Annotated in this window: 33 protein-coding genes and 1 pseudogene (1 of these 34 running past the window's edge); 10 read left to right on the forward strand and 24 right to left on the reverse strand. The window is 50.7% G+C overall.

Translation table 11 applies throughout. The annotated features are described in order from the left end of the window. From HQ49_RS08940 to HQ49_RS12310, 4 genes are all read right to left on the reverse strand, one after another. On the reverse strand, positions 1-196 hold the 5' end (the start) of the coding sequence (locus HQ49_RS08940) for an RNA-binding S4 domain-containing protein (protein WP_018965215.1). It extends 242 nt beyond the left edge of the window; only the first 196 of its 438 coding nucleotides appear in the window; it begins with the start codon at positions 194-196; its stop codon lies beyond the left edge, outside the window. A gap of 6 nt (positions 197-202) precedes the next feature. After that, entirely contained in the window at positions 203-760 is a 558-nt protein-coding gene (pth, locus tag HQ49_RS08945; protein WP_039419598.1) for an aminoacyl-tRNA hydrolase, read from the reverse strand. Between the two features lie 141 nt (positions 761-901). Continuing rightward, entirely contained in the window at positions 902-1,480 is a 579-nt protein-coding gene (locus HQ49_RS08950; protein ID WP_039419599.1) for a 50S ribosomal protein L25/general stress protein Ctc, read from the reverse strand. Between the two features lie 297 nt (positions 1,481-1,777). After that, the gene (locus HQ49_RS12310; RefSeq protein WP_316931257.1) at positions 1,778-1,909 is read right to left on the reverse strand and encodes a DUF1661 domain-containing protein; all 132 of its coding nucleotides are present in this window, start codon (positions 1,907-1,909) and stop codon (positions 1,778-1,780) included. On the opposite strand from HQ49_RS12310, the gene HQ49_RS12315 reads away from it, so the two are divergent. Next, positions 1,881-1,955 (forward strand): hypothetical protein, encoded by a 75-nt coding sequence (locus tag HQ49_RS12315; protein WP_230587293.1) that lies wholly within the window; start codon positions 1,881-1,883, stop codon positions 1,953-1,955. The two genes, HQ49_RS12310 and HQ49_RS12315, sit on opposite strands and share 29 nt — an antisense overlap. A 162-nt stretch (positions 1,956-2,117) precedes the next feature. Here HQ49_RS12315 and bioA read toward each other — a convergent pair whose 3' ends face one another. The 4 genes from bioA to HQ49_RS08975 all read right to left on the reverse strand — a co-directional run bounded on the left by bioA (position 2,118) and on the right by HQ49_RS08975 (position 7,222). Further along, positions 2,118-3,398: an adenosylmethionine--8-amino-7-oxononanoate transaminase gene (gene bioA / locus HQ49_RS08960; protein ID WP_039419600.1), complete on the reverse strand. Its 1,281-nt coding sequence runs from the start codon at positions 3,396-3,398 to the stop codon at positions 2,118-2,120. Next, positions 3,388-4,380, reverse strand: a complete 993-nt coding sequence (bioB, locus tag HQ49_RS08965; RefSeq protein ID WP_039419623.1) for a biotin synthase BioB — start codon at positions 4,378-4,380, stop codon at positions 3,388-3,390. The genes bioA and bioB overlap by 11 nt, the downstream gene beginning before the upstream one ends. Positions 4,381-4,572: 192 nt before the next feature. After that, entirely contained in the window at positions 4,573-6,105 is a 1,533-nt protein-coding gene (locus tag HQ49_RS08970; protein ID WP_018965208.1) for a peptide MFS transporter, read from the reverse strand. A 25-nt stretch (positions 6,106-6,130) separates the two neighbouring features. Next, positions 6,131-7,222, reverse strand: a complete 1,092-nt coding sequence (locus HQ49_RS08975; RefSeq protein ID WP_039419602.1) for a DUF4831 family protein — start codon at positions 7,220-7,222, stop codon at positions 6,131-6,133. Between the two features lie 988 nt (positions 7,223-8,210). On the opposite strand from HQ49_RS08975, the gene trpS reads away from it, so the two are divergent. From trpS to folB, 7 genes are all read left to right on the forward strand, one after another. Beyond that, positions 8,211-9,194, forward strand: coding sequence for a tryptophan--tRNA ligase (trpS, locus tag HQ49_RS08980; protein ID WP_018965789.1), 984 nt, complete (start codon positions 8,211-8,213; stop codon positions 9,192-9,194). A 55-nt stretch (positions 9,195-9,249) separates the two neighbouring features. Further along, a complete protein-coding gene (locus HQ49_RS08985) occupies positions 9,250-9,669 on the forward strand; it encodes a DUF3127 domain-containing protein (RefSeq protein WP_018965790.1) in 420 nt (139 codons plus the stop codon). Continuing rightward, the gene (gene rlmH, locus HQ49_RS08990; protein WP_018965791.1) at positions 9,669-10,142 is read left to right on the forward strand and encodes a 23S rRNA (pseudouridine(1915)-N(3))-methyltransferase RlmH; all 474 of its coding nucleotides are present in this window, start codon (positions 9,669-9,671) and stop codon (positions 10,140-10,142) included. The genes HQ49_RS08985 and rlmH overlap by 1 nt, the downstream gene beginning before the upstream one ends. A gap of 92 nt (positions 10,143-10,234) precedes the next feature. Then, positions 10,235-11,272 carry a peptide-methionine (S)-S-oxide reductase MsrA gene (gene msrA, locus HQ49_RS08995; RefSeq protein WP_018965792.1) on the forward strand — a complete coding sequence of 346 codons (1,038 nt, stop codon included), beginning with the start codon at positions 10,235-10,237 and terminating at the stop codon, positions 11,270-11,272. Positions 11,273-11,327: 55 nt separating this feature from the next. Continuing rightward, entirely contained in the window at positions 11,328-12,515 is a 1,188-nt protein-coding gene (locus tag HQ49_RS09000; protein ID WP_052073478.1) for a hypothetical protein, read from the forward strand. A 415-nt stretch (positions 12,516-12,930) separates the two neighbouring features. Beyond that, a complete protein-coding gene (locus HQ49_RS09005; protein WP_039419603.1) occupies positions 12,931-13,839 on the forward strand; it encodes a cation diffusion facilitator family transporter in 909 nt (302 codons plus the stop codon). A gap of 42 nt (positions 13,840-13,881) precedes the next feature. Further along, the gene (gene folB, locus HQ49_RS09010) at positions 13,882-14,235 is read left to right on the forward strand and encodes a dihydroneopterin aldolase (protein WP_018965795.1); all 354 of its coding nucleotides are present in this window, start codon (positions 13,882-13,884) and stop codon (positions 14,233-14,235) included. 70 nt (positions 14,236-14,305) lie between these two features. Here folB and HQ49_RS09015 read toward each other — a convergent pair whose 3' ends face one another. The 7 genes from HQ49_RS09015 to HQ49_RS10930 all read right to left on the reverse strand — a co-directional run bounded on the left by HQ49_RS09015 (position 14,306) and on the right by HQ49_RS10930 (position 30,560). Next, entirely contained in the window at positions 14,306-15,565 is a 1,260-nt protein-coding gene (locus HQ49_RS09015) for a type IX secretion system plug protein (protein WP_039419604.1), read from the reverse strand. A 112-nt stretch (positions 15,566-15,677) separates the two neighbouring features. Further along, positions 15,678-20,195: a translocation/assembly module TamB gene (locus HQ49_RS09020; protein ID WP_235290110.1), complete on the reverse strand. Its 4,518-nt coding sequence runs from the start codon at positions 20,193-20,195 to the stop codon at positions 15,678-15,680. Positions 20,196-20,642: 447 nt separating this feature from the next. Then, positions 20,643-22,970, reverse strand: a complete 2,328-nt coding sequence (gene tamL / locus HQ49_RS09025; protein WP_039419607.1) for a translocation and assembly module lipoprotein TamL — start codon at positions 22,968-22,970, stop codon at positions 20,643-20,645. A 7-nt stretch (positions 22,971-22,977) separates the two neighbouring features. Continuing rightward, entirely contained in the window at positions 22,978-27,768 is a 4,791-nt protein-coding gene (locus HQ49_RS09030; protein WP_039419608.1) for a translocation/assembly module TamB domain-containing protein, read from the reverse strand. Between the two features lie 108 nt (positions 27,769-27,876). Next, entirely contained in the window at positions 27,877-28,818 is a 942-nt protein-coding gene (locus tag HQ49_RS09035; protein ID WP_018965801.1) for a ribose-phosphate pyrophosphokinase, read from the reverse strand. Positions 28,819-29,006: 188 nt separating this feature from the next. Continuing rightward, positions 29,007-30,290, reverse strand: coding sequence for a DEAD/DEAH box helicase (locus tag HQ49_RS09040; RefSeq protein WP_018965802.1), 1,284 nt, complete (start codon positions 30,288-30,290; stop codon positions 29,007-29,009). 105 nt (positions 30,291-30,395) lie between these two features. Next, positions 30,396-30,560 (reverse strand): DUF1661 domain-containing protein, encoded by a 165-nt coding sequence (locus HQ49_RS10930; RefSeq protein WP_235290111.1) that lies wholly within the window; start codon positions 30,558-30,560, stop codon positions 30,396-30,398. Between HQ49_RS10930 and HQ49_RS12320 the strand changes: the two genes are divergently transcribed. Beyond that, complete coding sequence (locus HQ49_RS12320; RefSeq protein ID WP_230587295.1) at positions 30,529-30,618, forward strand: DUF1661 domain-containing protein; 90 nt, start codon at positions 30,529-30,531, stop codon at positions 30,616-30,618. The two genes, HQ49_RS10930 and HQ49_RS12320, sit on opposite strands and share 32 nt — an antisense overlap. A gap of 333 nt (positions 30,619-30,951) precedes the next feature. Here HQ49_RS12320 and HQ49_RS09045 read toward each other — a convergent pair whose 3' ends face one another. From HQ49_RS09045 to HQ49_RS12800, 6 genes and pseudogenes are all read right to left on the reverse strand, one after another. Then, the gene (locus HQ49_RS09045; protein ID WP_039419610.1) at positions 30,952-32,604 is read right to left on the reverse strand and encodes a TapA/TapC family T9SS-dependent outer membrane protein; all 1,653 of its coding nucleotides are present in this window, start codon (positions 32,602-32,604) and stop codon (positions 30,952-30,954) included. Between the two features lie 247 nt (positions 32,605-32,851). After that, positions 32,852-33,826, reverse strand: a complete 975-nt coding sequence (locus HQ49_RS09050; RefSeq protein ID WP_039419611.1) for a TapB family protein — start codon at positions 33,824-33,826, stop codon at positions 32,852-32,854. A gap of 145 nt (positions 33,827-33,971) precedes the next feature. After that, the gene (locus HQ49_RS09055) at positions 33,972-35,594 is read right to left on the reverse strand and encodes a TapA/TapC family T9SS-dependent outer membrane protein (RefSeq protein ID WP_039419612.1); all 1,623 of its coding nucleotides are present in this window, start codon (positions 35,592-35,594) and stop codon (positions 33,972-33,974) included. A gap of 756 nt (positions 35,595-36,350) precedes the next feature. Next, entirely contained in the window at positions 36,351-37,943 is a 1,593-nt protein-coding gene (locus HQ49_RS09060) for a TapA/TapC family T9SS-dependent outer membrane protein (RefSeq protein ID WP_039419613.1), read from the reverse strand. Between the two features lie 421 nt (positions 37,944-38,364). Then, positions 38,365-40,407, reverse strand: a complete 2,043-nt coding sequence (locus tag HQ49_RS09065) for a DNA topoisomerase 3 (protein WP_039419614.1) — start codon at positions 40,405-40,407, stop codon at positions 38,365-38,367. Positions 40,408-40,536: 129 nt separating this feature from the next. After that, positions 40,537-40,593 (reverse strand): annotated as a pseudogene (locus HQ49_RS12800) (hypothetical protein); the annotation flags it as partial. Here HQ49_RS12800 and HQ49_RS12805 point away from each other — a divergent pair. Beyond that, entirely contained in the window at positions 40,571-40,756 is a 186-nt protein-coding gene (locus HQ49_RS12805) for a DUF1661 domain-containing protein (RefSeq protein WP_369684672.1), read from the forward strand. The pseudogene HQ49_RS12800 and the gene HQ49_RS12805 sit on opposite strands and share 23 nt — an antisense overlap. Here HQ49_RS12805 and HQ49_RS09070 read toward each other — a convergent pair. From HQ49_RS09070 to purL, 3 genes are read right to left on the reverse strand one after another with little or no spacing between them, the layout of a single operon-like run. Then, positions 40,718-41,608, reverse strand: a complete 891-nt coding sequence (locus HQ49_RS09070; protein WP_039419625.1) for a glycosyltransferase family 2 protein — start codon at positions 41,606-41,608, stop codon at positions 40,718-40,720. The genes HQ49_RS12805 and HQ49_RS09070 overlap by 39 nt on opposite strands. A gap of 8 nt (positions 41,609-41,616) precedes the next feature. Beyond that, positions 41,617-42,741, reverse strand: a complete 1,125-nt coding sequence (dprA, locus tag HQ49_RS09075) for a DNA-processing protein DprA (protein WP_039419615.1) — start codon at positions 42,739-42,741, stop codon at positions 41,617-41,619. Beyond that, entirely contained in the window at positions 42,734-46,438 is a 3,705-nt protein-coding gene (gene purL, locus HQ49_RS09080) for a phosphoribosylformylglycinamidine synthase (RefSeq protein WP_018965811.1), read from the reverse strand. The genes dprA and purL overlap by 8 nt, the downstream gene beginning before the upstream one ends. Positions 46,439-47,114 lie beyond the last annotated feature (676 nt).

Consider the following 47,114-nt stretch of genomic DNA (forward strand, 5'->3'; position numbering starts at 1 on the left):
AAGCCAGAATGCGAAAGGAGTAGGTCACCGGAGGTTTCCTTACCTGAATGACGTCGCCTACACGTACCATGCGCGAAGGCTTGGCTTGCAGTCCGTTCACCGTCACGCGGCTCTTCTTGCAGGCATCCGTGGCTATCGTTCGTGTCTTGAAGATACGTGTAGCCCACATCCAACGGTCTATCCTTACCTCTTCCATCTCTCTTTAGTTGTACTGGTTCATCGTCCTTTGGATGCCGGCCAAGCAAAAGCTCTTGATGATCTCCACGGCATGCTTGGTCAGCTCCGGCAGCATCTCCTCCTCTTCGGGGGTAAAACGGCCGAGGACGAAGTCCACCTGCCTTCCTTTGGCGAACTCATCGCCCAAGCCGAAACGCAGACGGGCATAATCGACCGATCCCATCACCTCGGCAATGTTCTTCAGCCCGTTATGCCCCGCATCGCTTCCTTTGGATTTCAGCCGCAAAGTACCGAAAGGCAAAGCCAAATCGTCCACAAGGACGAGCACCTGTTCGCGAGGGATATTCTCTTGTTGCATCCAGTAGCGAACGGCATTGCCACTCAGATTCATATATGTATTCGGTTTCAGCAGGATCAGCTCCGCATTCTTCACACGCATACGGGCTATCGCTCCGTAACGAGCTTCCACGAACTGCACGCCGCCGTCTTCGGCCAGAGCATTCACCATCCGGAAGCCCACGTTATGTCGCGTACCGTTGTACTCTCCACCGATATTGCCAAGACCGACGATCAGGTATTTCATATGCTATGAGTAAGATAGGACTCTCGAATACGGAAGAGCCGCCTCCGTAGCCCCGCGTCAGGGGTATCAGGGGGCGGCTCTCCTTCATTATGAGAAAGCCGGAACTTCGATCGAAGCTCCGTCTTGCTTCTGTACGTTTTTTTACTGTTTCTTCACGGCTGCACCACGGGCTGCACGAGTCAGCTTCACGGCACATACCACGGCGTTCTTTGCATTCATCAGGGTCAGACCTTCGAAGTGGAGTTCGCCCACCTGTATCGTCTTGCCGAGCTGCAAGTTGGAAACGTCGATATTCAGTTTCTCGGGGATCTCGCTGTAGAGAGCTTTCACCTTGAGCTTACGCATTTCCAAGCTCAACTTACCCCCTGCCTTCACACCTTCGGCGTGTCCGGTGAGGACTACAGGCACTTCCATTACTACGGGCTTTTCGTCCGTTACTTGCAGGAAGTCGATGTGGATGATACGGTCTGTCACCGGATGGAATTGTATTTCCTTCAGGATAGCCTTGTATGAGCCACTGCCTTCCACGGTCAGCTCCACGAGGAAGATCTCAGGTGAGTAGATCAGATTGCGCACGGCATCCTGCGATACGATAAGGTTTACACCTTCTCCTTTTCCGCCATAGAGAACGGCAGGGATCTGATCTTCTTTGCGAATGGCTTTGGCAGCCTTCTTTCCGAATTCGGCACGAAGAGTACCGGTCAGTTGAAATGTTTTCATTTTCTTTTCTGGTTTGTGTTACTCAAAATTAGTCTTGTCCTAATTTCCCATCACACCTGCCGCCTGAAGCCGGAGGCCATGAGTCATCAAAAACGCTGCAAAGATAGGAAAAATAAAGAACCCGCGTATAAACCTTACAAATCCGGAAACAACGAGTAATACTCTTGGAGACAATCAAATGGCCCCCCCTTTTGAAGGACATGGCACAGGCCGATCTGCCTTTGGGAGACTGTGTCGTTTCGGAGGAAATTGTCTGAGAGTTTTTCAATGGCGGCAGGTTCCTGCCGGTTCGGTCGTTTACGCCCGGGAATTTTCGCGTTTGTGACGTCTAAAAACATGGCGCGTAAACTTTTTAGCTCTGGCGCGGGAAGTAAAAAATTTACGCGCCGGAACGAAAAAAATCTCGAGCCATTTTTCCGGAAAACTCAGACCGCAATCGGCAGATTTTTGGGACGTATGGGCAAGGTTGCGATAATTCGAACGCTCGTCAAGCGGGATGGCCGAAAGAAAGGTCGGCAGGTGCTAATCCACATGCGGTGAGCAAATGGCAAACTCGTACGGGAGTATTGGCATATTCGCCGACTCCCCCCCTTCGAATCAGGCACAAATCGTGGGGTTATCGGACAAATGAAATGGATCAATCCTGACTGAGTACGCGGAGAAGTCCGTGCGTGAGGGTGCGAAGATCTTCCGGCGATATGATGAAGGGCGGCTCCAGATAGCAGAGACGACCGAAGGGACGTACCCAGATTCCCTCTCGGACGAATCGCTGCTGTAGCGTGGCCATATCCACGGGCTGCTTCATCTCCACTACGCCGATGGCTCCGAGCACCCGTATTTCGGCCACGCTATCGAACGAAATGGCCGGTGACAACTCTTCGCGCAGCTGTGCTTCGATGGTCTTGACTCGTTCCTGCCAAGGGCTTTCGAGCAGCAGGCGGATGCTTTCGGTCGCTACGGCACAGGCCAGCGGATTGCCCATGAACGTGGGGCCGTGCATGAAACAGCCGGCTTCGCCCGAACATATCGTCCGAGCTATCGCTTCGGTCGTGATCGTAGCAGAGAGAGTCATATAGCCGCCGGTCAATGACTTGCCGAGGCAGAGAATGTCCGGTACCGTAGCAGCATGCCGGAGAGCAAACAGTTCGCCCGTGCGGCCGAATCCGGTAGCTATCTCATCGAATATCAGCAATACGCCGGCTTCGGAGCAGAGTCTGCGAGCTTCGACGAGATACCGGGGATGGTAGAAATACATACCGCCGGCTCCCTGCACGATGGGTTCGAGGATGAGGGCTGCCAGCTCCGCTCCCTTTTCGGAGAGGAGGTCTCGGAGCGGCTCCATATCCGCCGGTAGCCATTCGCCACCGAAGCGGCTCTTCGGCTGTGGCAGGAAATACTGTACGGGCAAGGCTCCCGAGAAAATGCCGTGCATACCGGTGACGGGATCGCATACGCTCATGGCGTGCCACGTATCGCCGTGGTAGCCCGAGCGGATCGTGGCGAATCGGGTACGCCTGCTCTGTCCGCAGGCTTGCTGATATTGGAGAGCCATTTTCATGGCTACCTCCACAGCCACGGAACCGCTGTCGGCATAGAAGATTTTATTCAGCTCGGACGGCAGGATGCTCAGAAGCAGTTCGGCCAATTCTACAGCCGGCCGATGGGTGAAACCGCCGAACATAATGTGGCTCATCTCCCGAAGCTGTCGTTCTACGGCGGCATTCAGTCGCGGATGATTATAGCCGTGTATGGCCGCCCACCACGAACTCATGCCGTCGATCAGTTCGCGGCCGTCTTCCAGATAGATGCGTACTCCCTCGGCTCGCTTCACGGGGAATACGGGCAATGGATCTATGGTCGATGTATAGGGATGCCAAAGGTGGTTGCGATCCAATTGCAGCATTTCGTCAATGGTCATAGCTTACCTCCCAGTCTGTATCGTTGGTCACTTGAAATCCGCATTCCTCAGCGAGCTGCATATCCTCAGCGGCTTTGCTTCCCGTTGTGGTGAGGAGGTCGCCCGTAATGGCTGCGTTGATACCTATATATATAGCCTTGCGCTGAACGGCAGGGCTTAGTTGTGCCCGTCCTCCCGAAAAACGAAGAAAAGCTCGAGGATTGATCAGCCGGAACAGTGCCACCGTCGTCAGGTACTCCTCTTCGGTCAGGGGCGGAGTTTTCTCCAGCGGAGTACCGGGGATCGGCTGTAGGATATTGATCGGGATGGAGTAGACATCGATGCTGCGCAGGAAGAAAGCAAATTCGATCCGCTGCTCCATCGTCTCCCCCATGCCGATGATTCCGCCACTGCACACGCGCATTCCCACACGGCGTGCCGCTCGGATGGTGGCGAGCTTTTCGTCCTGCGTGTGGGTGCTGCACAGGGAGGGGAAGAAACTCGGAGCCGTCTCCATATTGCAATGGTAGGTGGTCACCCCGTTGTCGAATAATATCTGTAGTTTCTCTTCGGAGAGCAGTCCTAAGGAGGCGCAGCATTTGATGTCCGTTCGTTGCTTGATGGCACGATAGCTTTCGGCCATCTGCCTTATCTCGTTCATAGACGCAGTGCGTCCGCTGGCCACAAGGGAGAAGCGCCCGATACCTTGCCGCCTGTTGTAAGCGGCCTGTTCGGCGCAAACCGTGGCCGTAAGAAGTCCGTATCTCTCTATCGAAGTGGCATAATGGCGGCTCTGAGCGCACCATTTACAGTCTTCGGGGCAGTTGCCGCTCTTGGCATTGATGATGGAGCAGGTGTCGAACTTATCGCCCATGAAATGTCGGGTGATCCGATGTGCAGTCTCGTAGAGAGCTTCCTTATCGGCAGAGGATGCCAGCAGGAGGGCTTCCTCAAAAGTTAGTTCGCCACCGTTTATCAGTCTATTTTCGATCGTCTGAATCATATGTGGAAGCGGAGCAGATCCTTTCCGGTCTGCATCCGCGACAAAAGTAGAAAGAAGCTCCGGCAATAGAAACTAATTGCCCCACAGCTACGATGCTATTACCGATCAAGTAGAAAACAATAGAGTACAAAAGAGGCTGCCCCATCGAGATGAGACAGCCTCCTGAAGTGTCAGTCTTTAACAGACCCTATATTACTTCGCTACTCGCTCCAGCCACTTAACCATGGCCAACATCGTGAACATGGAAATGAGACATGCTACCACGAATACAGCCCAAGTAGCCCAGATAGGAATGTTCTCATACATAATCGTACCGATAATGAGAAGCTGATTGCCCAAAGCGGTAGCTCCCAACCAGCAGCCCTGCATCACAGCTTGAAGGTGAGGAGGTGCTACTTTTGACACGAATGACAATCCGAGAGGACTGATGAACAATTCTGCAATGGTAAGGATCAAATAAGTTCCGATCAGCAAGAAAGGTGTAACGCGCTGTGCGTTCGTAAGTCCGCCTAAAGCCTCACGCTCGGCAGAAGTAGGCAGACCTACTGAACCGATGGACATAATCACAAAAGCCAATGCAGCGATTCCCATACCGATAGCAATTTTCTTCGGAGTAGAAGGTTCGATACCTTTAGAGCGTAGCCATCCGAAAATACCGATGATGATAGGCGTCAGGAATACAACGAAGAACGGATTGAATGACTGGAAGATTTCGGCACCTTTGATTCGAGTGAATCCCAAATTGATGTCGATCATACTCAAATCCGTGTAGTCATTTGCAAAGAATGTAAGCGTAACACCATTCTGATGGAATGAGAACCAGAAGAAGATAACTACTGCGAATACAGCAAAGAGAGCATAGATCCGCTGACGTATTTCCGTGCTGCTCATTTGGATTTCCGCTTTGGCTTCTGCCGTAGCTGCTGCTTTCTTGCTGGGGTCGGGAAGTTTCTTCTTATTGGCAATGTAAATTGCAATAGAGATAAACATTGCAACGATTGCTGCAGCAAACGCATAATGGAATCCGGTGTTGAAGATATTGAGATATTCGTTTGCAAAGGCAGAGAAGTCCGTTACAGTTCCACCACTTACCTCTCCTGCAATGCGTTTGAATGTCTCCATCGCTTCGGGAGTAATGGTACCATTGATGAGCTTATGACAAAGGGCAGGTAGGTCCGGGTCATATTCGAATCCATGACTTTGAACCCAACCATTACGGATACCTGTTGCAATCATCGGAGCAAAAAGGGCTCCAACATTGATGAACATATAGAAGATTTGGAATCCGGTATCACGCTTGTCGGAATAACGAGGGTCATCATACATCTGCCCTACCACAGCCTGCAGATTGCCCTTGAATAGGCCATTACCAAAGGCTATAACAAACAAGCCAATACAGGTAAGCGTCAGATAAAGCGCAAAATTAGGCACCGGTGTAGGTGTAGGGATAGCGATCATCGCGTAGCCGAGAGTCATGAGCATAAGACCGGCAAAGATGGTTCCCTTGTACTTCTTCGTTTTGTCAGCAATGTACCCTCCGGCCAAGGCCAAAAGATAAATCAGCGCATAAAAAGTAGCATAGATAGTGGTGGCTTCTGTTTTTTCGAGACCGAATTTGCTCACAAGGAAGAGAGCCAGAATTGCCATCATGATGTAGAAACCGAAGCGTTCGCCCATATTAGAGAGGGCTGCCCCGATCAGTCCTTTAGGGTGATTCTTTAGCATAAGAAATCGTTTTAATGGTTGATTATTATTTGTTTTCGTTGATTTGACGGATGGCTCCCGTATTTTCATCGAATACGACGCGGATAGCCGGACCCTTGTCGCGGAACATTTTGGGAGCTAAGGCCTGTCTACGGCCAAATTGTGTGATAGGAAGTTCTTCTTCGAAGAGCACTTTGCGGTTGTGTTCCAATGTAATGCGAGCCGCTCCGGGCAGATTGTAAACGATACCCTTGAGACTCTTTTCATACTTGGCCGCCTCTTTTTCGTCCATTTCCGGAGCCTTGTCCGTGATGCGAAGACTGAAGCTAACCGGTTCTCCCGAAAGATCGTCCGAATCGACTACCCCTCTAAGTGGAGAGAATCGAAAAAGGATTTGTCCTTTTATATTGTTTTTGGGTTCAATAGTCCATGATCGTTCTTCCCATGCAATCTCTTCCTTTCCGTAGAATAATTCCAGCAGAGCAGCTTCCTGTGCTTTCAGCTCTTGTGTCATCAGCTGCAAAGCTGCTCCATCCTTGGGCATATTCTCAGCCTGACCGGTCAGCAAATCCATCAGGCTCTCACGTATGCGGAATACTTGGGCGGCGGCGATCTCCGCTTGCTTTCCTTTCGTGCCTGCCACGGTATATTCCTGAGGCAAAGCAGGACGTTTTTCTATGTCGGGCTGTATTATCGGCAAGCGGAAGAGAGTGTCCGGACATGGCGACGGCAGGTCTTGTCTGTCGGCATTGATGCCGACTATGACACCTCTTTTGTTGAGGGTTACGAAGTCTGCCACCGTACCGGCACGGAACTCTACTATATATTCATGATCGAAATCGGGTACCCCCACCGATTGGGCTATCACTCTACCCAAACGGTAATGGATGGTCGGTTCTCCACTCGCCTCCTGTCCGAAGTACCTTTGGGCATAGAGATGGAGCGGTCCGGGCTTGTGGATAGTACGTTCTAATTGTGCCCGTACGACGATGCGAGTCTGTGGGAGGGCATAGACAATCCCTTCTCCATTGTAGCGAACAGGCTCATAGGAAGCAACGTTGGTTTGTGCCGAAACGACTCCTGTGCAAAGGAGCAAAGCAGGCAACAGTAGCTTGAAGAAAAAAGTCTGTGCGGACATTCTCAAAAAACTTAGATTGCAAAGCTACACTATTTTTGCCGAATCTTAAACACCTTTTCACCCTTCACATATCACCAAACAGATAGACCCACGGATAAAATGGGCGGGCCGTTGCTCTTGGCAATGGAATGTACAGATTACGATTCCCTCGGGTTTCGACTTTATGCTATATTTGCCAGCCGATAGAGGTTGCTATGGGAAGCTTAATGTTGCGACCGAACGCTCTTTCGAACGAATAGAATTACTTTTCAATAAACGACTAAACGATAATAAATCATGAGTACTGAAATTACCTCCCACACGAGATCCTTCCGGTCGGCATTGTCGCCCCGACAGATACATTCGACACCCCGGCATTTGAATAAAAGGGAGGTTGTCCCAGACAAATAAAAAGGAACAGATCCTCCATAAAATATTCACAAATAAAGAGGCATGCGCCGAGTTCACTGTAGAACTCAGCGCATGCCTCTTTATTTACAGCCCTCTATAAGGGCCTTTTGAGTTATCCGATTTATATACAAATAGCATTCAATCTATATATCTATCGAAAACGATTTATATATAAATCAGAAACAATCTATATACAAATCGAAAACGGTTTATATATAAATCACGAATCGACCTCCTACAAAGCGAATTGCAAGTCCCAAAAGGTCGCTTTCTTTTCTCTTTCACCTCAAAATCCACTTCCTTTCGGATGCTTATTTGGAATGATTCCAAACTCAGCTTCGTTGTTGAAAACTTTTTTGGCGCGTATTTTTTCACGGAATAGCGAAGGCTTTCAGACATCCGAAAGGATGGACTTCTGACACCTTCATGGAAATTTCGGAGAGGCTGATGGTTCTCTGTCGGCCGAGCAAGCCTTGCCAGACTTGAAGGTGCATTGCCGGAATGTGCAGGATCTGCAAAATACTCTAACTTACGGACAAAAAGTTTCTTTTTCCCTATCTTTGCGACCATCGGAAAACAAATAAAACAGGATTTGTGTATGGAAACTGTAGTCAGCGGTATCAGGCCGACCGGCAATCTGCATTTGGGCAATTACTTTGGTGCTATTCGGAGTTTTCTGGATATGCAGCATCGATACAATTGCTTTTTCTTTATCGCTGATTGGCATTCGCTGACCACACATCCGCATCCGGATAATATAGTCCGCAATGTGCGTACGATACTGGCTGAATATTTGGCTTGCGGGATCGATCCGGAGAAGGCTACAATCTATGTGCAGAGCGATGTGAGAGAGGTACTGGAGCTTTATCTCTATCTGAATATGAATGCGTATTTGGGCGAGTTGGAGCGAACGACATCTTTCAAGGAAAAGGCCCGTAAGCAGCCGAACAATGTCAATGCCGGCCTGCTCACATATCCGACATTGATGGCAGCAGACATTCTGATTCATCGTGCCGTGAAAGTTCCTGTCGGAAAAGATCAGGAGCAAAACATGGAGATGGCACGCAAGTTTGCCCGCCGTTTCAATACGATCTATGAGGTAGACTTCTTCCCCGAACCCGAATCGTTCTCTCTGGGAGCAACGGCGTTGAAGGTGCCGGGCTTGGATGGGTCCGGCAAGATGGGCAAAAGCGAAGGCAATGCCATTTATTTGGCTGACGATGCCAAGACTATCAGCAAGAAGGTTATGAAAGCCGTGACCGATGCCGGTCCCGAAGTTCCTAACAGCGTGAAGCCGGAGCCGGTGGAAAATCTTTTCTCCATGCTCCGTATCGTTTCCTCGGATGAGGTCTATCGCCATTTCGACGACCTCTATAATAACTGCTCTATTCGCTATGGCGATCTCAAGAAGCAGTTGGCCGCTGACATTGTCGCCTTTACTACTCCTATAAGGGAGCGAATCTTGGAGATTCAGGCGGATGAAGCATTTTTGGACAGAGTGGTTCGCGAGGGAGCCGAGCGTGCTCGTGAAAGTGCTGCACGAACTCTTGCCGAAGTACGCCACATCATAGGTTTTCGATAAGGCCATGGCGGAAGCGATGGAAAACCAACGATAACTATTTTAGAACAAAACAAATATGGATATTCAGATTCAAGGGCAGCTTATTCAGATACTGCCGCTCAATTCGGGAGTCGGCAAGGCATCCGGAAAGGAATGGAAAAAACAGGAGTACATATTGGAAACGCTGGATCAATATCCCCGAAAAATACACTTCAGCGTGTGGGGAGATCGCATTGATCCTTCCTATCAGGTAGGCGATCAGGTCACGGTCTGGGTCGATATTGAGAGCCGTGAGTTCAACGGCCGTTGGTACACCGATGTGAAGGCTTGGCGCATGGAGCGCGGATATATCGGGCAGCAAGTTCAGCAGCAGATGCCGCAGGAAATGCCAGCCGCCGGTGCTCCGGCTTTTCCAACGCAACAACCGAGCATACCGTCTCAGCCGGCAACGGGTTGGGCTTCCAACGCCGATGCGGGGGATGATCTGCCTTTCTGATGAAGATCGTACTGCTTGTTGTTGGCAAGACTGACAGTAAACTAATGGCTCAGGCGACGGAGGAATACATTCGTCGACTGAGCCATTATGTTTCTTTCGAAATGGAGGTAATACCCGATGTCCGTCTGGGCAGCAAGCTTTCTGCCGAGCAGCAAAAGGATGCCGAAGGTCGGGAGATACTCGCTCGTTTTCGGCCGTCGGATAGTATCGTATTGCTCGATGAGCGAGGCAGAGAGTATTCCAGCATGGAGTTTTCAGCCCTTTTGCAGAAGAAAATGCTGGCCGGCACCCGTCGGATGGTCTTTGTCATAGGAGGCCCATACGGATTTAGCCCCACTGTGCAGGAGGCCGTGACCGATAGAATATCGCTCAGCCGAATGACTTTCTCTCATCAGATGATCCGCCTCTTCTTCACCGAGCAGGTGTATCGAGCTATGACTATCCTCAATCATGAACCCTATCATCACGAATAGCCCTGTTGTCTTTTTCAATCTGTCAGTTCCCTATCCTCATGAGAAAAACAATCCAATTTGTTCTAAAGTCCCTTTCTCTTATTCTAATCTGTATGACTGCTTTCAGTTTCTCTCTTAGTGCCGGTAGCTGTACCCCCTCGGCACAGCATAATGATAGTATCCCCGAGACGAAGACAATATACTTTGCCGGTGGGTGCTTCTGGGGTACCGAGCACTTCTTCAAGCAAGTACGGGGCGTCGTAGCTACGGAAGTCGGGTATGCCAACGGCAATATAGAGGATCCTTCGTACGAAGAGGTCTGTTCCCAGGCTACAGGATTCGCCGAGACGGTAAGGGTCGAGTATGATCCGAACGAGGTGTCGCTCTCTCTGCTGCTCGACCTCTTCTTCAAAACCATAGATCCTACAATCCTCAACAGGCAAGGGAACGATGTCGGCTCTCAGTATAGAACGGGTATTTACTATACGGACCAAGAAGATCTTCCTCTCGTTGCATCCGCACTGAGCGAATTGGCTGCGAAATACGATCAGCCCATTGTTGTCGAGAATGAGCCGCTCAAGAATTTCTACCCTGCGGAAAACTATCATCAAGACTATTTGGATCATAACCCTCGCGGTTATTGCCATATCGATCCATCCTTATTCGAATTGGCGAGGAAAGCCAACCCAGATCCTAATGCCAGAGTCTATAAGAAGGCCGATGATACGGATCTTCGTACCCGGCTTACACCTGAGCAGTATGCCGTCACACGCAACAATGCCACCGAACCGGCTTTTGACAACGAGTATTGGAATGAATTTCGAGAAGGTATTTATGTCGATGTTACTACAGGTGAACCGCTATTTCTATCTACCGATAAGTTCGATTCCGGCTGTGGGTGGCCGAGCTTCAGCAAGCCCATAGGGAAAGAGCTGATTTCCGAGCGTATCGATCGTTCTTTCGGAATGACTCGTACGGAAGTGCGTAGTACGACCGGCGATGCCCACTTGGGACACTTGTTCAATGACGGGCCACTGGAGAAAGGCGGACTCCGTTATTGTATCAATAGTGCCTCTCTTCGGTTTATTCCCAAAGAGGATATGAAGAAAGAGGGCTATGGTAGTCTTCTCCCTCTTTTGAACAAACGATGAGGATGCTCTTGTAGCATATAGTCATTCCCAATCGTCCCAGATAAAACTAATTCCAATGGCATATCTCGGCACCAAACCCAAGTGGCTGTTACTACTCTCTTCCATCGTACTCCTTCTCGCAATAGTCGGAGTTTGGGTCTTCCGTTATTCCGGTTATGGACAGCGATTCGAGATTGTCGATGAGTTGGGTGGCAACATCTTCCCTTCTGCCATACTGTCCGTAGCCACGACCGATGCGGAAGTAATCAAACCGGTCGAGGGCTTATATGTGGGCAATCCGAAGTCCGTCATAGGGATTCGGGTGCAAACGCGGAGAGCCAACAGCCGCGTGCGTGTGGAAGTGGCCGAAACGCCTTTTTTCTCCCAGTCCGTTTCGGAATTTGTCTTGGATAAGTCAGGCTCCACCTATACCATATACCCCGACATTATATGGAAGTACGAAGCCCTTCGCAATAACAATCAAGCCGAACCGGTCAGTGTGGCGATAAAGGTGGAAATAAATGGTACAGACTGGGGACAACAGGTGCGGACATTCTCTGTCAGAAGTCTCAACGAGTGTCTCTTGGGCTATATGAGTGGAGGGCGGGTATTCTGCGAAACGGGGATCTTCTTTGCCGCCTACGTCAATGAAGAGAACCCTAAAATCGACAAGCTGCTGCGAGAGGCACTCAACACGCGTATCGTCAATCGCTTCTCAGGTTACCAAAGCCCCCGGAATCCTGTGGACAGACAAGTGTATGCTCTTTGGAATATATTGCAGAAAAGGCAGTTCCGCTACAGCTCGGTAGCCAATTCCAGCTTGTCCAGCAATGTCGTTCTCTCCCAGCGTGTACGCACATTCGATGATGCATTGGAGTCCTCTCAGATCAACTGCGTAGATGGCAGTGTACTCTTTGCATCTCTGCTGCGGGCTATCAATATCGAACCTATCCTCGTTCGGATGCCCGGCCATATGTTCGTCGGTTATTACACGGATATATCCAAAAAAGAAAAAACGTTTCTGGAGACAACGATGATCGGCGATGTCGATTTGGACGACTTTTTCCCCGATGAGCAGTTGGATTCGACGATGATAGGCAAATCCCAAAATCAAATGTCCAGACTGACTTTCGAGAAATCGAAAGAATATGCCAACAAGAAATATCAGGAAAACGAAGCCGATATTCACTCCGGCAAGTCGGGTTATATGTTCTTGGAAATATCCAAAGATGTGCGAAGGCGCATCCAATCCATCGGCAAGTAGCATCGTTTTTGCCGAATCGTTCTTTTGATATAAGAATACTGTCCTTATGCCGGATCGCTACGGTGACTTACGGCTATCGCAGGCTACCATCGCTCCTTTCTGACACAAAAAAAGTGTGGCGAAAACGCTGCTGAAGCCATTTTCGACACACTCTCATTCCTTATACTTATGAAAAGCCGCACTGCGGATAGCGTAAACTCCGAAAGACAGGATTTGAGGATTCCACCACCTTTGTAATCCGCTGTGCAAAGCAACCCGAAGGTGCGGCCCGCCATCAGCGATGAAATTGTCCTCGGAATAGTTGTTATGATGAGTTTCCCCGATCTAACAGTGCGGCTTATTCCTCGTCTTCTCTGTATTGCAAAGTTAACAACATTGTTTAGATTTGCAATTCTTTGTTTCATCGATTTTGGGTATGGTTACACTTTCGGATCCTAATCGGCGTTCTCGACGTATCAAACGTATTACGATGGTCGGTTGCCTATGTAATTTGCTTTTGACGATCGGGAAGTTTTTCTCCGGTTTTGTCGGGCATAGCGGAGCCATGATTGCCGATGCGATACACTCGTTGTCCGATCTGCTGACCGATTTCGTGGTTTTCATTTTTATCTCCATTTCGGGAAAGCCATCCGATAAGAACCACGATTACGGACATGGTAAGTTCGAGACCCTCGCCACTGCGATCATTGCCGTTACGCTGATCATCATCGGAGCTATGCTCTGCTCCGATGGTCTGACCAAGGTATATCGCTATCTCCGCTTTGGGGAGGAATTAGCTCGTCCCGGATCGATAGCCTTGCTTATGGCCTTTGTCTCTATTGTGTCCAAAGAGTGGCTGTTCCGTATAACGCGGTGTGTCGGAAAAGAGGAGAATAGTCGTTCAGTCATAGCCAATGCTTGGCACCACCGTAGTGATGCCTATACCTCTGTGGCTACTTTCATCGGGATTGGCTGTGCTTTTCTTTTGGGACGCGGTTGGATGATCCTCGAACCGCTATCAGCTGCTGTAGTCAGTGTCTTTATCATCAAGGTAGGTTTTCAAATGGCCCTTCCGGCTTTTCGCGATTTGCTTGAGCAGAGCTTGCCGGATGATATAGAAGAAGAGATAGAAAAAATCATTTGTTCGGAGTCGATGGTAAAAGGTGTGCGTCGGATCCGCACTCGCAATATCGGCAATTACTATGCCGTCGAAGCCGATATTTTGATGGATGGCGGCCTCTCCGTATCATTGTCTCATGCTGCTACGCAGAGGGTCGAGAAGCTGCTGCGTCGGCGGTACGGTCAGCCCACACATATAGTCATCCATGTGGAGCCATTTTCATGATATATGTCTCTTGACCATAACCCTTCAAATTCTGTAAGCTTTATGACGACTGAAATCAAATTGGAAGAAATGCGTTTTTATGCCCGACATGGTGTGCTTGAGCAGGAGCGACAAGTGGGGAATTGGTTTGTAGTCAATCTTTGCATGTCCGTGGATGTCACCCAAGCGGTTATTTCAGATACCATTGAAGACACCATCCACTACGGACACGTTTATGAAGCCGTCAAGGAAGAGGTCTTACAGCCCTCGAATCTTATCGAGCATGTCGCCGGACGAATTTTGCAAAGAGTCCGACACGACTTTCCGCAGGTGAACGAAGTCACGGTAAGCCTGAGCAAGCTCAATCCTCCCATTGGAGCAGATATACGATCGGCTACGATCGTCCTGCGAGGGTAGTCCATCCTCTTTTATATCAAGGCCCGAAAGGAAGAGAATCGGTGACATGAAACGTTCGCCGATCGAGCCGTCATTTTACCTCCAAAACGGCTATGAGACTTTCATAAATGTCAGCCGGAGTCTTGGCATAGAGAAAGACGGTATATCTGTTCTCCGTCTCGTAATGATTGCCCTCGGTCAGAGCTGTCCGAGAGAGCAGATTGTCATCCTCCGTTTGAAGAATGTAGAGGTAATTGAAGTATCCCTGTTTCATCATGAGGGTACGAGTGTACATCTGCTCCGAAGCATCATAGAAAAGCTCACGTTCGCTCATCGGGAGAAAATCGAAAGCCTCTCCGGACAAAACGACCGGCCCCGGCAGCTTTCCACTCTCGAAAGAGAAGATAACCTCATAGTAGTCTCCTTCGGTAGCACTATTCGCACCATCGGTAGTGCGAATGATACGTCTCCCGAAGTTGTTTTGTTCGAACTGATAGGGCAATCCGGCTCTGTTTTTGTCAGGATACAACTCCATCACATAGTGCCCGTTGCGTGAGTAAGATCGGTACACGCCCATACCGTTGTAGCTATCGCTGAGCATCTCTGCTTTCCTGTAAACATTGGTTGCCGGAAACAAAGCTCCGGCATGCTGATCATATACGATGGTATTACCTGCAATACTCGAAGGTCTCGAGAGCGAACGCATCTCAGTCTCGCACCCGTTTTGCCCCACGACAAGGGTAAGCTCCTCCGACGGTGAAAGGATTCGTAAGCCCTTCAGATCCACCTCGACATTGACTTGCTGGTGACGACCGTGTATGTCTTCATAAGTAACGGACGTTTGCGAACCCTTGAGGGAAGCCAACGGAGCCACCACGCGAAAGGCAATGGTAAGAAGCGTTTCGTCCGGATCATAAACGTCGAATACGGTCATGAGATAGTTCCCCGAAAGCTTGGGGGTGCAATTTGCATTGGGCAAAGACAGTTCGTAATGAACATAGTTGACCAAAGTAGCTCGGCTAATGGCCGGCGGATCGAATTCGTTCTCCAGAAAACCGGAAACAGCTTCTGCCGGAGAAATCGGACTCGCCAGCCAATCGTGACCACAGTGCTGCAGTCTGTATCCCAGCGTCGTACTCTCATCGCCCATAAGATCAAAACTGATCCGCAGCCCTTCCCCACTATTTATATGGTAGTAGGGATATAGCCTCAACTGTTCTGTGCCTGTAGGAATAACAAGAAGCGACTGCACTCGCGAATCAAAAGCTCGGGTCTGGCCGACAGACGGCACCGACCACAAGAGGAAAAGAAGTAGAAAAAAATGAGACAGGCGGAAAGAAAACTGCTTCATACCTTATAATGCTAAGTCAAACAAAGATAAGGTTTTCCACCCATCAGAGACTCCACGAAAAAGAGCTGCCTGCATGCGGATCGGCATGCAGCCGTAGCATACAACCGTAGGACTATTGCGCTCTTACGGAATCGGGTCGAGCAAGAGAATCGATACCGATACGGGTTTCTCCGACTGTCTTAGCAGGAAGTCGCCGGCCATCGAAATCATACTTAAAGATAAGGCCAAGGCCTTGCGTCGTCAGGGACTGACGCAGATATTGATAGAGGTTATTGTAGTGGTTGTAGGCCTTAATACGAATGGAGCCGGACGGATTGATTTTATATTCGGCATCGAATTCGCCCACATAGGTATTCTGTAGATTAGGATTGTCCCGATAGCCCACATTCCCGTTAATAAGGAGACGGTTGTTCAGCAAACGACTACTCAAGAGTAGTTCTATATCCGTATCCTGAAAAGAGGTATTGGTCGTCTTGATGCTCGTTCCGATCTGTACTTTGTCACTGAGGCTTCCGAACATATTGGTGAGTTGCTGCGACAGAGTGGTGGTGGCCACTGCCGTCCAGTTGTCCGTACCGCTTCCCGAATTGTAGACATTCTCCGGCGTATAAAACTTTCCTAAGACAAGAAGATAAACGATCTGCTTCGTCATCGAATCTTCGTTGTGGATGAGACTGCGAACCCGACGCTCCAATTCGCTGTCGGAGTTGGGTAGCTTAATGTCGAAGCTGACAGCAGGCTGCAACATGGCACCATTGATCTGAAGCAGACAATTCACCGGAATGGTAGTCCGCCTGACATCGCTCACCAGAGACTCGTCCAGGTCGTTCAGGTTGGCTGTCAGATTGTACTCGGCCGTTACATTCAGAGTCGCGTGCATCGGATTGCCGGCAAAATTCACGCTACTGCCTTCTTTGATGCTGAAACGTTTTTGGACAATCTGCCGGAGGTTGAAATTATAAATGCCCGACAACAGCTCCAGCCCTCCGAATACATTCATATCCCCCAATGTATGGTAATCGATACGCAAGTCTCCAACGGCAGATCCGCGTAAGCCATCGCCGGTCTGCGGATCCAGTATCAAGTCCACCTCTGCATCCGGTGTCACGCCTACATTCATGACCAGATGGAAATCCATTTCCGGATCCCCTCCCGTAGCAGGTAGAGGCATGGGAGGCCGATCAGGAGAAGTTTCCGGTCTCCATCGCTCACGGCTTTTCGGATCTACGAATCGCAAGAAACGATACTCTTCCGTTGTCGTAGGCTGCGTAAAGTTCAACACGATATGGGTTCCTTTTTCAGAAATCAGATTGACGTCGCATCGCATCCCTCCGGGCACATCGCGCAGATATGCAGCACCCGACACATAAACTCGGCCATGTATATTGGGATTGTCCCGCTCCGGCACGTTATAAGCAAGTATATTGCGAGCTTCGCTGACTTTCAGATCCACTTTGATGTCATCGAAAGCGCGATGTGAGATGTGCGCATTGAGTCGGGCCGTATGCCCGTCCGGATCGCTCACCAGCATATTCTCGAAGCGCATCTGAGTAGGAGTGAATACGGCTTTCTGTCCATCGCATTTATACTCCGTATTCAAAGCCTTGACTCCTAAGGTCACCTGCTCGGCCATAACCTCCCCTTCTATGGTCAGATCGCTAAAATCACCGAAGAGCCGCATGTTTCCCGAAGCATGTCCCTCCAGCTTATGGCAAAACTCCGACAGGAAAGGTCGGATGAAGGCCACATCGGCATGCTTGGCATCGAACCGCAGATCCAGACCGGCGTGGGGATTGAACGGGCGGATGTACCCCCAAGCCGACGTACTCGTACCATCGGGGTTATGCACCAGCGCATCCAACAGAATGCTCTGCGTAGCCTTCTCCCATGAGCCGAAGGCCGATATAGGACCCACGTCGATCCCGTTCACGGTAAAGCTCTCGCCCGTGATCCGCGCCTGCATGAACTGCCGGTCTGCGATGTCGCTCAAGACAGCCTCTCCCGTCATCTCCACATCGAGCATGTCGAAATCCACTCCGGCCAGTTCCAATATATACTTCAGACTGATATGATTCACACGGACACGAAGCGAGTCCGAAGGGGAGTTGCTGAGTACCCCCTCTGCTTCGACGGCTTTGCCTTCGCTCTTGATGGAGAGGTTGCTGACGACCAGCCGTTCCGGAGCCAATATGGCTTCAGCCGAGGCTATCTGCCACTCGTAGCCTCCGATGCGTGCCGTGGAGCGATCCAGACGGATGTGGGTATTCAGCGAAGAATCCTTGTCCCGACGAAAATTTGTGAGCAGGGATACAAATCCATTTTTCGCACCGCGCCTATCCAACCCCATATCCAGCCGGGTACGGATACTGTCGTCTGTCATCAGGGCTTGCAGGCTGAGGTCTCGTATCGAGGGTTTGCCTTCGTGGTACAAGTCCGACCTGCAGATCAGTTCGGCCTTGCCCGAGGATGAGTTCAAATTCACCTCCGTACCCCGAAGTTCTTTGTTCATGGCCATGAGTCGGCCGGCACGAACTTGCAAGTCGAGACTTCGAAGCAATTCCGAATAGTCTCCCCTGATCCTGATGGAGTCAGCTTCGGTAACGGGGAGGCCTAAGAAGCTGCACAACTCTTTGGGCAAAGCCCCCTCCATCGCCAGACTGAGGCGCATATGCTCGGCAGGAGCTTTCTCCTGAGCCTTCTGATCCATGAGGGCGGGAAGATGAGTGCGAACCAGCCTTTGGAACAGAGCAGGCAGTGCGGAGAGGTCGAACTCGCCACTTAGCTTTCCGTGCAAAAATGGAGAAGAGAGGACGACAGAGCGATGCCCTTCGTCCCTTGCCGTGGACAGCATCACGTCGCGCAGATGAAGCCCTTTGTCCGCTGTCTGCCAGTCCAGCGTATCTATTCTTACGGTACCCGTCAGATTGTCGATCCCGTTTCCGGATAGTTCACCGGAAGATACCAACAGAGCATCGGCAGACGGGATGCCAAAGCCGGGTAGAAACCGATCGGGATGAAGTTTGTGTGCCGTCAGATTCCACTCTAATCGGGAGGAACCACCGGAGAAAGGAAGTCCTTCGCCGGCAGAAGAGAGGCGGATATGACCGTTGGGGTCGTTCATGCTGAGGACACCCGACCACTTACCTCTGTCAGCCTGTGCGTCGATCGTCAGATCCTCATAGGTATAGCCTCGGTAAGTAAGCAGCGACACACGGCCGGCCAGACTTCCCGACAGGAGATTGCCGGCATCCAGACGCGTCTTCACTTTCAGGTCGAATGCCACGTGTTCCGGCCAGTCTTTTCGGCCTGCCATAAGCTGCGGCTCCAGCCTTTCGGTGGTAGCATGAGCATCCACATGCACCGGTCGCCAGAGAGAATCCAGGCCGATTTTGCCCTGTATGGTCAGAGCTCCGGCATCCGTTTCTACACGAGTTTTCAGCCGCAGATCGTCCAGTCGGCCATTGGCAGCCGCCATAATATCTACAGCTCCCAGATCGCGCATTTGCGGGGGAAGCTGATCGGGAAAGATACGCTCTGCCAGCATATAGGCTCGGGGGCCGAGCTTAAGCTCATCCAGCCGGAGCCTGATATGCATCCGCTCCTTTCCCCCTATTTCAGCCAAGCCTATGCCCGCCTGTAAGGTCAGTTCATCGCCATAGCTCATGCTGATTTCGGGCATAACGGCCTCGCCTGAACCGACAGCCAGCTCCGGTAGAGAGACTTCCAACAGATCGTCCATCGTATCGAGTGCGGGGAAGCCCCCTTTCAGATCAGAGGGACGGATTCGACCGGCCAAGTCCGTCATGCTTATAGCAGGCAAGCCGGATTCATCGGGGGAAAGGACACAGTAGACGGAAGCTATCCGCAGATGACTGTTCTGCAAAGAGATATGAAGACGATCCACGCCCAATGTGTCGCCCCGAAGACTGACATCGGCATGTAGCTCTTTGAGGTTGAGAGCGGTACTATTTTCCAAAAAAGAAAGGTGGCGCAGCTGTGCTTTCAGTCCCGTACTATCGACTTCGAAAAGACGTACCTTGGCATTCAAGTCATGCAACCCCAATGTCCCGGACTGAGCTTTGTGCAGCCCCGTAGCAGAGAGACGGCAGTTCCTAAGCAAGATGGTATTGATATTGAGCTGTAGCCGGCTCGGCTCTTCCGAATTTTTGCTTTTGAGGGCATCCAGAATAAACTGGATATTCAATGCCGTATCGGGGCGGGAGCGATATACATCGAATTCGCCCTTGAACAGACGCGCTGAAGAGAAGCTCAGACGCCCTCTCAAAAGGGGGAGCAGATCCAGACCTCCGGTCAAACGTTCGGCAGACACCGCAGGACGACCGGCACGATCGAAGATGACTATGTCGTTGATCTCTGCCTGTCGCCACCAGCCGATACTGATATGCCCGATTCGGACACGAGTTTCGAGAGCCTTGGACAGTTCGGTCTGCACACGTCCGGCGACGGAACGCCTCACGGACGGAATTTGCAGGATCAGATTGGGCAGAATCAGCAGACAAAAGGCCACTGTCAGCACTGCCACGACCACCCACTTGGATCGGCGCATGACGGTGCGATAACGACGGATAAACCGTATGAGACCGGCTGACAGTTTTTTCCTTTGACTCACGCAGATAACTTTGCTTTCAAGGAGCAAAGATACTTACATTCCTTAGCTTAAATACCGAAAAGAGAGCCGCGGAAGCTCCCCAAAAAGAGGAATCCTGCAAAAATCGAAAATCTGTAATATACTGTATGAAAAGTCTAACGAAATCCCCCTCCTCACTCCCGATAAAGAAAACACAAGCGACAAGACACACAAAAACGGAACTGAAAAATCCGAAATAGTCGTTCGGCAATCAAAAAATTCTCACTCGTCTTTTTTTCGCTTTTGGCTCGAGATTTGAAAAAAAGACGAACCGCAAATCCGAAATCATGGCGCGAGTTTCTCACGGATTTTGGCTCGCTTTTTGTTTGTTGCGACTGCTCTATCAGTAGCCGATAACAGATTTTATCACAAAAGGGTATTCGGAGTTTGGCATCGGGCTAAGGGGGCGAACTTACCCAAAAGATTCTCTTAGAAAGGGTAGCCGACTGCCAAATGGAAACCCACGGCATCCTTGAAGCGCGGAATATTGTAGTAACCTTTCTTGCCCGTATCGTACGGAAGGTGGAGACCGAAGCCGACATCGACACGAACCACGAGAAATGCCAGATCGTAGCGAAGGCCGACACCGGTGCCGAGAGCAATGCTGTTCAGGAAATTGCTTATCGATCCCGCTTCGGACAGAGCACCGCCCGGACGGGAAGGATCCTCACGCAAGAGCCAGACATTACCCGCATCGAGGAAAACCGCTGCGTGAAGATCGCCGAAGAGTTTGCCCCTGTACTCCACGTTGGCTTCGAGCTTGAACTCCCCGACCTGATCCAAATAAGAGTACAGATTGTCTTCATCGGGATTGAATCGCCCGGGGCCTATGCTACGGACGGTGAAGGCTCTGATGCTATTGGCCCCACCCACATAGAACTGCTCGCTATAGGGGGCTACCCGCATATTGCCATAGCTGTAGATCACGCCTGAGCCAAAGCGCGTTGCCAGAGACTGATTGCGGTCTATGGTATAGGTATAGCGCAACTCTCCCGTGGCTTTGATGAACTGAGAGAAGGGCACACCGATGAAATTCTTGGTGTCGCTGTACTTCTTGCCGGCAGCCAGATAGATCAGATTGAGCAGATTGCCTGCTTCCGACAGGCCGAATTGCATCCAGAGATGATGCGAACTTTTTTCAGAGACTGATTTGTTGAAAGTGTAGACATACCCCATTTGTGCAAGGAACTGACTCTGAAGACTCAGCAGCAGGGGCGGATTGTTCGCCGTAATGGTCTGGAAGGTTTCGGTCTGATGCCCCAGGAGGTTGTAGTTCAGCTTGAGTGGGAAGATGGCATGCCGATGCTCTTTGGAGGGCTGGAATTCATAGGTGGTCGAGAAACCGAAAGAGTACATGCTGAAGTAATGAGCCCTGTTCAGTGCCGTGGCAGAAGCCTGAAACGTGGTAGTCGTAGGATAGTAATAGTACTTGTCCAACAGGCCGGGGAATACGATCGAGGGGAAAGAGAGATTTACGGACGTATTGACGTTGTACGAATTGATGTCGATGAGATGGTTGCTGCTGCCTTCGGGGCGATTGCGGGTCTCCCACTCATAGGATCCGCCGATATTCCAAGACAGATTTTCCCCTCCTCCGAATACGTTGCGCCGAGCAAGGGCGAAATTCAGTCCCGGGCCGATGAAATCGTTGCTCTTGCTCGTGAACAAGGTCTCTAAAGATGCGTCCCACGGTTTGTCGAGCGAGGTCAACAGCCTCACATCCAACAGGTCGGAGGTGGAATCCCGTTGCGAAAAATTGAGATCGATAACGGAGAAGGCTCCCAAACGTGCCAAGGATTTGCGCGTCGTCTCATCGTCTTTCTGCCGATACAGATTGCCGGAAAAGAAACGAAAGCGTTGGGCCAAAATCTTGGGACGAACCGGCATTTTACGATAGTAAAGGACTTTCAGGTCGTTCACTTCGAGCGAATCCGTCGGTGCTTCTCCATTCATACCCAATAGCACTGCTGTCCGTTTCCCGATCTTCCACGGACGCATGGCTTGGGGAGGGGTGTCCTCCGACAGTTTGGCTCTGAGGCAGACGGCACCCCTTACGAGGAGGGTATCGGCCTCGTAAATAATATCTTGCGGACGAAAGTAATAATAGCCATTGTCTCTCAGCAAGGCACTGATAGTCTGACGCTCTTCATGCAGCTTTGCCAAATTGAACTGGTCTCCTTTTTGGATCAAAGTCGGAGTCTGCCTGTAGGCCAAAATACTGTCGGGGAAGGTGCTGATCGGCAGGGGGACGATACTGTCGTAATGATAGGGGGAGGCCATATCCACCGTATAAGAGACTTTGGCCTTGAGGGAGTCCTTTTTCAATGTAGTCACACTGCTTTTTACTTCGGCATCGAAGTATCCGTGTTCGCGGAGGATGTTGGTCGCCACCTTCGCCCGACTGTCGGACTTGACCTGACTGATGAAAACCGGTTTGGCTGCAAACTTGTCGAATATCCATTTCGAGATGACCGTCGAATCTCTCACGAAGCTATTGTACAACCACAATCCAAACGGCAGCTTGGGCAAGGAGGCACTGGCACTGCCGAAAATAGCTCCATTGGGTGTGACTTTCAGTGTGCTCTCCACTTCGGTCAGAGCTTGCTGACCTGCATGGCTCTTGTCTTGTCGGAGTATCTGAGTCTTGCCCATTCCGATATACAGCTGTTCGCCTTCCGGCAGGTTCTTCGTGGTGGAGCAGGCTGCTGCCAGTAGAGCCAAAAGGATGGGGAGGAATACTTGCCGTAATACTTTCATGGGATTCTTATCGCTTTGTCGGAATGGTATCCGTCCGCACGGATACCGGCTCCTCTTCGGGTTTGAGAGCTTCTGCTTTCGGCACGATGGTTTTCGTCTCTTTCTTCTTCCCGAAACGGAACAGATCGGACAGGCGCGCCAGCTTTCGGCTGATCACATAGCCGATGCCTGTCTCCGTTATTTCTCCTTCGAGCAGATTTTCATTGTTCTTTTTGTGGAAGAGTTTGAGGTGCTGTGCTCCTGATTTGTCCAGACGGTACTCCACGGATACGTTGTCCACCAATGTCCTTTCCTTGTTGGTCGGCACATTGGAGCCGGAAGCGACAGATCCTCCGATCACGACACGGATCCTGTTGTCATAGAATTGTCTGCTGAAGCTATACGTGAAGTCCGTATATGTGCCGCCTCCGTCGGTGCCATCATGACTTTCCATACCGATGTTCAGTCCGGAGCCGTCGAACACCTTGCCCAGAGCACTGTTGATCATTCCCTGAGCGTAGCTGCTGAGTGCATTGTCAAAGTTGAACCCACTCGATTGGGAAGCCAAATAAGAACCTGTTGCCAAGAGTCCGATGGCCTGCTTCGAACGTTCCTCCGGGCCCATACTTCGCAGTTGGGTCTGGATAGAAAAGTCCTCCGGAGCTTCGACATCAAACACCAAATCCATATTCTTGAGCGTTTCTTTGACGATAATCCCCACATCGAAATTCACCTTTCTCAACGTCTTGTTACCGCTTTCCATCACATCGGCACGTACTCGCTGTACAGCCTTGAAGTTGACGTAAGGCTCCTGCACATTGCCGCTCCATTGCACATAGCTTGAGGGATCGATGGTGAAAACCTGCTTACCCACGACGGGCAGCGTATAGCGCATGGTGCCGCCACCGCTCATATTGTATCGGCCCGTCAGACTCATTTCCCCGTAAGCCGGCATTGTGAAGGTCATATCTCCTCCTCCTTGCAGCTCCAAATAGTCCTCATGTCCGGCCGAAAGATCCACACCCAACTGTACAACGGGATCGATATGAATCCGAACGAGCATGTTCATGCCACCGAATGAAGCTCTTTCCTTTTCCATATCGGCCTGCGAACGAATCATGATCGTATCGGAAAAGTCCATGAAGTTCACCACATCACCCATCCGACTTTCCGTTTCCAGATCTGCACCTGTATACACATACGTACAGGAAGTGCCTCCATGAATATCCAGAGAACCCGAAATTGCAAGTGCTTGCAGAGGGCCGCGAAGGGAAAGATCAGTGGAGGCAATCAGTTTGCCATACAGCAAGTCGCCCTGATTTCTCTTGCTGTCCAACACAGTCATCTCGTCTGCCAGCATCTTCAGATTGGCTGTCATGGCTCTGGCTCCTGTCAGAATTACTTCTCCATTAAGATTAAGACCGTCTTGGGCCTTTTCTTGAGCGCGTATCTGATAATTGTCGAAAACCAATTTGTGGCGATCGAAGACCAGCGGTTTGTCCGAGAAATAGAATGTATTGCCAATCATCGGCGAATAGACCGATGCTTCGCGCATATTCAGTTGTCCATCGATCCGAGGGCTGTCCGTTTTGCCCGCAATAGCAAGTTTTCCTTCGATGAAACCGGAGAGAGAAGCTCTTTCCACTCCGATGAAAGGATTGGCAATGGCGAGTGGGAATCCGTTCAGGATGGCAGCCATATCGAGATTGTTCTCACGGATGCCTCCATGATAGATACCATCGAGATTGAGGGCGGCATTTCCATTGTAGCTTATCTCTGCCGTTACGTAGTGCGAATGGTCGTTACGGGGTTCATAGAACAGAGAGGATGCGATGTTGCCGATAGGCTTGCCTTCAAATTCGAACTCATTGACAGAGATATCGCCGGTAATCGTGGTGATACCGTCCTCTCCTCCCGTACGGGATAGTCGCGCATAAGCGAAAAATCTGCCGGCTAGGTTAGGAAGGGGAGACATTCGGATATATTGTTGCAAGCGCAGGTTGCGGATATTCAGACCTATCTCTTCCAAATCGGGAATGGTATCATTGGTCTGCACGGACAAGTATTGCCCATCCTCGCTGCTTAGTTCAAGCGAGGCAGACAGACGTTTGTCTTCGTTTCGATAGAAAATGCGATTGTCCTTGCTAGCGGTAAAACGATTGTATGCCAAGATAACGGGTTCCGACTCTATGAAGTTGAGACCATAACCGCTTTCATCCCAGAATCCGTGAATCCCGATGCGGTAAGCATCCTGCTTTGCTCCATCGGCCAAATTCAGGCGCAGATTCAAACCCTGAAGGGTAGCATCCGCCACCACTTTGCCGTACATGGCCGGCTGACGACGGAAACGATTCTTATCCATGGTCAGAGTGAGTCGGATCATACGATCATATCTGTTCAGAATCGAATCCGACACCTCTGTCGAATTGGCTGAATCCGGCGCGAACATACCGTATTGTGAGAGTGTAGCAATGTCCAGATGTAAACGATCGACACGGAGCGTATCGCGCTGCAAACCCTGTAAATCCATATACCCCTCCAACCCGTTTTCGGGCGAAACGGTCAGCTTGCCACGGATGGAATTGTATTTCATACCGTTTACCTCCATAAAGTCGTGGAGCGGATTGTACCGATCGGCTTGGATCGTAAAGGTCGCATGAGGCAGCTCCTGAATAATCGAAGAGAGTCGCAGACGCTGAATAGAGTCATTGCGGAATGTCTCTATCTTCTTCCCGAGAGATTGGGACACGACCGTAACGGCATCTATGCCTTCTCCTACTCTGAGAGCCATTTTCAAGTCGCCCGAAACGAGATCCAGACGGATACTATCGGGATCGGTATCGGCTAATATGTCTATTCGTTCCGGTATTACTTTGTAGCGTTCGAGCTGCATGTAACAATCTTGTACCGAGGCTTCGAACCGATGTGTCTGAGCCAAATCGCTTTTCACATGACCCTCAAGGACAAAAGCTGCCGCAAAAGTAGTGTCCGCAAAGCCCAATGCGTTGAAGTCTGCCGAATCCATCCGCACCATCACAGAACCGTCCAGTTTGTTTTTGCCGAGGAGAGCATCCAATTGCATACTCCCGTTCAGAAAGGAGTTCGTGCTGTTGAATGAAGCGAAGAGCACACCTTCGTTCAATGCCGCATCAAAAGTGATACTATCCAAATCCCGCTCTTTCCAACGGATGTGTTTGACCGATGTGTGTATAGTGGAGACAGTACGTTTGTTGAAGAGGTCGAATCCACGTCCTTCGGCATGAAGCACTGCCTGCATGGAACCGATACTATCTTTCGGCATGAAGACACCGAAGTTCAGACCGTCCACCTGCATATCGAGCCGATATTTATCCGTACCCATCAGATAGTCGCCATCGACGCGGAGGCTGCCGGAACGCTCTGTCAGCTTTACTTGACCGCTGTACACTCCTCGTCTGATCTTCAGCTCGGCAGCGACAGTCATGCCCGCAGGGATAGCGAAGCGTTCGTAAAGAGCCTTGTCGTAAAATGCCAAAAGGCCGGAAGCGTCCTGATGAAAACCCATATTCAGCACAAAGTTGCCGGCACGATTGCGATCGTCAAGCAACTTCGTAAACACCCCATGTCCATCCATATCAGTCATTCCGTCCCAGAACAGGGACATATGCTCTACCTCCAATTCATCAAGCGTACCTGTACATTGTATCACGATATCCACAGGCGTATCGGGATAGCGTACCAATCTGCGCGATGGAAGTTGGAAATTATCCCCGGCCAAATAGCTTACATCCTTCAATCCGATCGAAGCATCCATGGAGAGATTGATCATAGCCGTCGGATCTTTCTTGAAGATGTTCCATGGGAGCCGAGCTTCGCCATTGATATAACTATGCCCCGTAGCAAGGGAAAAGTCCGTCAGGAAGAAGCCGAAACGATCCATCCTGTATCTCCCCGACAATCGCTGTAGCTCGAATTGATCCCGCTCCCGCAGCGATCCGCTGACCAGCCGGAGTTCCATATCGCCATCGTGGAAACAAATGTCCTTGGCTTGGAGGGAGACATCGTTCAGGGCAATATGACGATAGTCGAAAGAGGTGGGCGAAGCTTCCCTTTCATCCACGTCGTAGGACAAAGTAGTCTGATCCAACTGCGCCATGCCCACCTGATAGAGCATGTCTGCAATATCCATTTTGGCTTTGGCTATTGCAGCTTTTCCGATGAGAGTATTGAGATACAGACTGTCAAGGGGCATGCGGACTTCAGCGGATATATTCTTCAGATCCAGTCGGTCCAACTCGAACTGCCAGTCGAAGGGCCCTTTCTTGGTCGTATCGGCTGCCGTGGTATCTGCGCTGAAGTATGCCACATCGGTATCGGATAGATGCCACTGCCCCAGCAGGACGCATTTTGCTTCGGGGTCGACGGCTATGTGAGCTGCCCGAATCAGTTTGGCTTTCAGCCTCATATCCATCAGCCCGAGACTGTCCGTATAGTGGATGGAAGCATCCTGCAACTTAAGTTCGGGCACCTCCACCTGTTGATGGAGGAGCGGTAGCACCGATACTCTTACCCGTAGAGAGCCTATATCCGCCAGCGTGTCGCCTTCTGCCTTCACGGCTGTAATGTCCTGCAAAGAGAGGTGCAGCGGAAAACCCAGACGAATGCGTCCGATATCGATCTGCATACCGGTGGCTTCGGATGCCTTACGCGCGGCTATCCCTACAGCCCATTGCTGTATGGGAGGCAGATAGAGCAATCCTGCCACGAGCAGCACAAGCAAGAGGGGTGAGATGATCACCCAGAGGAGAATACGTTTCCAACGTAGCTTGATACGACCCATGGCAGGACTGTCAGTATTTGATCAAATAGTGTAGTCGGTCAGCTGTGCAAAAGGAAGGAATCCCTCACTCCGGCAGCTCTGTAGCTCGAACGAACTACCCTTGTTGTCTTAGAAAGAATAGAGCGTGGTGATCGACTCATGGCTGCAAACGCGCTTGATCGCTTCTGCGAACAAGTCCGCCACAGAGAGAATCTTCACCTTCTCACACTTGTGCGGATAGGGGATCGAATCCGTGAATATCATTTCCTTCAGAGAGGACTGGTCTACTCGCATCGAAGCCGGATCGCTCATCACGGCGTGACTGGCGATAGCACATACGCTGCGTGCACCATGGGCCATCATCAAGTCCGCCGCCTTGGTTATCGTACCGGCAGTGTCCACGATATCGTCCACAAGCAGCACATCCTTGTCCTCTACATCCCCGATAATGCGCATCTCAGCTATTTCATTGGCTTTGAGACGGCTCTTGTGGCAGATTACCATAGGAACGCCGAGGTGCTTGGCATAGCTGTTGGCCCGCTTGGTACCTCCCACGTCGGGTGTAGCCACTACGAGGTTCTCTATGGGCATCGTCTTGCGGATGTATTCCATGAAAACGGTGGAGCCGTAGAGATGATCCACCGGCACATCGAAGAAACCCTGAATCTGATCGGCATGCAAGTCCATCGTGATCAGACGCGTAATGCCGGCCTTGCTGAGCAGATCGGCAATCAGCTTGGCACCGATAGAGACACGGGGCTTGTCCTTTCTGTCCTGTCTGGCCCATCCGAAATAGGGGATGACAGCCGTGATATAGTGTGCAGAAGCACGCTTGGCGGCATCGATCATCAGGAGCAGTTCCATCAAGTTGTCCGAAGACGGGAATGTGGACTGAACGAGGAATACGTCCCGACCGCGAATGCTCTCTTCATAGGAGACGGCAAACTCTCCATCGGCGAAGTGCTCGATATTCATTCGCCCCAGCGGGCAACCCAAACTGTTGCAGATCTTTTCCGCGAGATAGCGGGATTTGGTTCCTGAAAAGACAGAAAACTTGTTTTCGTTGTTCATCTTTGATATGGTGTAGAGTTATCGTTCCATTACCGGCAAATCGAACGCGTCGGGCCACCTCGGCGGCGACTGCTGACGGACGTGATGCAAAAGTAATATATATACATTATGTATGGAAGCTCGAAAGGAGAAAAGAGGATGGGGGTCAAACCGCAGCCGATGTATGGCCGTCATGCCCCGATTCGGCCCTATCGCCTCGGTCTCGCGCCTCCGCGTCTGCGTCCGTTCGAAGCGGTTTTCCCTTGTCTTTTGTCCTTTTCGGAGCGACCGGAACGGGCATCGCCACTGCGTCCATGGCGACGGGGGCGACGTTTAGCCGGTTCGTAGGCAGGGACCTCGCCAAACTCCGGATCGACAGGCAGTTTATAGACCGATTTGCCCAGAAACGTCTCGATCTTGTGGAAGTCGCTCTGCTCTTCCTCGGAGACGAAAGTGATAGCCAGCCCCTCTCCATTCGTACCCCGGGCAGTCCGCCCGATACGGTGCACATAGTCTTCGGGGTCGTGGGGTATGTCGTAGTTGATGACTACGCGTATGTTGTCGATGTCGATCCCTCGGGCTACAATGTCTGTGGCCACGAGTACATCCACATAGCCGTTTTTGAAGTCGCGCATCACCTGCTCGCGCTGGGACTGTTCCAGATCGGAGTGCATATCGGCCACATTGAAACCCATCTTGCGGAGAGTGGAAGTCAGCTCACGCACTTTGAGCTTGGCCGAGGCGAAAATAATGGTGCGCTTCGGTGCCGACTGCTCGAAGAGCTTGCGGAGTATAGGGAGCTTCTGCGCTTCGTAGCAAATGTATGCGCTCTGCATGATACTCTCCGGCGGACGGCTGATGGCGATCTCCACTTCTATCGGATTCTTCAGAATGGATGCTGCCAGCTTACGGATCTTGGGAGGCATCGTAGCCGAGAACATAACAGTCTGGCACGAATTCGGCAGCTGCTTGTATATCTGCATGATGTCATCGAAGAAACCCATGTCCAGCATACGGTCGGCCTCGTCCAAAACGAAGTAGGAGACGTGGGAGAGGTCAGCCGATCCCAAGTTCAGATGCGAGATCAGACGCCCCGGTGTGGCTATCACGATGTCTGCCCCCATAGCCATCCCCCGGCGTTGCTGCTCCCATGCCACCCCGTCCGTACCCCCGTATATGGCTACGGCCGATACGGGCATGAAGTAGGAAAATCCCTCCACCTGCTGATCTATCTGCTGCGCCAGTTCGCGAGTGGGAGCCATGATCACGGCATTCACCACATCGGAGGCAAATTCGCCTGCACTCAGGCGATCCAGTATGGGTAGCAGATAGGCTGCCGTCTTGCCGGTGCCGGTCTGGGCACAGGCGATCACATCGCGCCCCTCCAGAATGGGCGGGATGGTGGCGGCCTGCACGGGTGTGGTCTCGAAGAAATTCATGGCATCGAGGCCATCCAATACTTCATCTCCTAAATTCAATTCATCAAAGCGCATACTCAAAAAAACGGACTTGGTTCCGGACAAAAGTACGTCAATTCCTACAGAAAAGGTTCCCCGATGGGGAATGTGCCAACCTATAACGATATGATGGAATCATCTTTATCCGATAGAGCGTAGGTCTTGGCACATATATGCCGGCTCGTCAGCACCGCCTCGCCGATCCAATGCTCGCCAAAACACGTCCCAAAAAGCTGCCGATTGCGGTCTGAGTTTCCCGAAAAAATGGCGCGAGATTTTTTTCGTTCCGGCGCGTAAATTTTTCACTTCCCGCGCCGGAACGAAAAAGTTTTCACGCCATGTTTTCAGAGAGCGCAAACACTAAATTTTTGGAGCGTAAACCAACCATGAGCTTTCTCCGGTAGCGGAATAACCCCAACATCGAATCTGCGCGTTTTGCAACCATTCAAACCGCCACAAAAAAGAAAGATCCACAAGAGGATCTGTCAGGACGACTCTCCCTCTCATGGATCCGGTCACAGTTTATTAGAGACCCTTGTATATATGGGGGTCTTAAACCCTCCCGCAGGTCAGACGGGAGAGTTTGCTGTTCTTCGCCTCAAAGCGGGAAAGAAGTCGGGCGATTCTCTTCCGACAAGCATTCCCACTCCAAGACTCAGGTGTCTTTTTCCGGTCTTAGATTTTTCGTGCCGATTTCTTACTCTACAATGATTTTTTCCACGAAATACTCCGTATCCGCTACAACTTTCAGCATGTACGTACCTTTGGACAGATGCTGCACATTCAGCTTATATTCTTTCCCTGAGAATGAAACTTCCACCACGATTCGGCCCTGCATGTCGTATAAGACAGCCTCGTGATTCCCTTCTTTGGGTAAGTTGATCAGAACATATTCTTTGGCAGGATTAGGGTAGAGCTTCATGCCACCCTCCTTCTGCAATACGTCCCCCACATCCAGAGCATGTACCCACTCCGTATCGGACCATAGGAAATGTTTAATAATTACAGGAGTGGGATGTGGTTTGGTTTCCTCATATGGACTCTTGCGAGTATGCCATATCCAACAAGCCTTTCCATTGGTAGGATTGAGTGCTACTTGCGGACGACGCCTCTCTTTATCTTTAGCTTCTTTTGCATATACATACGGCCAACTCCAACCATAAGGAGAATGAATGTCATCGTATTTGATCCATCTGTATCTCATTAGATTGTGATCCTGAAAAGTAGTCAGATAACGATCGCCTTCTTTATCGTATGCCAAAGCCGGAATACCTATACAGTGTTTAACGACCAGATCTTTCTTTGTAGGTGTATGTCCGAGAGAGTAATCGAAAGACTGCTTCGGATATACGTAATGGCCCGGGTAAGTGATCAGGAAGTTATGGGAGCGTTCTCCACCCACGGTATTATCCGAATTGTCATCCAACATCATTTGGATCTCTATACTTAGTGCTCCCAAAGGATTAAAATCAGTCCATCCACAGTCTTCTTCTATTATTATCGGATCAGACCACGCATAGCGGGGATCATAGTCCACAAAGTTGGAAATGAAACCAATGTCGAAGCCATCAGAGTTCCGATTCATTTCGAATACGACTCCCATTAGTGGCCAAGTATTAAATCCAAGAGAAGAAGATGTACTGCCTAATGAAAGGTCTACTCTATTGATAGTCAGTTTTTGGGGTCTTGTGTAAATACGCTTTTGCTCAAAGTGTACTCCACCATCTAACGAAAAAATATAGTCCAAGAAGCTGTGATCGCTTCCGGAGCCACTAACAGCGACAGCGAGAGCAAAAGGATCGCCCCCCAAACCGTAAGGAGAGGGTGCACGGTAGTTGGAGGCGATGGCTACACCCTCCAGTGCATGATCAGGAAAATCCTTCTTGTACACACACTCTGTATTATTGATATCTGCATCATGGCGATGCATCAGCAAAACGCCATTGCCAATAGTACCACCTACATATTCGGATGCTGTCATGACTGTCCAAACATTGATATCATCTTCATCCTTGCCCGTTACAGTAAAATCGCAATGCGAGACATCGAAGTCATAAGGCACCAAAGACCCCAAAGACCCTAACTTTTGGTAAGTAGCACCACCGTCTTTCGAACGATACAAAAAGACACCACTGGGATTAATACGAGATAAATCCAACATCACATAGATCCATCCATTGTCTGCCACAGCCATCTTGTAATAAAAATCCTCTGAATATCCTGATAGGGTGGAGATCGTCTCGATCAATACATCGTCTCCACCAATATCCATCTGAGCCTTGGCCGGAGGGCTAAATAAAACTATGGCAAAAGTCGCCAGCAGCATTCTGAGTGCAATTTTTAATTTCATAATTGTTGACATTTTTATGAGTGAAACCAATAGCGTCCTAAATAATTTTTCAGAATACATCCTAATTGGCTGATATTAAATTCTTTGCAAGAATATTCTGCACATTGGGGCTCGAGTTTCAATATGCTGTATATCAGGTGATTAACGAAACGTTTAGGACACTATTGGAGTGAAACATTTCTTGTTCATATTACCAATATACGACACGGCATAAACGAGCGACTCACAATAATCGGCACTGAAACGGCTACTCCAGCTTCGTGAGCAGTGTGCTGCCTATGCGTTTGCCCTTCTTGTCGTAGCTCTCACTCTTGACACATCCGGCTTCTCTCGACATCCACTCCACAGCACTCATCCGTACCGTAATCATACTTTCCATGACGATCGAATAGCTGATCTTGTAGCATTGGAAAGTTCCGGCCGGAGTGGTAATGCTTTCGATGCCCTGCACCTTGCGGTCGATGGTTCGCAGAGTAATCGGAGGCAATGGGAAATCGGCCGCTTCGGCCGTAATCGTCACTTCGGCATCGGGCAGAGACTGACCTGCCGACATTCGGGATGGATAGGTGATGTCCACGCCTGTCACTTTGCTCTTAATGTCTTCGAACATCTTGAGCGTTTGCTCATTGAGCAACGATTGGGCATCGACATAGAATCGGTCGCCGTCGCACCACATATTCGCCGTGCCCGAAAAGATCGGCTTCCCTTTCTTGTCATACATCTCTTGAGTGGTGGCTATTTTCATCCCTTTAGCCGTGTTAGTTACACTCTGCACCTGCTGCCGAATCGTGCCGGTAACTTTTCCTTTGGCATCGTAAATAGTCATTTCACGCCGAGCACCCTGCTTGGTCGGAAACAGGATTTCACATCCGCCTTGGCCGCCGACCTTGCCGACTGATCTGCCCGCATTGCTTGCGCGACGCATTTTCTGATCGTTTTGTCGATCCAGTTCATCCAATGAAATAGTCTTGCGAGTAGTTGTTTTAGCGGGGGTTGCAGTGGCTTTCTTCGTTCCTTTGACAGCTTCCTCTTCAGCTTTGTCGAGGGTCTTGTCCATGGCTTTGTCTACCTTCTCCCCCACCCGCTTTTCTACCTTCTCTTTGGCTTTCTGTCCTATTTCCCCTAACCAGCTCTGAGGCATACAAGCCCCTTGAGAAGCGGCAAAGCCTCCCGAAACATTTATCAGGAAACAGATGGAGAGGATAATGCTTTTGTATTTCATTGCTCTATGTTTTTAGTACAAAGAGAGACAGGGGATACAGCCTGATAGTCCGTACCTCTGCCTCTCTTATCGTTAGGATATTATGATCTTTATATGTGCTTAGCGAGGTCTCCATCCGACTGAGTCGGTAGAGTCACAGCCGCCCTTATTCCACTACGAGCTTCTCTACGAAGCACTCCGTGTCGGATACGACCTTGAGCATGTACGTACCCTTGGCCAAGCGTTGCACATTCAGCTTATATTCCTTGCCGGTGAAAGAAGCTTCGGCGACTACCCTGCCCTGCATGTCATAGACTGCAGCCTTGCAGGTCGCTGCCATCGGCAGACAGATCATAGTATATTCGTTGGCAGGGTTCGGGAAGAGTTTCATGCTGCCTTCCTGCATTACGATGTCTTCAACACTGTTGGCATGTACCCATTCCGTATCGGCCCATACGATTCTCTTCCCGGACATGGATTCCACCCATGACCAGCAAGCCTGACGCATGACAGGATTGATGTCCACTTGAGGTGTGTAGAGAGCATTGACAGATGATGTGTACGTATATCTGTCACTCCACGCATCTTTGTCATGAATCTTGTCATAATTGAACCAGAAGTATTTCAGCGTGTTCGTGCCACTCTCCTCTTCTTTGGCATAGGTGACCAGGTAGTGAGACCAACTCTTGTCATACGCCAGACCCGAGTTGGTCTCGCTCTGGTACGAAGCGACAAGATAACCTTCCTCCAGATCATCCATAGTCGGTGTTTTACCTTTTTGATACCCGAACGATGTCTTGGGATACACATAGCGAAGGTCCCAATCCGAATTCTCAGGATCAAAATTGCTGTACGTAATCATGAAGTTGTAGCAATTCACCCCATTAATCGTATTGTCATCCTCGTCCAGCATCATTTGAATCTTGGGGCTGAACGAGTCGTCGGTTTTGCTAACGATTATAGGGCCTGACCAAACAAATTCAGGATCATTGTCGACAAAGTTCGACAAGAAACCAATGTCGCTTTTGTCTCCTTCTTTATTCATTTCAAATACCACACCCATCAGCGGCCAGGTATTGTTGCCTGTGGATTCAGAGGTGCTACCCAGTGAGAGATCCACTTTGTCGATCTTATTCTCTCCATCTTGACGGAAGAGTAGGTTTTTCGTGAATTTTTGTCCTCCATCCAGAGAGAATACATAGTCCACGAAGCTTTGTTTGTTTGTGTTGTCGAAACCCGTATAAGCAAAAGCCAAAGCAAAAGGATCGCCACCATTGTTAAGGGCAGAAGGCGAACGATAGTTGGAGGCTATATCCACATCGTACAGCCGTACATTGGAGAAGTCTTCCTGATACATACGTTTTCCATTCTGCGCGTTGGCATCGCGACTGAATACCGCGACTCTACTCTTATATTCACCGGGCTTATTCATGATCTCTACCGACCAAACCTTGATGTCGGATTCGGTCTTACCCGTGACTATGATATCGAAGTCTTGAAACAGATAATCATCCGATGGATCCCAATCTCTCAACTTTTGGTATGTGGCACCGTTGTCTTTGGAACGGAAGATCTTCACATTGCTATTGCCGGTGTCACGTCCGCTGTGGGTCATTACATAGATCCATCCGTTGTCCGCTACACTCATCCTCGTCTGCACGAGTGTTTCCTGATCGTACTGGATCACCTTGACATCATCTCCGCCCATTGTCTGCGCTTGGGCGAGGGGACAGAGGGTTGCGACGGCGAAAGCCGCCACTACGAATTTGCGTAAAGCTTTTGTTTTCATAACAATTTTTGTCTTTTTTGCCTTGAGACCTGATCGGGCAGGAGTCCTCCGGTCTCGAATTGCTGATTAGTGATTAGTTTGATTGATTTGTTGTCTTGATTTTTCACAAGAGCACGATGGCTCATGACTCTCTCTTCTCCGCTTTCATTCTTTGTTTTTACTTTTTGCTGATTGATTATCGTTCACCCTTGGCTAAGAACATCCGAAATCAAAACCGACAATTCGCACAATGCGGAGCGCATGTTCGACTTTCTCTGTTGCAAAGGAACGGAGTGGCGAGGAAGTACACTTGGACAAATCGCGCATTTTCTTGGACAAATCGCGCATTTCAAACAAAAAACGATGTCAGATTTGGTATAGATTTGGATAAATCACGCACAAAAAAGACATAAGACGCTAATAAACAGGATGTTCCGAGTGCAAATACTAAAAGCTCTTTTCGAATATCCTTTAGAGCGTAATAAAATGTCCTTTTTGCGAAAAAAGGAGATCGGCCAATTCGCTATCGGACAGGGATGAGAGATGCTCGGAGTAAGGGAGTCGGAAGGCGCAGCCTTCGCGAAAAGCATTGCAGCCGAAAACCTCCCGACTTCTATAGAGTTGTTCTTTAAAAATTAGAGAGACAGAGGGATAGCAAACCAATGGGGATGCTATCCTCTGCCTCTCTTGCTGTTTAGGTTATTAACGTCTTTTCTGTTCTTTGCACATATGACAAACGGCCCCTATCCGACTGAGTCGGTAGAGTCACAGCAGCCCTTATTCCACTACGAGCTTCTCTACGAAGCGCTCTGTGTCGGACACGACCTTGAGCATGTATGTGCCCTTAGCCAAGTTCTGCACATTCAGCTTATATTCCTTGCCGGAGAAAGAGGCTTGGGCTACCATCCTGCCCTGCAAGTCGTAGAGTACTACCCTGTTCTCTCCTGCCACTGGCAAACTGATTAGGACGGATTCGTTCGCCGGATTGGGGTAGAGCTTTATCTTACTTTCTTGCATTACGATGTCTTCAATGCTTGATGGCACTGCCCACTCAGTATCGGCCCACAAATCGATTCCACCTTGATATTCATCAAACCAGATCCAACAAGCTTTTACTTTCGAAGGGTTGATATCCACAAGAGGCTTCCCGAAATAAAAAGAAACATCATCATAGTCGGATGCATAAACGTATTTAGTACTCCACGAACTGGGTTTATGAAGATTATCGTAGTGCGCCCATTGGTATTTCAATTTTTGTATACCATCCTCTTCAGTAGCGTATGTAAACAGATAGTGATTGCCTACCTTATCGTATGAAAGAGCCGGCTGTCGTGCATTGGATACGAGGGTAGCCACATTGAGGTCGTCCACAGAAGGCTCGGATAAATACCCGAACGATTTCTTCGGATATGCATATTTGATAGTATTCTGAGTCTCATAGACTATCATGAAATTGTGGCAACTCTCACCGCCTATTGTATTCTCCGAATCGTGATCCAGCATCATTTGGATTCGCGGTCTCCACAAATTACCGGAGGCAGCGAGTGTGATCGGACTACTCCATGCGAAGGCAGGATCATTGTCGACGAAATTGGAGATAAACCCAACATTATTATAACCATCTTTGGCAAACACAATGCCCATAAGAGGCCAGGTATTGTGCATATCGGCAGTTGTGCTACCTATAGAAATGTCTACATCTTCGATTTGTTGCGTTCCATTTTGTTTGTACAAGAGCGACTTCTCAAAAGTAGCCCCCCCATCCAAAGAGAATATATAGTCCAGAAAGCTATGCTTGGGAGAGGCAGCCTTATTGTATCCGCATACAGCAATTCCCAGAGCAAAAGGATTTCCGCCGACTCCCATAGGAGAAGGAGCTCTAAAGTTGGAAGCCATGGCCACATCGTACAGTTCTACGTTCGGCAACGTTTCATCATAGATACGAACTGAATTTGCCATATCGGCATCACGGCGGAAGATCACGACTTTGCTGTCCGAATCTTTGACGAGCAACTCCACCGACCACACTCTGATATCAGACGCATTATTGCCGGTTACTACTATATCGAAATCTGCATATTGATAGCCACCTTCCGGATACCAATGTTTGAGTTGTTGATATGTGGCTCCTCCATCCACGGAACGAAAAATCTTGACTTGGGTATCAGCCGCGTTTTTATAATGAGCCATCACATAGATCCAACCATTATTTGCTACGGCCAGTCTGGACTCACCTTCTGGCTGTCCCGCTTCGAATGAGGAGATCAACACATTATCTCCTCCCATCATCTGAGCCTGCATGAAGCTGGGGCTGCAAATGGCTGCAGCGAATACAGCCACGATAAACTTGAGTAATGCTTTTGTTTTCATACTTGTTGTTTTTTTGATGAGACTGACAGGAAGGGGATCCCTCCGGTCGGTCCCGGGTTAAATAATCAGTGATTGTTGTTCCTTTCGATCTCTAAAAGATCATCCCATTCTTTCTTTGTCGCTTTCATTTCCTTGTCTCCTACCTTTTTCAATCGCACAATTGTTTTCTCTTAGCTAAAGCTTATGAAATTGGCAGAGACGACCGGGAACAAACACCGGCTCTCTCTATCGCAAAGGAAAGAGGTATCACCGAAATATTTTTGGACAAATCGCGCATTTTCTTGGACAAATTGCACATTTTAAACAAAAAAAGATGTCAGATTTGGCGTCGATTTGGACAAATCACGCACAAAAAAGACATAAGACGTTAACAAACAAGATGTTCCGAGTGCAAGTACTAAAAGCTCTTTTCGAATGTCATTTAGAACGTAGTAAAATGTCCTTTTTGCGAGGAAAGGAGGTCGGCCAGTTCGCTATCGGACAGGGATGCGGGATGCTCGGAGTAAGGGAGTCGGAAGGTACAGCCTTCGCGAAAGGCATTGCAGCCGAAAGCCTCCCGACCGCGGACAACGATCCCCTTGCCACAGATCGGACAGGTGAGATCGGGCTGGTGCTGCTTCACGGGCTTGTCTGCCTTTTTCTTTTTGCCGGAAGCCGGCGAGGCAGCAGGTGCCGGATCGGGTAGGAGTACGGAGGAGCTGCTCTTGAGCACATCGGGGATCAGATGAGTGAGCAGCACTTTCAGCTCGTCGATAAAGTCGGCTGCCGAGTAGTCGCCGCGCTCGATGCGGCGAAGCTTATATTCCCATTGTCCGGTCAGCTCGGCACTCTTGAGCAGTTCGTAGTCGATCGTCGCTATCAGAGAGACACCCGTGGGAGTGGCCTTGAGGTTCTTCTTCTCTTTATAGATATAGTTGCGCTTGAAGAGCGTCTCGATGATGGCTGCCCGTGTGGACGGTCGCCCGATGCCGTTTTCTTTGAGGGCATCGCGTAGCTCTTCGTCCTTGACTGACTTGCCGGCCGTCTCCATGGCACGCAGAAGTGTGGCTTCGGTATAGAATTTGGGAGGCTGTGTCGTCTTCTCCTGCACTTCGGGGGAGTGTGCTCCGCTCTCGCCCTCAGAGAAAGCCGGCAGGGTCTTCTCTTCGTCCTTGCTCTCACCTTCGTCATCCGTCTGCGGATCGGTGAAGACGGTGCGCCAGCCGGGTTCCAGTATCTGTTTTCCCGTGGTCTTGAACTCTACCTCGGCAGCCTGTCCCAAGACCGTGGTCTGGCTGAATACGCAGTCCGGATAGAAAACGGCAATGAACCGGCGGGCTACCAGATCGAATACGCGCCGCTCGTCCTCCGACAAGCCGTGTGATGGCTGACCCGTGGGAATGATGGCATGGTGGTCGGTGATCTTGCTGTTGTCGAATACCTTCTTGCTTTTTTTCAACTTGCCACTGCGGAGTGGAGCAGTGAGCAGAGCATAGTCCGAGAGTCCTTGGAGGATATTCGGCACCTTTTCGAATATATCATCGCTCAGATAGGTGGTATCCACACGCGGATAGGTGGTGATCTTCTTCTCGTACAGCGATTGGATGGTGCGCAGCGTGGCATCGGCCGTCATGGCAAACTTCTTATTGCACTCCACCTGCAGGCCCGTGAGGTCGAAGAGTCGTGGCGGCAGTTCCTTGCCTTTCTTCGTGGAGACGGAGGTAACGGTAAAGGGACTGCCGGCTACGGCCTCCACTTCCCGACGAGCCTCTTCGATGGAGGAGAAGCGTCCCTTGGTAGCATTGAACACCGCGTCACGGTAGGTGGTCTTCACCTCCCAGTAGACTTCAGGCGTGAAGTGCTCGATCTCGTGCTGCCTCCTGACGATAAGGGCCAGAGTAGGAGTCTGCACGCGTCCGATGGAGAGTACCTGTCGGTTGCCCCCGAAGCGGAGCGTATAGAGACGCGTAGCATTCATGCCCAATAGCCAGTCGCCTATGGCACGAGCCAGTCCGGCCTCGTACAGGGAGCGAAACTCCTCGCTGTCTCGCAGTCCGGCAAAGCCTTCACGGATGGACTCCTCCGTGAGAGAAGATATCCACAGCCGCCGCACAGGACATGTGCAGCCGGCTTTCTGCAACACCCAGCGCTGGATCAGCTCGCCCTCCTGCCCGGCATCGCCACAGTTGACGACCATATCCGCTTCGCGAACGAGCCTTTCGATGGTGGCGAATTGCTCCCGAATACTATCGCTCTCGATGAGTTTGATACCGAATCGCGGTGGTATCATCGGTAGCGAACCGATACTCCATCGCTTCCATTCGGGTGCATAGTCGTGAGGCTCTTTGAGGGAGCAGAGATGCCCGAAGGTCCACGTCACCCGGTAGCCGTTGCCCTCCATATAGCCTTTGTGGGCTTTAGTGGCACCGAGTACGGCAGCGATCTCACGCCCTACACTGGGCTTTTCGGCGATGCAGACTATCATGAGCTTATTCGGGATTCCTAAAGACAAATGTACACTTTTGACCTTTAACGGCTGTGCCTTGCTCTCTGTATGGAGCCTCGTACGACTTCCTGTTCGCTGTGGTTTGGTGCGGAAAAAAGGCTGTGTATGGTACCGGAAAACGTGGCGCGGGAAAGTTTTGCCTGTGGCGCGGGAAAATTTTTTTTCCCGAACGAGAACGAAAAAGTTTTGGCGCGAGTTTTCAGCAAAACACGAACCGCACTTCGCCGATTTTCGGTTCGAGAATGCGATAGGCTGCCCCCAAGCAAGAAAAGACAAAAGAGCTGCAAAACTAATGCTTTCGCAAGGAAGAAAGGGAGGCTACGTATAGTAGCTTATACAAGCTGAAGAGAAGGAGAGAGGGCTTGCTGCCCGTAAGCTGCTTCTCCAACGAGGAGCGGAAGAGCGGCCACAAGGTGGCCGTCAATCGTACAAGGTGTAGCCACTTCAGCAGATTGTATGCTCTGAGCAGGCTTACCAGTTCGGCCAGCTCTTCGCGGTGGCGATAGAGATTGTCCAGATAGCTGCGTGTGGTGGCCAAAAATCCCTCGGCCGTGTCGCAGTGGTAATGCTCTACGGGATTGTCGATATGCAGGATGGGGATGCCGGCCCGGCGCAGACGCTCGCCGAACAGGATGTCTTCGTACCCCATGCCCATATTGGGAGGGAAGCCGGTGGCAAGCATCTGCTTTCTTGGGATCATGAAAGCCATCGAGATGAATCCGGAGTGGGGCTTTCGTGCTCGCTCTCGTGCCGATCGGCTTTCCACTTCGGTACCATATCGTTGCCGGAGGGGATTGGTGGACTCGGGCGGATAGACGAATCCACCACATACGACTGCCGTGTCGGAGGCATGCCGTAGATAGCGTTCGATGAAGTCGGGGGATGCCGGCAGGGTGTCGGAATCGAGGATAAGGAGCTGCTCGCCTTGGGCTTCTTCGGCTAAGCGATTGCGCAGACGGCCTGCACCCATATTCTCCTCGGCACTGATGAGTCGGCACAGCCCCTCCTGTTCGTAAGCGATGTATTGGGAAGTGTAAGGCTCGCCGGAGCAGTCGTCACCAAGAATGATTTCATAGCCGATGGATAGCCCTTCGGCCTGCTTAGACAGTTCCTCCAGCAGTCTGCGACAATCCCTCTTATAAACGGGCATGAGTATGGACAAGGTGGGAGACTTCTTCATCGCAGGGTTCATATAACGGAATACATACCACCGGGCTGTGACTGTACCAGCCCGTCCAATTCGAGGTCGAAAAGCTGCGCCGAAACATCGTTTATAGGCAGGCCGGTAGCCCGTGTCAGCTCGTCCACGGAGGCTATACCTGCTCTGAGAAGGCACTCGGCTACGGGTGTATCCGGCCAGCTATCGGGACGGAAATTCAATGTCTGTGGCTTGGCGTCTATCGTAGAACTCCAATCGAGCAGCGTCAGCACATCTTGAGCCGAGCTGACGAGGGCGGCTTTTTGATCCCTTATCAAGGCATTGCATCCGGCCGAACGGCTATCCGTGGCTCGTCCGGGTAGGGCCAGCACTTCGCGATTGTAACCGAAAGCCAGTCCGGCGGTGATGAGGGAGCCTCCTTTCTCGGCCGATTCGATCACAAGCGTGGCATCCGACAAGCCTGCTACGATGCGGTTGCGACCGACAAAGTTGAAACGCTCCGGCTCCGTACCCATGGGGTAATCGGTGAGCATGCCTCCGTGTCGGAGCATCTCCGTAGCAATGGAGCGATGGCTACTCGGATAGATTCTGTCCAGTCCATGTGCCAATACACCTACCGTGGGCAGGCCGCTGTCCAAGGCAGCCTTGTGAGCTGCGACATCGACGCCGTACGCCAGTCCGCTGACGATAAGCAAATCGGGGACAGCTTCGGCCAACTCGGACACGATGCGCTCCGTAGCCGTACGTCCATAGGCCGTGATATTGCGCGTGCCTACAATGCTCAGCGCTCTGCGTGGCGAGAGATCGACATTGCCTTTGGAATAAAGAAGGATAGGAGCATCGACACATTCTTTCAGGCGGTAAGGATAATTGTCGTCGGTGATGAAATACATATCCAGCCCGGCTTTGAGGGCTTGATCCAACTTTCGCCGTGCTTCCTCCATGACCGAAGGAGAGAAGATGGCATCGAGCAGACGGTGAGACGCTCTCGGCAGCCTCTGTGCCAACTCTTTCCTGTCGGAAAAGATGGCTTCGGGACTGCCCATAACCGAGAGCAGCTGCCTTGCCAGCACGCTGCCCACGCCTTTTATGTGCGTGAGTGCAATGCGGAAAAGCAGCTGCTCCTCTGTCAGATGGGGGCGACGATCATCCATTTTTCCCCTGCTTGGCTATCCACTCGTAAGCGTTGCGGAAAGCCTGCATCCAAGGTGTCACCTGATGTTCGTGTCGTTGTGATTCGGGATAATAACCGCACTGCCAGGGGAATATGCTTCGCTCCGGATGCGGCATCATCGTCAGATGGCGGCCATCCGCGCTGCACAATCCGGCTATGCGGTACGGCGATCCGTTGGGATTGGCCGGATAACCATCGTATTCGTACTTGGCCACCACATGGTAGGCTTTCTCCTCGTACGGGAGACTGAATCGGCCCTCGCCATGAGCACACCATACACCGATCTTACTTCCGGCCAGATTGCCGAGCATGATGGAGTTGTTGTGCGGGATTTCCAGGGTGACGAATGTACTTTCGAATTTCTGCGATTCGTTGTGGACGAGTTTGTGCTTGAGTTCGTGTTCGGGGTACAGCAGCTCCAGCTCAGCCATCAGCTGGCAACCGTTGCAGATACCGAGGCTGAGCGTGTCAGGGCGTGTGAAGAAACGATCCAACGTGGCTTTGGCTCGCTCATTGAAGAGAATACCGCCGGCCCATCCCTTGGCAGATCCGAGTACGTCCGAATTGGAAAATCCGCCACAGAAGACAACCATCCGGATGTCCTCCAGAGTCTCTCTTCCACTGGTCAGGTCTGTGAGGTGTACGTCCTTCACATCGAAGCCGGCCAGATAGAGAGCATAGGCCATTTCCCGCTCTCCATTCGTTCCCTTGTCGCGAATGATAGCAGCGCGGATGCCGGATGCAGTCTTACGGTCGGGATCCAATCCCATCGCTTTCAGATCGCCCGTAAATTGCTTGGGGAAGTGATAGAGCACCGGTTGTTCCTTATAGTTCTCGAAGCGATTGCCGGCCAAGGTATTGCCGCTCTGGAAGCAGTCCAGCAGATAGGACGATTCATACCAAACGTCGCGCATGTGGTCGATACCGAACAGGTATTCTGCTCCGTCTTTATGGATCAAGAGATGTCGCTCTTGGGTCGGCTTGGCTATCGGGAGGAAGCCGATACCGGCATCGGTCAGAATCTTATCAACGGCTTTACGATCTTTTACTTGAATGAGAATGCCGGGGTTTTCGGCAAAGAGGACTTTGATCAGATCGTCTTCCACGAGTTTATCCAATTCTACTTCCAGACCGCCATCCACATTAGCAAAGCACATTTCCAAAAGAGCCGTAATCAGACCGCCTGCGGATATATCGTGTCCGGCCAGAACCAGACCCTTGTCAATGAGTTCTTGTACGGCATTGAACGCATCGCGGAAGTATTCCGAATCACGTACGGTAGGCACCTCATCTCCGATGGCTCCCAAGCTCTGGGCAAAGGCCGATCCGCCCAAAGAGAACGGGCAGAAGCTGAAATCGATATAGTAGAGAGCGGTACCGGCTGTATGGCTCAGGACGGGGCTGACGATGCGACGAATGTCTGTCACCTCGGCCGCAGCACTGATAATCACCGTACCGGGACTCAGCACTTTTTTGTCCTCGTATTTCTGTGTCATGGAAAGAGAATCCTTGCCGGTAGGGATATTGATGCCCAAATCGACGGCAAAGTCCGAACAGGCCTCCACGGCACGGTACAAACGGGCATCTTCGCCTTCGTTACGGCAGGGCCACATCCAGTTGGCCGACAGGCTCACACCCTCGATGCCATTACGAAGCGGAGCAAAGACGATATTGGTCAGAGCTTCGGCTATGGCCAGCACCGAGCCGGCCGCCGGATCGGCCAAAGCAGCCTGAGGAGCATGGCCGATAGAAGTAGCCACTCCACTATGACCACGATAGTCCAAAGCCATAGCACCGAGGTCGCTGAGCGGAAGCTGCAATTCGCCCTGACACTGCTGACGAGCCACTCGTCCCGTCACAGATCTGTCCACCTTATTGGTAAGCCAATCCTTACAAGCCACTGACTCCATACGCAGTACTTGCTCCAGATATTCGTCCAGACGGGCAGGATCGTATTGCGGTGCCTGATAGCGATGTTCTATGGTTCTGTCCTCCATGACGGTACGGGGAGGCTTGCCGAACATGTCGTCCAGCTTCATGTCGATAGGACACTCGCCATTGTCCTTGCGGAAGACGAACCGCATATCGTCAGTGGTCTCTCCGACCACATACATGGGAGCGCGTTCGCGCTCGGCTATCTTGCGGACATACTCCAAGTCTTTCTCCTGCATCAGCAGTCCCATACGCTCCTGACTCTCATTGCCGATTATTTCTTTGGCTGAAAGAGTGGGGTCGCCGACGGGAAGTCGATCCATGTCGATTCGGCCACCGGTCGCTTCCACCAATTCGGACAGGCAGTTCAGATGTCCTCCGGCACCATGGTCGTGGATGGAGACGATCGGATTATTCTCGCTCTCGGCTATGGATCGGATCACATTCTGCACACGCTTCTGCATCTCAGGATTGGAGCGTTGGATGGCATTCAGCTCTATACTGCCGGACAATTGTCCTGTATTCACAGAGCTGACAGCCCCTCCACCCATACCGATGCGGTAGTTGTCTCCTCCGAGGATCACCACTTTCTCTCCCGGAGACGGCTCTCCTTTGAGTGCATCCGTCTGTTTGGCATAGCCCACACCTCCGGCAAGCATGATGACCTTGTCGTATCCATAACAGGTAGCATCCGGTGTTTCTTGGTGTTCGAAGGTCAGAACGGATCCGGTAATGAGCGGCTGTCCGAATTTATTACCGAAGTCGCTGGCACCGTTAGAGGCCTTGGTGAGGATTTGACGGGGCGTTTGATAGAGCCAACTGCGCTCGGATAGCTTCTTTTCAAACGGTCGCGTTCCGTCTGTACGGGCGTAAGAAGTCATATAGACAGCGGTGCCTGCTAACGGAATACTGCTCTTTCCTCCTGCCATTCGATCACGAATCTCTCCACCCGTTCCGGTGGCCGCACCATTGAAAGGCTCCACCGTGGTGGGGAAATTGTGTGTTTCGGCTTTGAGACTCAGCACGGTATCTATCGTTTTGGTCTCGAAGTAATCGGGTTTGTCTGCACTGCGGGGAGCAAATTGCTCCACTTTCGGTCCTTGGACGAAAGCCACATTGTCTTTGTATGCAGATACAAGGAAATTGGGATTGATTGCAGAGGTACGTTTGATTAGGTTGAAGAGAGAACTTTCCTTTTCCTCCCCATCGATAATAAACGTACCGCCGAATATCTTATGCCGGCAGTGTTCGGAGTTGACCTGTGAGAAGCCGAACAGCTCACTGTCTGTGAGTGGTCTGCCGATGCGTTCGGACACACCTTCCAAATAACTGATTTCATCTTCGCTCAGAGCCAGTCCCTCAGCTTCATTGTAGGCGCGAATGTCCCGGACGGAAATGATAGGTTCGGGCTTACGATCTATATCGAAAATCTTTTGGTCCAGCTGCTCATAAAGAGCTTGCAACATGGGGTCGAACTCCGCGTCAGCACCTTTCACCGGAAAGAATTCTTCGATGCGGCGTATCCCGGCAACGTTCATATTCTGCGTTATCTCTACGGCATTGGTGCTCCAAGGTGTTACCATCTCCCGACGAGGCCCTACATGATAGCCGCTTACAACATCGGACTGACAGAGTTCGGCTCCACCAAACAGCCATACCAGCCGATGTATTTCTTCTTCGCTGAACTGAACTTCACTCTCCACGGCATAGACAGAGCCGGACGAATGGCGAAAGAATAAAATCATTATGGATATGCTTTAGAATGCTTTTGATTGAATACTTCTTACGGACAAAGATAAACGAAAAAGGAGTGTCGCGCCATAATTTTCCAAATGGTGGAACGGGAAATCGGGAAAGCCGGTCATACGCTTCGGGCAAAAGATTTCTACAGGCACCTTATCTCAGCACAATAACGCAGCACATCCTTTTCCACATTTTACGCTTTCACCACTTTTTTTTTCATTTCGTGTTCCTTCTCTTTTTCATCGCCCCTCATGCCATTTTGGCGATAGCACTTTGGAAGAATCCGTTTAGCAAAGAACTGAGAGAGGAAGAGAAAAGAGGCAGAGAGAAATTTGAACGAAAAGCTCTTATCAAGGATCAGCACCACATCACTTGCGCCGGACTCATACTATTAAAAGTGAACAACCCCAAACATTAGGCAGCACACTTCCTGCAGCGCACATTTAGTGGTATCACCTTGATAGAAGTAAAGTTCACAAAGCCTTTCCGATGCAAAGGAAAGAGTGATGGAAAAGAGAAAGAAGTACGAGACGGGGAAGCAGAAAGCGAAAGTAAAAGTCTGATGACCCATCGCACAGCGATTGCATTATCCCTCGGTGCGCGGCTACCTGTGGCACCTGCCGAACAACGAGGATGTTTCATGCTTCCTTGGCGGGGGCGGTGGGGGGGGCAGGGATG

Origin of the sequence: Porphyromonas gulae, from assembly GCF_000765945.1 — a bacterium.
Lineage (GTDB): Bacteria > Bacteroidota > Bacteroidia > Bacteroidales > Porphyromonadaceae > Porphyromonas > Porphyromonas gulae.

Bases quoted from the DNA above. Each gene is read 5' to 3' on its own strand.
- pth (WP_039419598.1), bottom strand. From the start codon at position 760: ATGAAATACCTGATCGTCGGTCTTGGCAATATCGGTGGAGAGTACAAC.
- HQ49_RS08950 (WP_039419599.1), bottom strand. From the start codon at position 1,480: ATGAAAACATTTCAACTGACCGGTACTCTTCGTGCCGAATTCGGAAAG.
- bioA (WP_039419600.1), bottom strand. From the start codon at position 3,398: ATGACCATTGACGAAATGCTGCAATTGGATCGCAACCACCTTTGGCAT.
- bioB (WP_039419623.1), bottom strand. From the start codon at position 4,380: ATGATTCAGACGATCGAAAATAGACTGATAAACGGTGGCGAACTAACT.
- HQ49_RS08970 (WP_018965208.1), bottom strand. From the start codon at position 6,105: ATGCTAAAGAATCACCCTAAAGGACTGATCGGGGCAGCCCTCTCTAAT.
- HQ49_RS08975 (WP_039419602.1), bottom strand. From the start codon at position 7,222: ATGTCCGCACAGACTTTTTTCTTCAAGCTACTGTTGCCTGCTTTGCTC.
- trpS (WP_018965789.1), top strand. From the start codon at position 8,211: ATGGAAACTGTAGTCAGCGGTATCAGGCCGACCGGCAATCTGCATTTG.
- HQ49_RS08985 (WP_018965790.1), top strand. From the start codon at position 9,250: ATGGATATTCAGATTCAAGGGCAGCTTATTCAGATACTGCCGCTCAAT.
- rlmH (WP_018965791.1), top strand. From the start codon at position 9,669: ATGAAGATCGTACTGCTTGTTGTTGGCAAGACTGACAGTAAACTAATG.
- msrA (WP_018965792.1), top strand. From the start codon at position 10,235: ATGACTGCTTTCAGTTTCTCTCTTAGTGCCGGTAGCTGTACCCCCTCG.
- HQ49_RS09000 (WP_052073478.1), top strand. From the start codon at position 11,328: ATGGCATATCTCGGCACCAAACCCAAGTGGCTGTTACTACTCTCTTCC.
- HQ49_RS09005 (WP_039419603.1), top strand. From the start codon at position 12,931: ATGGTTACACTTTCGGATCCTAATCGGCGTTCTCGACGTATCAAACGT.
- folB (WP_018965795.1), top strand. From the start codon at position 13,882: ATGACGACTGAAATCAAATTGGAAGAAATGCGTTTTTATGCCCGACAT.
- HQ49_RS09015 (WP_039419604.1), bottom strand. From the start codon at position 15,565: ATGAAGCAGTTTTCTTTCCGCCTGTCTCATTTTTTTCTACTTCTTTTC.
- tamL (WP_039419607.1), bottom strand. From the start codon at position 22,970: ATGAAAGTATTACGGCAAGTATTCCTCCCCATCCTTTTGGCTCTACTG.
- HQ49_RS09030 (WP_039419608.1), bottom strand. From the start codon at position 27,768: ATGGGTCGTATCAAGCTACGTTGGAAACGTATTCTCCTCTGGGTGATC.
- HQ49_RS09035 (WP_018965801.1), bottom strand. From the start codon at position 28,818: ATGAACAACGAAAACAAGTTTTCTGTCTTTTCAGGAACCAAATCCCGC.
- HQ49_RS09040 (WP_018965802.1), bottom strand. From the start codon at position 30,290: ATGCGCTTTGATGAATTGAATTTAGGAGATGAAGTATTGGATGGCCTC.
- HQ49_RS09045 (WP_039419610.1), bottom strand. From the start codon at position 32,604: ATGAAATTAAAAATTGCACTCAGAATGCTGCTGGCGACTTTTGCCATA.
- HQ49_RS09050 (WP_039419611.1), bottom strand. From the start codon at position 33,826: ATGAAATACAAAAGCATTATCCTCTCCATCTGTTTCCTGATAAATGTT.
- HQ49_RS09055 (WP_039419612.1), bottom strand. From the start codon at position 35,594: ATGAAAACAAAAGCTTTACGCAAATTCGTAGTGGCGGCTTTCGCCGTC.
- HQ49_RS09060 (WP_039419613.1), bottom strand. From the start codon at position 37,943: ATGAAAACAAAAGCATTACTCAAGTTTATCGTGGCTGTATTCGCTGCA.
- HQ49_RS09065 (WP_039419614.1), bottom strand. From the start codon at position 40,407: ATGATAGTCTGCATCGCCGAAAAGCCCAGTGTAGGGCGTGAGATCGCT.
- HQ49_RS09070 (WP_039419625.1), bottom strand. From the start codon at position 41,608: ATGAAGAAGTCTCCCACCTTGTCCATACTCATGCCCGTTTATAAGAGG.
- dprA (WP_039419615.1), bottom strand. From the start codon at position 42,741: ATGGATGATCGTCGCCCCCATCTGACAGAGGAGCAGCTGCTTTTCCGC.
- purL (WP_018965811.1), bottom strand. From the start codon at position 46,438: ATGATTTTATTCTTTCGCCATTCGTCCGGCTCTGTCTATGCCGTGGAG.